Consider the following 57,671-nt stretch of genomic DNA (forward strand, 5'->3'; position numbering starts at 1 on the left):
CTATAACGCGATAGTACCACCTGAAACCATGTCGAACTCAGAAGTGAAATGTCGTAGTGCCAATGGTAGTGTGGAGTTTCTCCATGTGAGAGTAGGAAATCGCCAGGCAGGATTCCTTAATTAAATACTTATAATTTTTTTGTATTGCTTTCCAAAGGAAATATTAGTTAGTTTAGTTTTTCTCTATGTTATATCCTTCTAACAGGGGTGTAGTTCAATTGGTAGAGCACCGGTCTCCAAAACCGGTTGTTAGGGGTTCGAGTCCCTTCACCCCTGCTAAAATTCCTATTAAATAATAATATAAATTAAAATGAATAATTATTTGATTATATTTATATAAAATAATAAATAACAAAAAAACATAATATAATAAATTTTTATTATAGAAATTAATGTAGAATAATTTGATATTTTAATTATCATTAAAAGAAATTTTTATTAAATAATATAATCATAAGATAATAATATAGGAAAATATTATGGTGAAAAGTTTTTTAACCGAAAATCTTTTTTTCGATAATAAAAATTATCCTTATGGTTTTGCTCGTCATGGAGATTTTACAATAAAAGAAGCTCGAATTCTTGAATTATATGGCTTTGCTTTTAATGAATTAAATTTATCCAAGCGAGAACCGATAAATGAAGAAGAAAGATTATTTATTGAAGTATGTAAGGGATTAAGAGAACCAAGAACAGAAGCTGAACATGTATGGCTAAAATATATTGCTTTTATTAAGCGTCCTAAACGTTTTCATACTTTATCAGGAGGTTATATTCAATCAGATAATCATCTGGATGATTATAATGATAGTGATTTAGATGATTAAATTAATTATAAATTATTGGTACTACTAGTAATAATTTATAAAATCTTGCTTGATCTTTAATTAAGAGAAATGACGACAACTCTATTGTAACATTATTAGATTTACTCTTATGTTTAAATAACTAACTCCTGTATTTAAATAACTAATATAGTTTATTTGCTATTTTAAGTATTTATTAACAATAAAATACCTGTCTATTAATCACAATTAAACACAATAAATCTTTTGATATTATCTAGGATAAAACTGTACTCATCGGAGTAAATAATATGCCTAAGTATCGTTCTAATACTACTATAAACCATAATATGGCAGGTGCTCGTGCTTTATGGCGAGCAACAGGCATGAATGATGATGATTTTGGTAAACCAATTATTGCTGTAGTTAATTCATTTACTCAATTTGTTCCAGGTCATATTCATTTATATAATATTGGTCAATTAGTTGCTAAAAATATTGAATACTATGGTGGTGTAGCTAAGGAATTTAATACAATTGCTATAGATGATGGTATTGCTATGGGTCATAGTGGTATGTTGTATTCATTACCTTCTCGTGATTTAATAGCTGATTCTATAGAATACATGATAAATGCTCATTGTGTTGATGCCATGGTTTGTATATCTAATTGTGATAAAATTACTCCTGGTATGTTGATGGCAGCGTTACGTTTGAATATTCCAGTAATCTTTGTTTCAGGCGGTCCTATGGAAGCTGGAAAAGCTAATATTAATGATAGTGATCACGTTTATACTAAATTAGATTTAGTTGATGTGATGATTCATAGCGTTAGAAAAGATGTAACCTATGACAATAAATATAATATAGAGCGTTCAGCATGTCCTACATGCGGTTCATGTTCTGGACTGTTCACAGCTAATTCAATGAATTGTATTACTGAATCATTAGGTTTATCTCAACCTGGTAATGGATCATTATTATCAACACATATTTATCGTAAAAACTTATTCATAAATGCTGCTAAATTAATAGTTGATTTGACAAAACGGTATTATGAGCAAGATGACTATAGTGTTTTACCTAGAAATATAGCAAATAAATATGCTTTTAAAAATTCTATGGTATTAAACATTGCTATGGGAGGTTCTACAAACACTATTTTACATTTGTTAGCTGCAGCACAAGAAGGTAATATTGAGTTAAATATATCAGATATTGATATCCTTTCACGAAAAGTACCTCATATATGTATGATATCACCTAATACTAAAAAATATCATATGGAAGATTTACATCGTGCAGGTGGTGTTATTGGTATTTTAGGTGAATTAGATCGTGCTGGATTACTTAGTCATAAAGTACATAATGTATTGGGTCTTAACCTTAGAGAAACATTAGATAGATATGATATAATTTTAACAAAAGATAAAAAAATAAAAAAAATGTTTCGTGCGGGACCAGCAGGTATTCGTAATTTTAAAGCCTTTTCACAAAATTACTATTGGAATTCATTAGATGATGATCGAAAATTAGGATGTATTCGTTCTGTTGAATTTGCTTTTTCTAAAGATGGTGGTTTAGCCGTACTTTATGGAAATCTTGCCAAAGATGGATGTATTGTAAAAACAGCAGGGGTTAACAAAGATATTTTGATTTTTAGGGGCAAAGCAAAAGTTTATGAAAGTCAAGAAGAAGCAACTAAATCAATACTGAGTGGTGCGATTGTTGCAGGAGATGTAATAGTAATTCGTTATGAAGGTCCAAAAGGAGGACCTGGTATGCAAGAAATGCTTTACCCTACTACATATTTAAAATCTTTAGGTCTTGCAAAAAGTTGTGCATTGATTACTGATGGTCGTTTTTCTGGCGGTACTTCTGGTCTCTCTATTGGTCACATCTCTCCTGAAGCAGCTAATGGCGGAATGATTGCATTAGTAAAAGATGGAGATTTAATTGATATTAATATTCCTAATCGTAAAATTAGATTATTAGTATCAGATGATGAATTGTTATGCAGACGCGAAGAACAAAAATTACGTGGAATTAAAGCATATAAACCTCATCAACGTAGACGGGTAATTTCACATGCATTACGTGCCTATGCATTATTAGCTACTAGTGCTGATAAAGGTGCAGTACGTGATAAAAATAAATTGATAAGTTGATTATATTGATGTCTCCTTTATTGCAATCATTTTCTAATACACCTTCTGGTTCTGAATATTTACGTGAGATATTGCGTTCACCAGTATATGAAATAGCAAAGGTTACTCCTTTACAAAAAATGAACAAAACATCTTTGAAGTTTAATAATATAATTTTAGTAAAACGTGAAGATCATCAACCAGTACATAGTTTTAAATTGAGAGGCGCTTACTCAATGATTTCATCTTTAAATCAAGAACAAAAATCATGTGGCGTTATTACAGCGTCAGCTGGTAACCATGCACAAGGTGTCGCATATTCTTCTAGTAAATTAGGAATTAAATCATTAATTGTAATGCCTAAATCAACCGTGGATATTAAGATTGATGAAGTTTATTCATTTGGAGGAGAGGTTTTCCTATATGGTAATAATTTTGATGAATCAAAATATAAAGCTATTGAACTCGCAAAACAACATAGTTACACTTTTATCCCTCCATTTGATCATCCATCAGTGATAGCTGGACAAGCTACTTTAGCCATGGAATTGTTACAGCAAGATGCTCTTATTGATAGAGTATTTGTACCTGTTGGAGGTGGTGGTTTAATAGCAGGAGTAATAGTTTTACTTAAACAATTAATGCCTCAAATTAAGGTGATAGCAGTAGAATCTGAAGAATCAGCATGTTTAAAAGCAGCTTTAGATATTGGTCAACCAGTAAATCTAACAGATGTAGGATTATTTGCCGATGGAGTAGCAGTAAAGTGCATTGGTAAAGAAACTTTTCGTATATGTAAGCAATATTTATTAGATGATATAGTTACTGTAGATAATGATGCTATATGTTCCTCTATGAAAGATTTATTTGAAGATATAAGAGCTATAGCTGAACCTTCAGGAGCTCTTGCATTAGCTGGAATGAAAAAATATATTCAACAAAATAAAATAAAAAATGAAAGATTAGTGCATATATTATCAGGTGCTAATGTTAATTTTCATGGTTTACGTTATGTATCAGAACGTTGTGAATTAGGTGAACAAAAAGAGGCTTTATTAGCTGCAGTAATTCCAGAAAGACATGGTAGTTTTTTAAAATTTTGCCAGAATTTAGGTGTATATCCTATAACTGAATTTAGCTATCGTTATCTGAACACCAATCAAGCACATATTTTCGTTGGTGTTCGTTTAACACACGGCATCCAAGAAAGAAATAAAATAATAAATCAAATGATTAGTAAAGGATATGAAATAATAGATTTCTCTGATAATGAAATAGCTAAATTACATATACGTTATATGATAGGTGGAAGACCATTAAAACGTTTAGAGGAACGTCTATTTAGTTTTGAGTTTCCAGAATCACCTGGTGCATTATTAAAATTCCTTCAAACTTTAGGTGCTAATTGGAATATCTCATTGTTTCATTATCGTAGTCATGGTACTGATTATGGACGTGTATTAGCAGCTTTTGAAACTAGTAATATCAATTTTTGTTTTGAGAAACATCTTATAGATTTAGGTTATAATTTTCATGAAGAAACAAACAATCCAGCTTTTCACTTTTTTTTAACAAATTATAATTAAATTATATTAATATTGATAATAATGGAATCTTATGTATCTGAGATATTAAAATTTAAAGTATCAATATACACTAATTAATCAGGCATTTACATATTCGTAATTTTATTATTTATTAATAAGTTTTGCTTATTATGCAAGCAATAATTAATACAAAATCATACATGTACATTATAAATATTGTATGGTATGTTCGGATATAATCTTTCTTATTTCATTAAAATTATCATCCTTTAACAAGGATTTTTATACTTTATATTAAATGTTATTTAAATAATCTTTAAAAATTATTATAAATAATATTTTGTCATAAAATAATTAATCATGTTCATCTTAAAATAATTATTAAATTAAATAGTTATTTAATAAAAAATATTATTTTGTTCTGTATTAATTTTTTTAATAAAAATTTTAATTATTAAAAATAAATAAATTATGTTTTTTAAACTGTTTTAATTAATAGAAAATCAACATCAATAAACATAATTCTATAATTTAATTAGATATAAATAATTTTAATGAAATAATTTAATCAATAACTAATATTAAAATATATAAATTTACTGGAGTTATTATGGATAATTATTTTAATACACTTAACTTGCGAAATAAATTAATACAATTAAGCAAATGTCGTTTTATGAATAAAAATGAATTTACAGATGGAATTAATTTACTAAAAGGTAAAAAGATAGTTATTATAGGATGCGGTTCTCAGGGTTTAAATCAGGGTTTAAATATGCGTGATTCTGGATTAAATATTGCATATGCTTTACGTAAGGAATCTATATATAATAAAAATCAATCATGGCTTAACGTTACTAGTAATAACTTTAGAATAGGAAGTTATGAAGATCTAATTCCACAGGCAGATTTAGTCATTAATTTAACACCAGATAAACAACATTCAATGGTGGTTCGATCTATTCAGCCATTAATGAAATACGGCTCTGTATTAGGGTATTCACATGGTTTTAATATTGTTGAAGTAGGAGAAATTATACGCAAAGATATCACAGTAATCATGGTAGCTCCAAAATGTCCAGGTAGCGAGGTAAGAGAAGAATATTTGCGTGAATTTGGTGTGCCTACTTTAATTGCAGTACATCCAGAAAATGATTTTAGAAAAGAAGGAATAAATATTGCTAAATCTTGGGCTGTAGCTATAGGTAGTGATCGAGCTGGAGTTTTAGAGTCTTCTTTTGTAGCTGAAGTAAAATCAGATTTAATGGGTGAACAAACTATTTTATGTGGCATGTTGCAAACAGGTTCATTATTATATTTTGAAAAATTAATATCTGAAGGTTTGGATACTGCATATGCAATAAAACTTATCCAATGTGGATGGGAAGCTATTACTCAATCATTAAAACTTGGTGGCATTAGTTTAATGATGGATAGATTGTCTAATATAGCAAAAATTAAAGTTTATAAAATTTCTGAAGATTTAAAAAAAATTATGACTCCATTATTTCACAAACATATGGATGATATTATTTCGGGTAAATTTTCTTCTGAAATGATGTTAGACTGGGATAATAATGATAAAAATTTGCTTATTTGGCGTGAAAAAACTCGAAATACTGTCTTTGAACAATTTACCTCTAAATATAAAAAAGATATTACAGAACAAGAATATTATGATAATGGTATAATTATGATCGCAATGATTAAGTCCGGGGTTGAATTAGCATTTGAAACTATGATTAAACTTGGTATTGCAGAAGAATCTGCATACTATGAATCATTACATGAATTGCCTCTTATTGCAAATACTATATCACGCAAACGTCTTTATGAAATGAATTTAGTAATATCTGATACTGCTGAATACGGCAATTATTTATTTACTTCTAGAGCTGTTCCTTTATTAAAGGAATTTATGAAAAACCTAAAATTAGGTGATTTAATAAATAAAAATGAAGGAAATAATATCATTAATAATGAGGAATTACGTGATATAAATGAATTAATTAGAAATCATCCGATCGAAATAATTGGACGCAAGTTAAGAAATTATATGACTAATATGAAAAGTATTAAACTTAATAAGTAATATTATTAATTAATAATTTTAATGATATTTCAATGTAATTGAAATATAAGCTGCTTGTTTATTTAATATAATATAGAATATAGAAAATTATTTCTTAATTTTAATAATGAATTATGTTCTTTAAATAGTTTTAAAAATATTATCAGTTTACGAGCAGCTAAGACAAATTGAAAAAAAATATTTATTAATTTATATAACTTAATAGAAAATTATTATTTTAAACAAGTTGATTTAATATTATTTTATTGATTTTTTAAATAATTATTAAAGACTATAAGTGTCTTGATAAGAATAAATATATTTTAATTTATTAGACATATTTGGTTTTTTTTTCAAGTAATCTATTAAATTAGAAAGAGTTATAATTGCTATTATTTTACATTTACAATTATCTTCAATTTCTTTAATGGCATAATTTTTATTTAATCTATTTTCTTGTCTATCAAGTGAAATTAATATACCACTTAAATTTGCTTTATGAACATCAATAATCTTCAACGATTCATAAATCGTTGTTCCTGTAGTTATTACGTCATCCATTATCACTATACGTCCATATAATTTACTCCCTACTAGTAAACCACCTTCTCCATGATCTTTAATTTCTTTTCTATTAAAGCAATAAGGAATTTTAATATTATAATTTTCAGCCAAAATTATAGCAGTAGCAGTTACAATTGGAATCCCTTTATAAGCTAAACCAAATAATACATCAAATTCAATTTTACTATCTATTAATGCTTGTGCATAAAAATATCCTAATGTAGCCAAATCTTTTCCATTTGATAATAAACCTATATTAAAAAAATATGGACTTTTTCTCCCTGATTTTAAAGTAAAATTACCAAATTTTATTATTTTTTTGTTGAGAGCAAATTCAATGAATTGATGTTGCCAATCTTTCATTTTATATTCCAATAAATTTATATCTTAAAGATTTAAGAAGAAAATTAAATATAGTTATTAAATCACTTTAAATTTTTAAATAAAACAAAATTATTTTAAAGCTTATTATTTATAATAAATAATATAATATATAAAAATAAAAACTTTATATAATAATTAATTATCGTATTAAACATCGTTACCAATTTATTATATCTCATATAAGTTCTGTTTTTAATTTTATTGTTATATAATTAATTAAAAAATTATAAATACGAGTATCTTTTATGATTAAAAGTATGACTGCTTACGCTAATTATAAAACAAAAAGTCATTGGGGTATCGTTAATTGGGAATTTCGTTCAGTTAATCAACGTTACTTAGAAATATATATCCATTTACCAGATAAATGGCGTAGACTGGAATTTGAAATTAGAAAAAGAATTAGACAGCATCTTATAAGAGGAAGAATTGAAGGTATTTTACATCTTGAAATTAATGCTAACTATATAATTACTGAATTAAAGATAAATAAAGAATTAGTTAAAAAAGTAATATATGCTGCTAATTTAGTAAAAATGCAAAGTAATGAAGGTATTATTAATCCATTAGAAGTTTTACGTTGGCCAGGCGTTATATCTGATTCAGAACAAGATAATAATATTGTAATGGACAATGAGATATTAAATACAATGGATAATGCAATAAATAATTTAATTAAAACCCGTGAAAATGAAGGTGCTGTATTAAAGTCATTAATTGAAAAAAAATTAGAAAGTATAAAAAAAGAAATAAACAAGATTCGTTTTCACATGCCTGAAGTATTAAAGTTACAACATAAACGTGTGTTAGAAAAATTAAAAAATATTGAAGTTCAATTAGAAAATTATAGATTTGAGCAAGAATTATTAATGATTGCTCAACGAATTGATATAACAGAAGAACTAGATCGAATAGATGCTCATATTAATGAAACATTTAATATTCTAGAGATGCAAGGAGCAGTAGGTCGAAGACTTGATTTTATGATGCAGGAACTGAGCCGAGAATCTAATACTCTGCTTTCTAAATCCATCAATTCAGATATTACTACATATGCAATTGAATTAAAGGTCTTAATAGAACAAATAAGAGAACAAATCCAAAATATTGAGTGATTAATTTTACAATAATTGATTTAATTTTTAAAAATTGATTATGTAACACAAAGTTTCTTGGTTTTAATATTTAAGCTTGACTACTATTTAGTTAATAATAATTATATTTAATTAAATTATTACGACGGCCAATAACTATTTAAAGAAATCCATGCTTGACGTGCAACTTCATATGGTGATAAACATTTAAGTTTATCATTAAACACTTCAATTCCAATTGGACCTTTATAACCAATACTTTTTAGTTTATCTATAAAACATTCAATCTTAATTATTCCTTTTCCAGGAAGTTGACGTTCATGTCTTGCTATATTCATTAAACTTTTTTTATCCCTAGGTAATTTTTTAGCAATATCACATAATTGTACTTCATAAATACGATCTCTTGGAATTTCATCCAATTGAAAAGCATCTCCTCCTAGCGCATAAATATGAAATAAATCAACTACCAAGCCAATATTAGGCTGATTAAGTCTCTTTATACGTTCCCATGCTAGTGGTAATGTATTATCTACACTAGACCAAGCTATAGGTTCATACATAATTTTTATTTTATATTTAATTGCTTCAGATGCTATCCAACATAAATCATCATCTACTCTATCTACAAGACAATCTTCTCTAGTACTTGCAAGAACTTGAATAGCATTACAGCCAATTGTTTGTGCAAGATTTATAAATTGACGTAATTCTTCTCGTTTTTTTTTATGATCTTCATTAGGAATGCCAGTGCAATCTCTTAGTACTTGTAAATTAGTAAAACCTATTCCTTTTTCTATAGAAAATTTTGTAATAGAGGAAATTATATTGAAGTTGTCTTTTATATCTTCTCTCCAAATTTCAACCTGATCAAAACCAGCTTTATGTGCTGCTTTTAATTTTTGTTCTATTTCTCCACCTAATAATACTAAATTTATAAATTTAAGGTTTCGAGTCATTAATATATTTCCTAATAATCCTTGATATAAATCAACGACAATTATAAGTTATTTATTAAACGTAACTTAATATGAACATATATTTTATGTTAAATATTATCTTATTTATTGAATGAATAATATATTTATTATTGCTAATAAAATATGTATTAAAATACATAATAAAATTTTTAATTTGTAAAAATAATTAATAACTTATATGTTAACAGCATGATATACTTAAAATACTATGATTACAAATAACCAAATAAATAATAATTAGAAAATTAATGATATTGATTTTCTTTTTAATATAAACATATTTATATTAAATCTTTATTAATACTCTGGATTAAAATACTTTATTTTTATTGATTACCAGAATGGCCAAATCCACCTTTTCCGCGTGAGCTAAAATTAAAACATTTAACTAAATTAAATTCTGTTTTAATAATTGGGATAAAAGCTATTTGTGCTACTCGATCTCCAGGATTAATAAAAAAACTTTGATTTCCGCGATTCCATATAGATATCATTATTTGACCCTGATAATCTGAATCTATCAAACCTACTAAATTACCTAATACAATACCATTTTTATGACCTAAACCAGAACGAGGTAAGATTAATGCTGCTATATTAGGATCTGCAATATGAATTGCTAATCCAGTAGGTACTAATTTAGTAGTATTAGACCTTATTTCTAAAACGTTATCAAGACAAGCACGTAAATCTAATCCAGCAGATCCTGAAGTTGTATAATTAGGCAATGGAAAATTCTTACCTAAACGATCATCAAGTATTTTTATATTTATTTTGGTTTTCATATAAATTTATAATCTCATTTAGTAAATGACAGATGATAAGATTTCAATATTATTTATTTAATATTTTTTCTATTATTATAAAATGTAATAATATGTATTATTAATACTATTATATCAAATTAAAAATAGTTAACTACAGGGTTAACAAATGTTATTTAATAAATTTTTAAAATATTCTATATCTAATAAATCATAATACCTATATTAATAAACTATAATTTTATCAAGTTTATAGTAATTTTTATAAATTTTTTAAATAATCATAAATACATATTATTATACTGATCAATACGATAACTACAAAATAGCCACAAATAGAGAATATCTTAATGAAATATGCAATAGTGTATATTTTTATTTATTTCTCAAATAGATATAATTTAATATAAAATTAATAAAAACATAATTCAAATATATTAGTTATGTAATACCGAACAATTTAGAACTATAGTTAGTTTTTAAAGAAGATAAAATAAAATATTTTATTGAATCTATTATCATTGTTCTTAATATTTTATAGTTTAAATATACCTGCACTACTTGAAATAATTTTATTATAGCTAATTTCATTTTAATTTTAAAATAAATTAATATCTTGATTTCAAGATGTATAAAGATCTTAATTTTTTATTATTTAATTGTTTTATATTATTCATTAGTAAATTAAAACTAAACAATTAATAATATTAGTTTGATATTATTTTTAGATTAGTATACTATTTTATAAAAACTTAGATTTTCTATTAAATATTTATGTTAAAATAAAAACTATTTTGTAAAATATATAATATCAGCAATAATATTGGATAATTAGATATGTCAAAAATATGCCAAGTAACTGGAAAACATCCTCTATATGGTAACAATCGATCTCATGCTATGAATGCAACGAAGCGTAGATTTATTCCAAATTTACATTATCATCGTTTTTGGATAGAAAGTAAAAAATGTTTCATAACTTTGAGAGTATCTGCGAAAGGTATGCGTATCATAGATAAAAAAGGGATTGAGGTAATTTTAAATTATATTAAAATTAATAAGGAATTTTAATTATGGCAAAGAATGTTCGTGAAAAAATTAAATTAATTTCTTCTTCTGGTACAGGACATTTCTATACTACTACTAGAAATAAGCGCAATAAATCTGATAAATTGCAGATGAAGAAATTTGATCCTATTATAAGGAAACATGTTATTTATAAAGAAGCAAAAATTAAATAATTTGTAGATAATAATGCCAGAATTACCAGAGGTAGAGTCTTATCGTATTAGTATTGAACCTTATTTACTTAATCAAGTAATTACTCATATAATAGTACGTAATGTGAATTTACGATATCCAGTTTCTGATAAAATAATAAAAATAGAAAATCAAGTCATATTAAGTATTAAACGCAGGGCTAAGTATTTAATATTAGAATTGAATCAAGGATTTATTATAATCCATTTTGGTATGTCAGGCAAGCTGACTTTGCTTAATAGATATATTTTTCCAAAAAAGCATGATCATATTGATGTGTTTATAAAAAATGGTAATATACTAAGATATACAGATGAACGTCGTTTTGGATTGTTTCTCTGGAGTGATGATTTGTTAAAAAATCGTTTATTTCAACATTTAGGTGTGGAACCTTTAAGTGATGAATTTAACACTAATTATTTAATAAAAAAATTAAGCTCCAGAAAAACCATAATTAAACAAGTAGTAATGAATAATAAAATTGTTGTAGGTATAGGAAATATTTATGCTAATGAGTCATTATTTGCAGCAGGTATTATTCCAATGAGACCTTCGATTAGTTTAAATATTCAAGAAATAGAATTACTTGTAAATAGTATAAAAATGATATTATTACAATCAATTGAAAAAGGAGGTACTACTTTTCGTAACTTTTTACAAAGTAATGGAAAACCTGGTTGTTTTACTGAAAAATTAAAAGTATATGGACGAGCCAATAAACCTTGTTTAATTTGTAAAAGATATATAATAAAAGAAATGCATATAAAGAGAAGTAGTTACTGGTGTCCAAACTGTCAATGCTAATGTTTTAAATTTTTATTTTTGCTGTTAAAGCTTTATTTACTGAATTTGGAATTAAACTTGATACATCACCTCCGTAATACGCTACCTCTTTTACTAATGAAGAAGAAATAAAAGAAAATTCCTTGGAAGTCATAAAAAAAATGCTTTCTAATGTAGGAGATATATATCTATTCATATGTGTTAATTGTATCTCATATTCAAAATCAGTTAATATACGTAATCCTCTTATTAAGACATTCACATTATGTACTTTTGCAAATTTAGCTATTAGATCATTAAATGCTATTACCTTAATATTAGATAGATGTTTTGTAACTATTTTTGTTAAATAAACTCTCTCATCTAATGTAAATAAGAGTTCTTTATTAGATTTAGCTGCTATAGCTATAATTACACAATCAAAAATCTTCGTAGCACGCGTAATAATATCTAAGTGTCCTAATGTAATTGGATCAAATGTACCTGGGTATATAGCATTCCTTTTTTCCATAATAAGTCCTTATTAATATTATTGGTTGTAATTTTTATCATTTGATGGAGGGAATCTGAATTTTAAAATATTTAATAAAATCAATAATATTGATGTATTATTATATGATGCAAATATAGCATTTATAGCATTAGTTATTATTACTTATAATTTGATATATTAATTAATCACTAATTAATTTTTAATGTTTTCATTAGCTATATAACTACATTTTTTATATATTATAAACAAATAGATATATAAATCAATATATTGATTAAATCAATACAACCTATCTAATAGATATTATATATTAAATATTATGTTGTAATAAAATATTATTTAAAAAAAAAAAGATATAAGTATTTTATTAAATAATAATAATCGTTAATTTATTATTATTTAATAATAATCATTAATCCACTACATAATAAATTTATATGATTTAATACCAGTGATGTATTGGTTATATATAACATATAAATATTATAATAATTCAATAAAAATAAATTATTATAAAATGCGCCCTACAGGATTTGAACCTGTAACCTACGGCTTAGAAGGCTGTTGCTCTATCCAATTAAGCTAAGGGCGCAAAGCTTAATTCTATATTAAAAAATATAATTTAACAAGATGTAGCTTCTTATACCAAAGGCTTAAATTAAATATTTCATATTTTATTAAAATATGAAATATTTAATTATGTTAATATACAATATATTACTATTACTATAACTTTTAGGAAACATAGTGGAATAATTTATGGTAGCTAAAATTATTGATGGCAAAATAGTTGCACAAAAGTTAAAAGACGAAATCGCAGATAAAGTTAAAAAACGTCTAAAAATAGGAAAAAGATTGCCAAGTTTAGCGATTATCCTTATAGGAGACAATCCTGCATCAAGAATTTATGTCATTAATAAGAGTCTAGTATGCAAAGAAGTTGGTTTACTTTTCTTTTTATATGATCTTCCTGTAACTACTACTGAATTTGAACTATTAAATTTAATTGACAAACTTAATAATGATAATAAAATTGATGGTATTTTAGTTCAACTGCCTTTGCCAAAAAATATTAATTATTTTAAGGTATTAGAAAAAATCAAGCCTGATAAAGATGTTGATGGTTTCCATCCTTATAATATAGGAAGCTTATGTCAAAGAATACCTAAATTAAGTCCGTGTACTCCACATGGTATTATTGCCTTACTTAAACATTATAATATTAATACTTATGGTCTTAATGCTGTAATTATAGGAGCTTCTAATATAGTAGGTCGACCAATGAGTATGGAATTACTTTTAGTAGGTTGTACTACTACCATAGCACATCGTTTTACTAAAAATCTTTATCAACATGTAAAAAATGCAGATCTTCTAGTTGTAGCCGTTGGTAAACCTCAGTTTATTCCTGGCGATTGGATTCAACCAGGTGCAATTGTTATTGATGTTGGTATAAATCGTTTAAAAAGCGGTAAAATAGTTGGTGATGTAGATTTTGAAACAGCCTATAAAAGAGCATCTTTTATAACCCCTGTACCTGGTGGAGTTGGCCCCATGACTGTCGTTATGTTGATTCAAAATACTTTAAAAGCATGCGAAATTTTTCATGATTAAAGATATAATGAGTTAAATTAAAATATAACAAATATATTTTACTTATATCTCCAAGTAGATTTGTATGAATGATCTTCAATAATAACTCCTAGTTCTTTAAGCTTATTACGAATGATATCTGCTCTTGTCCAATTTTTCGAATCTCTTGCTTGATTACGAATTTCTATCAAAGAATCAATTTCAGCTTTTTTATTAGAATGAATTTTATTATTTTTCTGTAAAAAATCATCTGGATCTTTTTGTAAAATTCCTAAAATATCAGCTATTTTTCTTAATTTTAAAGCTATTGAATTTGCTAATCCTATATTTTTATTTTTAAGCTTATTTATTTCATGTGCCATATCAAATATTATTGAATAAACTTTCGGTATGTTAAAATCGTCATTCATAGCACTATAAAAACGATTTTCAAAAATTTTATTAGTATCATTATCTTCTTTAATAGTATTATTGCTAATATCAGTATCACGTAAAGCATTATATAGACTATTTAATGCTAATCTAGATTGATATAAATTTTTTAAAGAATAATTTAATTGACTTCGATAATGAGAAGACATTAAAAAATAACGTATAGTTTCTGAATCATAATTTTTCAATAAATTACGTAATGTTAAAAAATTTCCTACTGATTTTGACATTTTTTTATTATTTACCATTACCATACCAGAATGTATCCAATAATTAACAATAGTTTTTTTATTAGCACATATAGATTGTGCAAGTTCATTTTCGTGATGTGGAAATATTAAATCTGATCCTCCACCATGGATATCTAAATGCAAACCAATGTTCTTGTAATTCATAGCAGAACATTCTATATGCCATCCAGGACGGCCATTACCCCATGGAGAAATCCAATAGGGTTCATGTGTTTTAGATATTTTCCATAATACAAAGTCGATTGCGTTTCTTTTTACTTCTAATGTTTCATTACGATTACTAATATATAACTTTTTTAAATTTTGGTGAGATAACATTCCGTAATTACGGTATTTTTTTACATCGAACATAACATCACCGTTATTAGCAATATAAGCATATCCATTCTTTATAATTTTTTTTATAATTTCAATTATTTCCGATATACATTGTGTAGCTCTTGGTTCGCTATTTGGTGATAAAATATTTATAGAAGAGAAATCTTTGTGCATACTTTTAATAATAAGGTTGGTAAGTTCTTTAATATTCTGATTTTTTTCTTTAGCACGCCGTATAATTTTGTCGTCTATGTCAGTTATATTACGTACATAATTTAATTTATAACCTATATGCCGTAAATATCTTGCAATTACATCAAAAATAACAAACGTTCTTCCATGACCAATATGACATAGATCATATACGGTAACTCCGCAAACATACATATTGACTCTATCTGAACAAATTGGTTTGAATATTTCCTTTTTATTGCTTAGAGTATTATAAATTTTAAGCATTTGTACTTTCCATTATTAAATATTAAGTTATTTTATTAAAATTAATTTCATCCCTAATCTCTACAATAAGATATTATTTTAAATAGATTAAAATGATCAATTATATGAAGTAAAATTATTTACGAGATAATAAATTAAATTATATCTTTTATTTTTTAACACTAATGCTAATTTTAAAATCACGTAAAATTATTAAGATATTTATAAATTAAAAATCTTAGATAATACTTAATCTTAAAATAGATTGATAATATAGTATTAATATCATATCAATAACATCATATAGTTTTATATAATTAACAAAATTATATTTAACGAAAAATACTTTCTCAAAAAATACATATTTTATTATTAATATAATATTATTTAATAATTAAAACAATATTTGTAATCGTTTAGATTTTACCAGTGATTTGACTATTATTAAACCTTCTATATAAAAATATAGAAGGTTTAATTGTTCTTAATAAGATTACTATAGTAAATTACTTTGAAATTACAGTACATTTCTTCCAGAAATAGCTGGATACTAGCAGTTTAAAGATGTTGTAATAATGCATAAAAAACATAATTTGACATCTTATTAAAGATTGTTAATTATAAATTAATATTTTTCTAAACAAATAACATTTGATTATAGGCAAAATTAATGAAATTGCCTAATTGTAGTAATTATGTCAAGGTAATGATATGATTAATAATCATTATTAGTTTTATTTAATAATGATAGATCATTGATATGATAAAGTAATTTATAAAAAAATAATATTTTAAATTCTAATAATTATCAAATAATGTTATCTAAAATATATGATAATTATAAGTATTTAATTAACTAAAATTTTAAATAATATAAACTTAATTAAATTGATAAATCATAGCGTAATTAATATGGCAAAGCATCAATTATTAAAATAAAAAATTCAAAGAATAAAAATTCTATCATTTTATGATAAGTTTAGCTTAATTTTTTAGATTTTTTTATACATTGCTGTACAGCTTCTATTATTGCAGAACGGAATTTTTTTTCTTCTAATATCTTAATTGCTTCTATGGTTGTACCTCCTGGTGAACAAACCATGTTTTTTAGTTCTCCTGGATGTTTTTTGATTTCTAACAACATTTGGGCTGAACCCTTTAATGCTTGGGCAGCTAATTTATATGCTTCCGGATAAGTCATTCCACTTAATACTGCTGAATCAGCCATAGCCTCTATAAACATAAAAACGTATGCTGGTGCTGAACTACTTATACCTATTACAGAATGAATTAAATTTTCATTTATTATAACAGTTTTACCTATACTCTCAAATATAGATACAATTAAATTAATTTCAGTTTTATTTAGCGATTTATTTGGTGTTATTGAAGTCATTCCTTCACAGACAAGTGAAGCAATATTGGGCATTACTCTAACAATTTTATTATCACTGCCTATTACTGATTCTATTTTATTAATAGTTATACCAGCTGCAACTGACACTATTATTTTTTCTTTATTTACATTTTCTGCAATATTTTGTAATACCTTTAATATTATATTAGGTTTTGTTGTTAAAAATAAAATATCTATCTCTTGTATTAAATATTTATCACTTTCGGAATAATTTATATTATATTTAGTACTTAATTCTTTATTAATATTTAGTTTATGATCATATATCCATATATTAGAAGATAAGATGTGTTTACTTTTTAGCAAACCTTCAATAATTGCTTTTGCAATAGTACCTATTCCGATAAAACCAATTTTTTTTTTCAATTTTATTCTTCCCTTTAAATCGTTTTTGATAAATTATTTTTAATTTTTAAATCAAAAATAATTTATCAATAGTTGATTTTTTTATATTTTTAGATTAGATAGTATTATTAATAGTACTAGAAAATTTATTAATAATTATATACTATATTATGAATTGAATAAAATAACCGTTCAGTTATTAAAAAATTAGATTTTATTTAGATTGTAATTAATAGATTAGTTATTATTCTATTCCATTTTTATAATTAAACTTAATTACATAAATTAAAAGATATAGCTTAGTTATAGTTTACCTAAATTTAAATAGTTTACCTAAATTTAAAGTTAAACATAATATTACGTCTAATATATCAGTCATCCATAATAAATTTATTTAATAAATTCTTTAATTATTTCTAGATCTTTATTTGAATTAAAATTTAATTACAGTCTGAGGAGAATTGATGTTTCAATTGTCTATTAAATTTAATTAATTACAATATATTAAAATTTTATTTAATTGAAATTAACCATTAATAATAAACTAAATTTAATTACAAAACTATATGATAAAACCTTTAACTTTAAAAAATATTATAGCATTTAGTTTTATGACTTTTGCTTTGTTTGTTGGTGCAGGAAATATAGTTTTTCCTCCTATGATTGGTATTCAATCAGGTGAAAATATATTTATATCTGGCTTTGGGTATTTAATTACTGCAGTTGGATTACCAATTTGCACTATAATTGCGTTAGCAAGATCTGAGGGAGGCATGGAAGCACTTTGTGAACCTGTAGGAAAAAAAGCTGGTTTATTATTAATAATTGCATGTTATGTAATTATTGGTCCTTTATTTGCTTTACCTCGTACTGCAATGATTTCATTTCAATCAGGTATTGAACCTTTGTTTCATTGCAATAATACGCTACTAGCATTTTTAATTTACTCTGCAATTTATTTTATAATAGTTGCTTTACTTTCTTTGTATCCTAGTAAGTTATTAAAAATAATAGGTTTTTTCCTTGCTCCAATAAAAATTGGATCACTAATTATTCTTATTTTTTCAATATTCTTAATATCATCAAAGAATCATACATTAATATCACCTACTACACCTTATAATAATGCACCATTTAGTAATGGATTTCTTAATGGTTATCTTACTATGGATGCACTAGGTGCATTAGTATTTGGTAGTGTTGTTATTAGTTCAATGAAATTTCGTGGTATACAAGAACACAAGCTTTTAATGCGTTATACTATAATTGCTGGTATAATTGCTAGTATTGGTCTAACAATAGTTTATATAAGTCTGTTTAAATTAGGGTATATCTATGCATCGTTAATAGATCAGCATTCGAATGGAATATCTATTTTGAATAGATATATTCACCATGATTTTGGAATTTTTGGTGATTTATTTTTTTCTGTTTTGATTATTATTTCCTGTATAGTAACATCGGTAGGATTAACTTGTGCTTGGGCAGATTTTTTTTCTAAAACTTATAAATTAAATTATAAATTATTAGTCTGTATTCTTAGTTGTTTTTCAATGTTATTATCTTCTATTGGATTAAATATTTTAGTACAATTTTCTATTCCAGTATTAACTATAATTTATCCAATTTGGATTTTATTGATTATGCTAAGTTTCACCAAAAATTGGTGGTATAAAAGCGAAAGAGTTTTTAAACCAACTATATTAGTTAGTTTTATTTTTAGTATTTTAGATTCTTTAAAAACTATTTTTTATAATAGTGAATTTTTAGTAATTCATTTTCCATTTATGGTCAATATTTCTTGGATTTTACCTGTAATTATAGTCTTAATTATCTGTGCTGTAGTAGATCTTGTTAAAGGGTACAGTTAAATAACTAAAAAAGATATTTTATTACTGTTTTTATCTTTTATTATTGTTAATAATACTTCAAATAAACATATTGTTTATATTGAATTAACTATAATCTTACTTATTAAATAAATTGTTAAAACTTGAATAATTAATTATGTGATTTTAACAAAATATTAACTAAATTATATAACTATTATACTATTATTATATAATAAAGTTATTTTTTTGAGTAAAATCTTAATGCTTGTAACTAATTTTAGTTTTGAATTACCTAAATATCTAATTGCTTGTTTTCCTAGTGAGAATAGAAGTAATTGTAGACTTTTATCTCTTAACGGATTAAATGGTTCTGTAACTCATGGTGTTTTTAGTAATATATTAGATAAAATTAATAAAGGGGATTTATTGGTTCTAAATAATACTCGTGTCATTCCAGCTCGGATATTTGGTCTTAAAAAATCAACTGGAGGAAAGATTGAAATATTAATAGAAAGTATATTAGATAAAAATTGTATTTTAGCACATGTTCGCACGTCACAAGAGCTAAAATTAGGTACTGAACTTCAATTAGGAGATGATAAAAACGTAATAGCAATTCCTATAAAACGCTGTAATAAACTATTTAAAATTATTTTTAAAGATAATCGTAACATAATGAATATTATAAATGATATTGGACATATTCCGTTACCACCATATATCAAGAGACCTGATGGTTATATTGATAGAAAACGTTATCAAACTGTTTATGGTACTCGTCTTGGTGCTATTGCTGCACCAACTGCTGGATTGCATTTCGATAAAAATTTGTTAGATAAATTAAAAAAAAAAGGTGTTGATATAGCTTTTGTTACATTACATGTTGGTTCAGGTACTTTTCAAACAGTTCATGTTAAAAATATCAAAGACCACAAAATGCATTCTGAATATGTTGAAGTATCACAAGAAGTAGTAAATGCAGTGATAGATTGTAAAAATAGGGGGGGGAAGATTGTAGCAGTTGGCACTACCTGTGTACGTTCTCTTGAAAGTGCTGCTAACAAAAAAAAAATAATTTCTCCCTATTATGATTACACAAAAATTTTTATTTACCCCGGTTATAAATATAAAATTATAGATGCATTGATAACTAATTTTCATACACCTAAATCAACTTTAATTATGTTAGTTTCTTCTTTTGCTGGTTATAATCATACTATGAATGCATATCAAATTGCTATTGCTAAAAAATATAGTTTTCTTAGTTATGGTGATGCCATGTTTATTACTAAAAATCCTAAAGCACCTCAAGAAAAATTTAATATGTTTTAAATAGATATTAAATAATCAGGAGATTAAAGATTTTGAAATTTAAGCTAAATAGTACAGATGGTTATGCTCGTAGAGGTCATTTTATTTCTGATCGCGGTATAATAGAAACTCCAGCATTTATGCCAGTAGGTACCTATGGTTCTATAAGATGTGTTACATCTGAAGAGGTGTTAAAATCTGGTACACAAATAATTTTATCTAATACCTTTCATCTTTATATACGTCCTGGAATAGAAATTATAAAAATGCATGGTAATATACATAGATTTATGAATTGGAAAGGTCCAATCTTAACAGATTCTGGTGGTTTTCAAGTTTTTAGCTTAAGTAATATTCGCAAGATTACTGAAGAAGGAGTTTATTTTCGTAATCCAAATAGTGGTAGCAAAATTTTTTTAACTCCAGAAAAATCAATTGAGATTCAAAATGATATTAATTCAGATATTGTGATGGTATTCGACGAATGTACACAATATCCAGTGGATTGGCATTATGCTAAATGTTCTATGGAAATGTCTTCAAGATGGGCTGAACGTAGTCGTAATAGATTTGATAGTTTAGGTAATAAAAATTTAATTTTTGGTATTATTCAAGGATCTATATATGAAGATTTGCGTAATATTTCATTAAATAATTTATTAAAAATTGGTTTCGATGGTTATGCTATAGGAGGTTTAGCAGTAGGTGAATCAAAAGAAGAAATGTACAATACAGTCAAATATATTTGTCAACGTATCCCATCTAATAAACCTTGCTATTTAATGGGGGTTGGCAAACCTGAAGATATTATTGAATGTGTTATCCGAGGTGTAGATATGTTTGACTGTGTTATACCTACTCGTAATGCACGTAATGGCTATTTATTTACAAATAATGGTGTAATTAAAATTCGTAATGCTAAGCATAAAAATGATGTTATGCCTTTAGATACAGAGTGTAATTGTTATACTTGTTGTAATTACACTAGATCCTATTTACATCATTTAGATAAATGTAATGAAATGTTAGGTGCTCGATTAAATACTATTCATAATCTATATTATTATCAACGTCTTATGATAGATTTACAAAAATCTATTGAAGATAACAAAGTAGAACAATTTATTAATGAATTTTATAAAAAATTAGGCAAACAAAGGCTTTCTTTAAAAAAATAATTATTTATTAGTGGGGTACTTTCAATGAACTATTTCATTTCTGACGCGTTTGCTGCATCAGATTCACCTTTTCAGAGAAATTATTATTCTTTGATAATTATGTTAGTAACATTTAGCATAATTATTTATTTTATGATATTAAGACCACAACAGAAACGTATAAATGAACACAAACAATTGATGGAATCTATTTCTAAAGGAGATGAAGTACTTACTAATGGTGGTTTAGTAGGTTTGGTAACAAAAATAACAAAATTAGGTTATGTTACTCTTGCATTAAATGAAACTACTGAAGTCATTATAAAACGTGATTTTATATCAACTATTTTACCAAAAGGTACTATAAAAAATCTATAATTTATTAGGGGTAATAATTTTGCTAAACTGCTATTCATCATGGAAGTATGTTTTTTTATCTTTTATATTTGTTATAAGTTTATTATATGCGCTTCCAAATTTATATGGTGAAGATCCTGTTATACAAATTACTGGTAAAAATGGTAATTTTGCCAGTCAAGATATTTCTGATAATATAAAAAAAGCGCTAAAGCAAAATTTTATTAAATATAAAGATATTTCAATAGATAATAAAACTATTATAGTGAGATTTAATAATACAGACACGCAGCTTTTAGCTCATAAAATTATTACAAAAACAATTGGCAAAAAATATAGTACTTTACTTAATTTAGTTCCAGCAATACCTAGTTGGCTTAGTTTAATATCGGCTAGACCAATTAAGCTGGGTTTTGATCTTCGTGGTGGGGTGCAATTTTTAATTGAAGTAGACATAGATAGCATAATAAAAAAAATTCAGGATAAAAATATTAACAGCTTAAGCTATGATTTACGTAAGAAGGCTATACCTTATACAAAAATATATCTTAGTAAGAAAGATAGCTTAAATATTAATTTTAAAAATTTTAAAGATCTTAATAATGCTTTTATTTATTTAAAATCCACATATAAAGATCTATCATTAAGAAATAATGATAATAACAGTATAAGTGCAGTGATAAATAAAGTTTATCTTAATAAATTACGTGAAAATATTATTCAACAAAATATTGAAATTTTACGTAATCGCATAAACCAACTTGGAATATCTGAGTCTTCAATTCAGCGTCAAGGATCTGAACATATTAGAATTAATTTGCCAGGAATTAAAAATATAGCTCAGGCTAAAGAACTGATAGGAGCAACATCAACACTGGAATTTCGTTTAGTAAATACCAGTGTTGACTCAAATTTAATATCTAAAAATATTGTACCATTAGATTCTGAAATTAAATATATGACTGATGGTCAATCAGTTCTATTATACAAAAATGTTATTTTAACTGGAGATCATATTACATATTCAACTTCAAGTATTGATGAATATAATAATCCTGAAGTAGATATTACACTAGATAGTATAGGTGGTAATATCATGTCTGCTTTTACAAGAGATAATATTGGCAAATCAATTGCAACTTTATTTGTAGAATATAAAAATAGTCATAAAAAAAATTCTAAGGGTCATGAAATTTTAATAAAAAATGAAGAAATAATTAATATTGCAAATATTAGATCTCAAGTAAATAATAGATTTCGTATCACTGGAATTAAAAATTTTAATAAAGCACATAAACTTTCTATGTTACTTCGATCAGGAACTTTAATAGCTCCAATTCATATTGTAGAAGAAAGAACTATAGGTCCTACCATGGGCAGAAAAAATATCAAAAAGGGTTTAGAAGCATGTTTATGCGGATTGATCTCGTGTTTTTCTTTTATGGTATTTTTTTATAAGAAATTTGGTTTAATTTCAATTGCTGCATTAATAATAAATTTAATAATTATTATAGCTATTACTTCACTTCTTCCAGGTGTAACTCTTACCATGCCAGGTATTGCCGGTATTATTTTAACTTTAGCAGTAGCTATAGATGCTAATATTTTAATAAATGAACGGATCAAAGAAGAAATTTGTAATGGATATTCTATTCAAAAAGCAATCCATAAGGGTTACAAAAATGCTTTATCAAGCATAATAGATTCAAATATAATTACATTAATAAAGGTTGTTATTCTCTATACGTTTGGTACTGGTTCTATCAGGGGTTTTGCTATAATGACTGCTATAGGTGTTATAACATCCATGTTTACTGCAATTACGGTAACGAAAACTATTGTTAATTTAGTTTACAGTAATAAATCTATAAAAACATTATCTATATAATGACAGGAAATAATTTTTGTTACAACATAATGATATTGATGAATCAAAGAAAGAATTTAAAATATTTGATTTTATGTATTGGAATAAATTAGCGTTCTTAATTTTAGGATTGCTAATTATATCTTCTATTTTAATCATTTTTATTTTTAATTTTAATTGGGGTATTGATTTTACTGGAGGTACATTAGTTGAAATTAATCTTGAAAAATCGATAAATATTGATTTATTACGTAATAAATTAATGGAATCTGGTTTTAAAAAGCCTATAGTACAGAAATTAAATAACAGTAAAAATATAATGATTAAAGTTAGCTCATTCCCTAGTTCAATTGATACTAATAAATTATCTACTAAATTAGTTTCAATAGTTAATAAATATGAAAGACAAAAGGTAATAATAAATCGTATTGATTTTATTGGACCAAGTGTAGGTACTGAGCTAATAAAAAATGGTTTAATAGCTCTTTTATTTGCAATAATTGCTATTTTTGCCTATATTAGTTATAGATTTGAGTGGTGTCTTGCATCTGGCACAGTAATTGCTTTATTAAGCGATCTTATCATTACTTTTGGATTTTTATCTCTTTTTTATATAGAAATTGATTTAACTATTGTTGCTTCTTTAATGTCAATAATTGGTTACTCACTAAATGATAAAATAGTCATTTCTGATCGTATTCGCGAGAATATTAATAAAATGCAATCCATTTCTTATTATAAGATTATTAATATTTCTCTAAATCAAGTATTAAATCGTACATTAATGACTTCATTTGTCACTTTAATAATGGTCTTAATTTTATTGATATTTGGTGGTTCTCTATTAAAAGATTTTTCATTAACTATGCTTATTGGTATAATAATTGGCACTATATCATCAATTTATATTTCTTTACCTATATCATTAATAGTAAATAAAAAATGTTCTTAAACAAATCAACTAAAATAATTTACTTTACTATAATTACTAATTTACATCATTGAATAATAAGAATTTTATATTGGACATTATTTATAAATATAAATTAGTATTAATTAATTACCACAAAATTATTAAATACTTTTAAAAAAAACAAAATATTTATTGCATTAAACTTAATTATATTCCATTAAATGGATTTTGTCTATTATTTAATATCAATTAAGTTATTGAAAATAGATAACTTATTTAAGTTTTGTTAAATATATTTTAATTTTAAAAATATTATAAAATATATCAATATTACAGGAATAAATTGTGATTGATGAACAATATATGGCACGTGCTTTAAAATTAGCAGAAAGGGGTTGTTTTAGTACTACTCCTAATCCAAATGTTGGTTGTGTAATTGTACGTGATGGTAATATTGTAGGTGAAGGTTGGCATCAAAAAACAGGCGAAGATCATGCGGAAATACATGCGTTAAATGCATCTGGTAATAAAGCTAAGGGATCTACTGTTTATGTAACGTTAGAACCATGTAATCACCATGGATTAACACCGCCTTGTTGTGATGCATTAATTGAGGCTAGAGTCAATAGAGTTGTAATTGCAGCACAAGATCCTAATCCTAAAGTTTCTGGAAAGAGTTTTTATTTACTTAAAAAAGCTGGAATCAAAGTTAGTCATGGTTTAATGATGAATGAAAGTAAAAGAATAAATCGTGGTTTTTTTAAAAGAATGTGTACTGGATTGCCATGGTTGAAATTAAAGCTTGGTTCATCATTGGATGGTCGAATCGCAATGAATAATGGTCAAAGTCGTTGGATAACATCAAAGAGTGCTCGTCATGATGTCCAGTATTATAGAGCTCAAAGTTCCGCTATAATTAGCACTAGCGCTACAATATTGGCAGATGATCCTTTACTTACAGTTCGTTGGTCAGAATTAAAAAAAGAAAATAAATTTATTTCAAACAAAGAATCACTAAGACAACCTATAAGAGTAATTATGGATAGAAAAAATAAGGTTACACCTCAACATCAAATAATTACTCAACCTGGTGAAACTTGGTTAATAAGACAAAATTATGATGATAATATTTGGCCTGATAACGTAATTCAAATGATCTTACCAGGTGGCTGTCAAAAAAAAAATTTATTCCAAATGTTGTTGTTATTAGGTAAGTATCAAATTAATGATGTATTAGTTGAAGCTGGTGCGACGTTTTCTGGTGCCTTAATCGAAGCTAATCTTGTTGATGAATTAATTATTTATGTTGCTCCAAAAATATTAGGACATGATAGTATTTGCCTTTGCAAATTACCAGGCATAAATAATTTAAACAGTGTGCCAAATTTTTCATTTAGTGATATACGTAAGGTTGGTAGTAATATTAGATTAACACTAATACCAAAATAAACTTATTTAAAATAAGAAGGATAAATATGAAAGTTATTGAAGCTACTGTTGCAGCACCTGAAGCTAGTATTGCTATTGTTATTGCACGTTTTAATAATTTTATTAATAACAGTCTTTTAAATGGAGCAATATCATCTTTAAAACTTATTGGTCAGGTAAAACATGAAAAAATAACAGTTGTTTGGGTACCTGGTGCTTATGAATTACCATTAACAGTATATACATTAACTAAAACTGATAAATATGATGCGATAATTGTTTTAGGAACTATCATTCGTGGCAAAACCTTTCATTTCGAATATATAGCTAAAGAAGTTAGTTCAGGCATTGCTAAGCTTGCAATAAATGGTAAGATTCCTATTGCTTTTGGTTTATTAACTACTGAAAATATTGAACAAGCTATCGAACGTTGTGGAACTAAAGCTGGAAATAAAGGTTCGGAAGCAGCTTTAGCTGCTCTTGAGATGATTAATATACTAAAATTAATCAACAACAATGAAAAAGAGGATTTATAAATGAATCCATGTGCTCGTCGTCGTGCTCGTGAATGTGCTGTACAAGCACTTTATTGTTGGCAATTATCTAAAAATAACATATCTGAGGTAGAATTACATTTCCTAGAAGAACAGAATGTTATTGATGTTGATATCGATTATTTTCATAAATTAATATTTGGAGTAACAGCCAATAACGTTTACTTAGATCAATTAATGAAACCATATTTATCACGTCATTTGGGAAAACTAGGAAATATTGAAAAAGCTATTTTACGTATTGCTTTATACGAAATTACTAAATGCAATGATCTACCATATAAGGTAGCAATTAATGAAGGCATTGAATTAGCAAAAATGTTTGGAGCCCAAGATAGTCATAAATTTATTAATGGAGTATTAGATAAAGCTGCTTTACAAATTAGATTAGGTCATAAATAATTAATACATTATTGTATAATTATTTAATTATATAAAGATTTAATAAATATGGTTTCCAGTGAATTTGAATTAATAAATAAATACTTTACAAGTAAAAAAAAGTGCAAATGTAATTATATTGAATTAGGTATTGGCGATGATTGTGCATTAATTGAATTCAAAAAAAATAAAGTTTTAGCAGTCAGTAATGATACTTTTGTTGCTAATACTCATTTTTTAAAAAATATTCATCCTTCTGATTTAGCTTATAAATCACTATCGGTTAGTCTTAGCGATTTAGCTGCAATGGGTGCCGATCCAAAATATATTACATTGTCAATAACTTTGCCTAAACTAAATAATCGGTGGTTATTTAGTTTTAGTAAAAATTTATTTAAATCATTAGATAAATATAATATACAGTTAATTGGCGGAGATACCACACGTGGTCCATTAAGTTTAACCTTTAATGTTTATGGTCTTATACCAAAAGGCTTTGCAATAAAACGTTCAGGTGCAAAGATAAATGACTTAATTTACGTTACTGGGACTTTAGGAGATAGCGCAGCAGGTTTGAATTTATTGAAAAAAAAAATTAAAGTAAAAAACATCAATATATATAATGCATTAGTTAATCGTCATTTACGTCCAGTACCTCGTATATTGCAAGGACAAGCACTGCGTTATATTGCGTCATCAGCAATTGATATTTCAGATGGTTTGATCTCTGATTTAGGTCATATATTAGATAGCAGTAACTGCGGCGCCTATATTAATTTAGATGATATTCCATTATCATCTTATTTAACTAATAATTTTAAATTAAATCATATTTTAAATTGGGCATTAAGTGGAGGTGAAGACTATGAATTATGTTTTACTATACCAGAAACAAAGCGAAATAAATTAAAGATAGCATTAAATCATATAAAAATACCCTATACTTGTATAGGAAAGATTGTACATAAATCAAAAGGTTTAGTCTTGTTTAGAAATGGAAAAACTTTCAAATTTGATAAAAAAGGATTTGATCATTTTGGTTGTTAAAAATATTAAATATAATTAATTGGTAAATAGTTATTTTGCTAACCATTCAACTATTTGTTGTATTATTCCATTGGAATTAAGTTTAAATTCATCACGAATTTCATCTTGATTACCTTGAGGAATAAACTTATCAGGTAATCCAATATTTAAAACTAATATTTTAAGTTTTTTAATCATTACAAATTCATTAACTCCGCTACCAGCTCCACCTTTAATACTACCTTCTTCTAAAGTAATTAATACCTCATGATTAGTTGCTAATTTTGATATTAACGTTTCATCTAGGGGTTTGACAAACCTCATATCTACGACTGTTGTATTTAATGTTTCACCGACATTAATAGCTTCTATTAATAATGTACCGAAATTAAGAATTGCTATTTTTTTTCCTGCACGCCTAATAATGCCAGTACCTAATGGTATTTTCTTTAAAGAAGTTAAAGGAATTCCAATACCATTTCCACGTGGATAGCGTACAGCGCTTGGTCCTTCTGTATATTTGTATCCTGTATAGAGCATTTGTCGACATTCGTTTTCATCACTTGGTGTCATAATAACCATATTTGGTATACATCTTAAGTAAGCTAAATCAAATGCTCCTTGATGAGTTTGTCCATCAGTACCAACTATACCTCCTCGATCAATAGCAAAAAGTACAGGCAATCTCTGAATGGCTACGTCATGAATAACTTGATCATAAGCACGTTGTAGAAAAGTAGAATAAATCGCAACAATAGGTTTATAACCACCAATCGCTATTCCAGAAGCGAATGTTACTGCATGTTGTTCAGCAATTGCAACGTCAAAATATTGATTTGGATATTTACGTGAAAAATCTACCATACCAGAACCTTCTTTCATTGCAGGTGTAATAGCTATAAGTTTAGAGTCTTTTTCTGCCATTTCGCATAACCAATTACCAAAAATTTTTGAATAGCTGGGGAACTTATCTAAATTATTTTCAAAAACACCACTTATTAAATCAAATTTAGGAACTGAATGCCAAGTAGTAGGGTCTTTTTCAGCAGGAGCATATCCTTTACCTTTTTTTGTAATTATATGTAATAATTGAGGACCTTTTAATTTACGCATATTTTTAAAAGTATGAATTAAAGCTAACAAATCATGTCCATCAATGGGTCCTATATAATTCAATCCTAATTCCTCAAAAATAATTCCTGATGGCACATCAATATTTTTAAAGCATTCTTCTGTATGTTTAAAAATTTCTTTAATCTGAGGAATTCCAGTTAAGGCTTTTTCACTATTTTCACGTAATTTGGAATTATTATCTCCAGAAAGAACCTTTGTTAATCGATTATGAAGAGCACCTACATTTTTAGAAATAGACATTTTATTATCATTTAATATTATAAGCATATTAGGTTTAATATCACCTGCATGATTCATCGCTTCAAATGCCATTCCAGCAGTTATTGCTCCATCACCAATGACACATACAACATGACGACCTTCATTTTCGTATTTCTCTGTTATAGCTAGACCTACTCCAACACCAATAGATGTGGAAGAATGTCCTACAGTCAAAACATCAAATTCACTTTCACTACGACAGGGAAAAGGATGCAAACCGTATCTTTTACGTATTGTGCTTATAAGTTCACGTCTTCCAGTTAAAATTTTATGCGGATAAGCTTGATGACCAACATCCCATATTAAATAATCGAAAGGAGTGTTATACACATAATGTAATGCGACTGTTAATTCGATGACTCCCAAACCAGAAGAAAGATGTCCACTAGAATAGCTTACGTTATTCAGTAAATAGTGACGTAATTCATCGCACAGTCCAAATAACATTTCTGTAGATAAACACCGAAGTTTTTTTACTGTTTTTACCAAAGATAATATTGGATATTTTATTGGATTAAATACCATGTGATGTCCATTGCTTTAAAATATTATTAATCTCATTGACTGATATTTTAACACTTAACCGTAATTAAGAAATAAAAAATCATAAAATTAACTTTCGTTCTTATAATAATGAAATTATTATTCAATAATTTTAATATTTTTATTTATTATTAATAAAATCAAATAGTAAAATATATTTTTACTATTTTACATATAATTATTCAATTCTAATACTAAATAAATGGTAATTCATATTTTTGTAAAAATAAAATTATAAATTCATATAAGATTATCACATATAATAAAATTTTATTTATATTTATTTCTGTTTTAACCTATTTACATCAAATATAAAATATTTTTATAATATTAAATTATTATTTATTAAATCAAGGAAATAAATGAAAATACAAAATGAAATAAAATCAAATAATAATGAAATTATTATTGACATTCGTTCTATTGATGAACAAGAAAAAAAACCATTAAGACTAACTAATATTAAAATTAAATCAATTCCTTTTTACAAACTTGACACACACTTTAAAAAATTAGATAAAAATATAATATGGTTACTTTATTGTGATAACGGAGTGATGAGTCGTTTGCAAACTCTATATTTAAAAGAACAAGGTTTTAAAAATGTGAAGATTTATAATCCATTTTAATATCATGATTTTTTATAGTCATAAAGATTAAATATGATAAAACGAACTTAAAAAGTAGAAAGAACTTTTTCTATTTTCTTTCTATTAGTAATTTTGTTATCAATTTTAATATATAAACTTTTTTCTTTAAGAACTACTAATACTTCTGAAATCCCTGGTTGTTCTTTAAGTTTTTTTTCTATATCGGAGATTGCTAATAATTCCTTATTCATTTTGATATGCATACTAATTATGTAAGGTGGTTCTTTCATATTTAGGTTGATTAACAACCAAATTATTGTAATAGTTATACAAAATAGGAGTAATGTTCCGCTATTAAAATTAGCATATATCCAAGAACCTATGCTGCTTCCAAAAGACACACCTAAAAATTGACTAGTTGAATAAAATCCCATAGCAGTACCTTTATAACCTAAAGGCGATTCTTTACTAACTAAAGAAGGTATAATAGATTCCATTAAACTAAAAGCGAAAAGAAAAAGTTGAATTCCAATAATCAAAATCCAAAAATAATTTTTACTATTTTGTAATATTATTATTGAAATTAAAATAATTATAATTCCAGATATGAATATTGGCTTTATTTTTTTCTTTATTTCCGCATACATAATGCTTGGAACTACTAAAAAAAATGCAATTGTCATTGTTGTTAAATAAATTTGCCAATGCTTTGATAGAGGAAAATTAACTTGTCTGAGTTGATATGGTAAAATAATGAGAATACACATTAATAATGTATGTAAGAAAAAAATGCTAATATTTAAATTAATTAATTTACGATTGGCTAAAATTTTTAACAAACTGTCTTTAACTATACCTACTTCACGATTAATTACATGATTAGTTTCATGTGGAACAAAAAAAATTACTATAAAAATAGAAATTATTGAAAGAAATGTAATTATCCAAAACAAAGAATGAAGACCAAATGAATTAGTAATAACAGGACTAATTATCATTGCAGTAGCAAAAGTAACACCAAAATTAATTCCTATACAAGTAGTTACTTTACTAAGATTTTGTTCTCTGGTTAAATCGGATAGTAAAGCCATAACAACAGCAGAAATTGCACCTGATCCCTGTAATGCACGGCCAAAAATAATATTCCATATAGAAGAACTATTAGCAGAAATTACACTACCTAATATAAGTAATAATAAACCAAATATAATTAATGACTTGCGTCCTATATAATCAGAAATTAAACCAAAAGGAATTTGAAATATTGCTTGAGTAAATCCGTAAATACCTATTGCTATACCAATAAGGGTTTTATTAGAGTCCTGTAATGCCATACCATAAGTAGTAAGCACAGGAAGAACCATAAACATTCCCAACATGCGTAAAGAAAAAATCATACCAAGACCAAAGATAGCACGTAGTTCAGTGGAGTTTAGTTTATTATCATTCATTAGATAATCTCAATTCTGACTTAGATTTTAAAAAATGTTCTTTTCAAGTATTATTAATTTATACTAACTTAACAAAGTTAATAATTTTATTAACTTTATTGAATCAATTGACATCATTATACTCAATACAGTAATTGTGAAAACAGAAAAAATAAATAATTGACGAGCCCAAATAATATTATTTGACGTTTTATAACCTGATAATGCTATAAAAAACCATAATAAACTTACTACAGATGAGACAATTAAATATTGATAACTAGTATATCCAGTTATTGTTAGCATAGACATGCACACAAAAAAAATCATAATATAAAAAATAATATGATTTTTTGTTGTGGTTATACCTTTAATTACAGGTAGTATAGGTATTTTTGCTAATTTATAATCGTTAAGACATAATATTGCAATAGCATAAGAGTGAGGCATTTGCCATAAAACAAAAATAGATGTTAAGATTAATGCACAAATATCAAACCTATTAGTTACTGCACAGTAACCAATAGCTGGAGGCATAGCACCTGCTATACTACCAATTAAAGTACCATGTATGGATTTACGTTTCATATATAAACTATAAGCGAATACATAAATAATAAATCCAGTAACTGCTAATCCCATTGATAAAAAATTAACATTAAAATATAATAAAAAGAAACCGGAAATACCTAATATAATTGCATAAAAAACAATCATTTTTAATGAGTTAGAATAGGATACGAGTATCCTATATTTAGTTCTTTCCATTTTTTTGTCTATATCACGGTCTATAATATTATTTAAAATGCAACTTGATGCAATTACTAAAGCAACGCTAACTATAGTATTACAGAATAGTGCATAATTAACATTACCTTTTGATGCAAGTAAAAATCCTCCTATAACAGAAATTAAATTACCAAAAATAATTTTTGGCTTAATTAATTGCAAATATTTTTTAAGCATCAAAATTAATATTATCTAATCATCATATTGTAATTTAAATTCCACATAATCCAAATTGATCCCGTAACTATAATTAGAATAATTAAAGAGGCAAAAATTAAAGAAATCAAATTCCATCCCTCTTCAGATTTATTATCTAAATGGAGAAAACAAAATAAATGAACTAAAATTTGAATTATTGCACAACCTACAACAACACTAATAGCAATATGGTAAGAAGTGTTTTTAGCAATTACTATCCAAAAAGGAATTACTGTTAGAATAACAGATAAAAAGAAACCAATAATATATGATTTTATATTTTTATGTGGCAATGATATATCATTGCATTTGCTTTTGTTTAAGACATGATTCATTAAATCACTCCCATTAGATAAACAACAGTGAATAAACAAATCCAAATTATATCTAGAAAATGCCAAAACATATTTAAACAAATAATACGTGTAACATTATTTGGTCTAGTACCATATTTTAGAATTTGAATTATCATAACTAACATCCAAATTAAACCACAGATAACATGAAACCCATGCGTACCTACTAAAGTAAAAAAGTTAGATAAAAAACCACTTCTATCTGGACTATAACCTCTTTGAATCAAAGAATGAAATTCATAAATCTCCATACTTATAAACCCCAATCCCAATAAAAAGGTTGTAATTAACCAAAAAATAATATTTTTATTTATTGAAATTAAGGTCATACCACATGTAATAGAACTAAGAAGTAATAGAAAGGTTTCTGCTAATACGAAAGGTAATTCAAATATATCTTTGCCTGCAGGACCATCAGCTATGTTATTAACCATGACCGAATAAGTTGCAAATAAAATTGCAAACATAATACAATCACTCATAAGATAAATCCAAAATCCAAATATTTTGTTAGACTCTATATTTTTATAATGTTTTAGAGATTCAATCGTCATAGTGAGAACCTGCTTTTCTGATATTATCTAAATGCTGTTTTTCTATTTTTTCAATTTCAGTAACTGAAACATAGTAATTTGTATTATAATCAAAACTTTTTAAAATCCATGTAACAATCATACCAAAAAAAGCTATAATAGCTAACCACCAAATATGCCATACTAATGAAAATCCTAATATAGTACCGAAAGCTGAAATAATAATTGCCGAACTACTATTTTTTGGCATGTGAATTTCTTCATATTTATTAAGGGTTTTATAGAATTTACCTGATTTTTTCATACTCCAAAAAGCATCTCGATCCTTAATGTAAGGAATAATAGCAAAATTATAAAAAGGAGGTGGAGAAGAGATAGACCATTCAAGTGTACGTCCATCCCATGGATCACCAGTTAAATCTTTATTCTCATTTCTATCACGAATAGAAACATAAAACATAATTAATTGACATATAATTCCTATTGCAATTAAACCAACACCGAATGCTGCTATAACTAAAAATGAATGAAATGCAGGATCTATGTTTTGACTAATGCGACGAGTCATACCCATAAAACCTAGTGCATATAAAGGCATAAAAGCTACAAAGAAGCCAATAATCCAAAACGTAAATGAAATTTTACCCCAAGTTTCGTTAAGAGTAAAGCCTAAAATCTTTGGAAACCAATAAGTTATGCCTGCCATACAACCAAAAACCACACCACCAATAATTACATTATGAAAATGCGCAATTAAAAAAAGACTATTATGTAATACGAAATCAGCACCTGGCATAGCTAATAAAACACCGCTCATTCCACCTATAGAGAAAGTAATTAAAAATCCAATTGTCCACAACATAGAAGAATGCATTTTGATTCTTCCTTGATACATAGTAAATATCCAATTGAATATCTTAACTCCTGTTGGAATGGCTATGATCATAGTCATAATACCAAAGAATGCATTAACATTTGCTCCTGCTCCCATAGTAAAAAAATGGTGTAACCAAACAATAAAGGATAGGATAGTAATAGCAATAGTAGCCCATATTAAGGATGTATAGCCAAATAGTCGTTTTTTAGAAAAAGTTGAAGTAATTTCTGAAAATATTCCAAATACTGGCAAAACCAATATATATACTTCTGGATGTCCCCATATCCAAATTAAATTAATATACATCATCATGTTTCCACCCATTTCATTTGTAAAGAAATGGAAACCTAAATAACGATCAAGTGTCAACAAAAATAATGTAGCAGTAAGTACAGGAAATGATATTATAATCAAAATATTTGTACAAAGAGCAGTCCAACTAAATACTGGCATCTTAAATAAATCCATTCCTGGAGCACGCATTTTTAAAATAGTAACAAAAAAATTAATTCCAGTTAAAGTACTGCCGATTCCAGATAATTGTATACTCCAAATCCAATAATCTACTCCAACACCTTGACTGTATTCATTTCCAGCAAGTGGAGGATAAGCTAACCATCCTGTTTGTGCAAATTCTCCAATGCCCAAAGATAAATTTACTAATATTACACCAATTATTGTAAACCAAAAACTTAAACTATTTAAAAACGGAAAAGCAACGTCTCGTGCGCCAATTTGCAATGGAACAATAATATTAATCAATCCTACTACTAAAGGCATCGCTACAAAGAATATCATTATAACACCATGTGCAGTAAATATTTGATTGTAGTGATGTGGTGGTAAAATACCTGATTCACCAGCAGAAGCCAATACTTGTTGAATACGCATCATTATTGCATCAGCAAAACCTCGTAATAACATAACGAATGCAACAATAATATACATTATTCCTATTTTTTTATGATCTAAAGATGTCAACCATTCTGACCATAAATATGTCCATTTTTTAAAATAAGTAATTGTAGAAATTATTAATAGGCTAACAAATATAATACAACATACCGTAACCATAATAATTGGTTCGTGATAAGGTATTGCATTTAATGTTAATCTTCCCCACATATTATTATCCTTTTACCTTAAATTTTTTTGAAAAAGTAACTTTCATCTTTTTCTTTTTAAGTGTTTTAAAATTTTTTAAATGTATTGAAGTTCTATTTATGATTCATTGTGTGGTTCATCTTAAATTTTTCAATTATTTTCAAGAATAAATGTGGATCTACTGTAGAAAAATATTCTACTGGATTATTTTCACTGACTAATGCAATTTTTTCAAAATCATTCATATTATTTAATACATTGTTAGATTTTTTAACTTTATATATCCATTTTTTAAATTCCTCGTTATTTTCAGTAACGATGGTTTTAAATTTCATATTAGAAAAACCAAGACCACTAAAATTTGAAGAAATTCCATTATAAATACCTTTCTGATTAGCAATTAAATTTAAATTGGTTTGCATTCCAGCCATTGCATAAACTTGACTTCCCAGAGTTGGTATAAAAAAAGAATTCATAACAGAGTTGGAAGTAACTTTAAAATTAATTGGAGTATTTACCGGAAAAGCTATTTGATTAATAGTAGCTACCCCTTGTTTTGGATAAATAAACATCCATTTCCAATCTAAAGCAACTACATCTATTTCTATAGCTTGTGTCTTAGATAAAATTGGTTTACTAGGTTCTAGTTCGTGAGTTGATTTCCAACTTAATAAACTAAGAAAAAGAATAATTATGATTGGAACAGTCCATATTATCGATTCTATCTTATTTGAGTGTGACCAATCAGGACTGTATTTTGCATTTATATTTGATTCTCGATATTTCCATGCAAAAAGTATTGTTAAAAAAATAGCAGGAATAACTACAATTAACATTAGACAAAAAGAAGTTAATATGAGAGAGCGTTGTTCTAATGCAATTTGTCCTTTTGGATTTAATAATGCACTATCACATCCACTTAATAATGGAATACACAAAATAAAAAATAAAATTTTTTTTTTTTTTTTGTATCTTATAAATATCATTTAGTCACCCCATTAACCATTAACGAAGTTTTTTCAGTTTTATATATAACCCATTATCTTGTTATTTTATATGTATAGTTACTATTACTTTATGTTTCAATAAAACAATAAAAAAAAGAAAATTAATATATTTAATTCTGTTATATATTGGTTAGAAATAATTATTTATTAATAAGCAATTATTATTTATTTCAAATTAATTGGTTATCATATAAGATAATTTATTGACACGAGAATAATTTAGAAAATTTAACCTAATTAATAAGTTATTTTACTTATTTTTTTTGAATTATTAAATTCAATTGTTAATTATTTGAATTTATATAAAACAACTATAAAAAACATAATAGTAACATACATACTACAAAAATTTATTTTAATAACTCGTTATTGTGTAATAATTTATTAATTAAAAATAATGTATTAATGACATAAAAGTATTTTATTTTTATACATAATATCTTATTATTTAAAAATTACATAATAATTTATTATGAATTACATTCATAACTTGAATAAGCAAAACTTATAGTAACATAAAACTTAAATTAATAATGATGTTTGGTCTTATTAAAGCATTTGATAAATTGATTTTATTTAAAATAAATTACAATAATTCATTAATTATTTTTATTGAAACATAATAACTTATTTACTAAAGTTGGTAGTTAAGTTGATTAAAAAAATAATTAAAATATTAAAAATTCTGTCAATAAAATTAAATAACTTATATCTGAAAAATATAGTATATCTTATAGATGTTGAAATAGGTGTTGAAATTTTATTAACAAATAATATTTTTTTGTATTTTTTCTATTTAATTTGAAGCATAATTTTAACGAATAATCAATTAATTATTAAAAAATCATTTTTTAACTTGATATTCTAATATAAATATTTTAAATAAAAATTTTTATTAATACATCATTCTTATCTTATATTCAGCTAAAGAGTTTTTATAGCTACTAATATTAAATTATATGCGATCTGGCGCTTTTTATTAAAGGAGCAAAATAATGATTCGCGAACAGATAGAAGAAAAACTTAGCTTAGCCTTTAATCCATTGCATTTAGAAGTACATGATGAAAGTTATAGACACAATGTACCAGCAGGTTCAGAAAGTCATTTTAAGGTAATAATTGTTAGCGATCACTTTAAAGGTCAACGTTTTTTAATACGTCACCGCGCTATTTATAGTGAACTTACCAATGAAATAATAGGAAACATACATTCTTTGGCACTACATACATATACATTAAAAGAATGGTCGGTATTGCAACATACTGTTCCTATTTCGCCTCATTGTAATGGTAATAAAACTCAACTTGCTTAGCAAGTTGTTTTATTTTAAACGGCCTCAGGGCCGTTTCTCCTTAAATTTTGATAAATCTACTTTCCCTTATTCATAGATGCAATTGCTAAATTTTTAAGTAAGACTATTTAAAATTTAATTTGTTAATAATAATGTTCTTATAAACCTTTTATCATTCATTAAATGAAATTTAATTTATTATCTAAGTGAATAATACAAAAATATTTTAGAATAATATCGGTAATTATGGAGAGATAAAATGCAGGCTTTAATAGAAATTAATCAGGAATTAAGTTCTAAAATTACGATTACAATAAGTTCTGAAAAGATTAATACAGCTATAGAAAAAGAACTGATTAATATTTCAAAACAAATTAAAATAAATGGTTTTCGAAAAGGCAAAGCACCGATAAATGTAATCTTTCAAAGATATAAAAGTAATATAACTCAAGATGTTCTAAATAAATTAATGGTGAACGATTTTATTGATATAATAACTAAACAGAAAATCAATGTAATTAGTAAACCAATTTATATTCCAGGAAAATATATCGAAAATAAAGATTTTACGTATACAGTTGAGTTTATAGTGTATCCGATAATTGAATTAGAAAAGTTAAAGAAAATTAAAGTTGAAAAACCAATAGTTGAGATTACTGAATCTGACATCGATAAAACTATAGACCTCATTAGAAAAAAAAATATAAAAAATTGGATAGAAAATGATGTAGATATAGAAAAGGAAGATCGTGTTACCATTGATTTTATTAGTTATTTTGACGGAAAAAAACTAAAAAATGGAACAGTATCTAATTTTGTTTTACCTTTAGGGCAAGGACATATGTTTCCTGCTTTTGAAGAAAGCATTATTAGTCATAAATTGGGAGATAATTTTATTATTAATATAAATGTTCCAAATAATTATTACTTGCAAGATATCAAAGGAAAAAGAATAGATTTTTATGTAACAATTAAAAAAATTGAAAAACCTGTTATTCCTAAATTAAATAAAGATTTAATTGAACGTTTAGGAATACAAGATGGACTAATAGCTAGTTTTCGTAATAAAATTCTTAAATATATGAAATTAGAACTTAATTCTGTAATGCATAAAACAATCAAAAATCAAATAATTGAAAAAATAATAAAATTAAATTTAATTAATATACCAAATAAATTAATTAATTATGAAATTAACATTATCAATCATCAATTAGCACAAAAATTCAATGCTGACAAAAAGTCAGGAAAATGTCATAATTTATCAAGGAAGTTGTTAGAAGATAAAGCAAAAAGAAGAATTATCATTGATTTATTATTAAATAATATAAAACAAAAGTTTAACTTAAATTTTGAAGAAAATATTGTTAATGAAATAATAAGCGAAATAGCTTCTGTTTATAATAATAAAGAAGTTATTAATTTTTATAAAAATAATAAGATAATGTTAAATAATATTAGGAATATAAGCATAGAAAAACAAGCAATTGATATAATACTTAGTAAAGTTGAAGTAAAAGAGAAAAAAATTAATTTTCATGAGTTAGTAAATAAAGATCAGACAAATTTTTATAATTTGTATGCTTTAAATGATACAATAAAACCAAATTGCTATGAATAGATAAGAAATATATGTAAAAATATCTAGGAGGTAGTTACTTGTGTTATATAGCAACAATAATTGTAAATTCCATGTATCACAAAATACTTTAGTACCTATGGTAGTTGAAGGAACTGCTCATGGCGAACGTTCTTATGACATTTATTCTCGTCTTCTTAAAGAAAGAGTTATATTTTTAACTGGACAAGTAGAAGACCATATGTCTAACTTAATTATTGCTCAAATGTTATTCTTAGAAGCAGAAAATCCGGAAAAAGACATCAATTTGTATATTAATTCTCCTGGAGGAATTATTACGGCTGGTATGTCTATTTATGATACTATGAAATTCATTACACCAGATATCAATACTATCTGTATTGGTCAAGCCTGTTCAATGGGTGCTTTCTTATTAGCTGCAGGAACTAAAGGAAAACGTTTTTGCTTACCACATTCACGTGTTATGATACACCAACCTCTTGGAGGATATCAAGGACAAGCAACTGATATTGAAATTCATGCTCGAGAAATTTTAAAAGTAAAAAAATATATGAATGAATTATTAGCTAAACATACCGGTAAATCTATAAAAAAAATAAATAATGATACGGAAAGAGATTATTTTTTATCAGCACCAGAAGCATTAGAATACGGATTAATTGATTCAATTTTGACATATCGTAAGTAAAGAAAATAAAGAACTTAAGAAAACAATTATGAAGATCAGACAAAATTAATATAAATAAACACATTCATACTTAATTCTATTAAAAAACAAAATAACGGAAGGGTCTTGAATGATGACGAACAAGAATGAAGGCAATCCAGATAAAGAACACTGCTGTTCTTTTTGCGATAAAAATCAAAAAGAAGTTAGAAAATTAATAGCGGGACCATCAGTTTATATATGTGATGAATGTGTTTTTATGTGTAGAGATATTATTTACGAAGAAAATAAAAAGGAAAATCAAAAAGATTATAAAATAAATAAAATTCCTACACCGCATGATATTAACTGTTATCTTGACGATTATGTAGTGGGTCAAGAATTAGCAAAGAAAATATTATCTGTAGCTGTTTATAATCATTATAAAAGACTATTTAGTAATAAGACCAATAATGTAGAGCTAGGCAAAAGCAATATATTACTTATAGGACCGACAGGTAGTGGCAAAACTCTACTAGCTGAAACTCTAGCAAGATTACTAGATGTACCTTTCATCATAGCAGATGCAACCACTTTAACTGAAGCTGGTTATGTAGGTGAAGATGTAGAAAATATAATACAAAAATTATTGCAGAAATGTAATTATGATGTAGAAAAAGCACAGCACGGCATTATATATATTGATGAAATTGATAAAATTTCTAGAAAGTCTGAAAATATTTCTATAACTAGAGATGTTTCTGGAGAAGGTGTTCAACAAGCTCTCCTTAAAATAATTGAAGGTACAATATCAGCGGTACCTCCTCAGGGTGGACGTAAACATCCACAACAAGAATTTATACAAATAGATACTTCAAAAATTCTTTTTATTTGCGGTGGAGCATTTTCAGGATTAGATAAATTTATTTCTCAACGTATTAAAATAGGTTCTGAAATAGGCTTTATAGCTAATGTAAAAAATGAATCAAGTTATCCTTTTGGAAATCAATTAGTTTCACAATGTCAACCAGAAGATTTGATTAAATTTGGATTAATTCCAGAATTTATTGGGCGGTTACCAATTATTACAGTTTTAAATGAATTAAATGAAGAAACATTAATTCAAATTTTACATAAGCCTAAAAATGCACTTGTAAAACAATACAAAACTTTATTTAATCTGGAAGGAGTGGATCTTAAATTTAAAGATAGTGCCTTAATTTCAATTGCTAAAAAAGCAATTGAATATAAGACAGGTGCACGTGGGTTACGTTCAATCATTGAAGGTATATTATTAGATACTATGTATAACCTACCTTCAATGAAAGGAGTATCAGAAGTATTAATTGACCAATTAGTAATTGAAGGAAAATCACCTCCGACTTTGGTTTATATAGATTTAAAATCTCAAGATTATTGCTCAGAATTTAAAGAGTCTTGTAAATGAATATTTGGAATAACTTATTATTCATGCAAATAAAAATAAAGGATAATTACCTTTCTTTTCTTACTATCAATAATATTGAATGTCTAACAATCATCCCCATATGATTAGATATCTTTAAGATTTAAATAAATTAAATGAAAGCTTGAACAAATAATCTATAGTTTCTATCTTGTAAATTTAGAATTAAGAGAGAGCTCTATGAACCCTGAGCGTTCTAAATGCATTGAAATACCCGTATTACCTTTGCGGGATGTAGTAGTATACCCCTATATGGTAATTCCATTATTTGTTGGTCGGGAAAAATCAATCAGATGTCTGGAAGCTGCCATGGATCATGATAAAACAATTATGTTGGTTGCACAGAAAGAAGCTTCAACAGATGAACCTGGAATTAATGATCTCTTTTCAGTAGGAACTATAGCATCGGTTTTACAAATGTTAAAATTGCCAGATGGAACAGTTAAAGTTTTGGTTGAAGGTATACAACGAGCTCATATTAATGCACTAGCTGATAATGGTTATCATTTTGTTGCGAAGGCTGAGTATTTAATTTCGCCCAAAATTGAAGAAAGAGAGCAAGAAGTATTAGTTCGCACAGCTATTAATCACTTTGAAGGATATATAAAACTTAATAAAAAAATTCCTCCCGAAGTTCTAACGTCATTAAATAATATTGATGATGCAGCTAGATTAGCAGATACTGTAGCTGCACATATCCCTTTAAAACTTGGAGATAAACAATCAGTTTTAGAAATGTATGATGTTAATAAACGTCTAGAATATCTAATGGCAATGATGGAGTCTGAAATAGATTTGATACAAGTTGAAAAACGTATTCGAAATCGAGTTAAAAAACAGATGGAAAAAAGTCAACGAGAATATTATCTAAACGAACAAATGAAAGCTATTCAGAAAGAACTTGGGGAAATGGAGGAAACTCCAGATGAATATGAAACTCTAAAAATAAAAATAGAGTCTGCAAAAATGCCGTTAGAAGCGCGTAATAAAGCGGAATCTGAATTACAAAAACTGAAAATGATGTCACCAATGTCAGCAGAAGCAACTGTTGTACGTGGTTATATAGATTGGATGATTCAAGTACCATGGAATAAACGTAGTAAAGTAAAAAAAGATTTATATAGCGCTCAAAAAATATTAGATTCAGATCATTATGGTTTGGAACGTGTCAAAGATCGCATATTAGAATATCTTGCAGTACAAAGCAGGATAAACAAAATTAAGGGACCGATTTTATGTTTAGTTGGACCACCAGGAGTAGGTAAAACTTCTTTAGGTCAATCTATTGCTAAAGCTACTGGTCGTAAATATATTAGAATGGCTCTTGGTGGAGTGCGAGATGAAGCAGAAATTAGAGGTCATAGAAGAACATACATTGGATCTATGCCAGGCAAAATAATCCAAAAAATGGCTAAGATAACAGTAAAAAACCCACTTTTTTTATTAGATGAAATTGATAAAATGTCATCTGATATGCGTGGTGATCCAGCATCTGCTTTACTAGAGGTTCTTGACCCAGAGCAGAACATTGCATTTAATGATCATTATTTAGAAGTTGATTATGATCTTTCTGATGTAATGTTTATTGCAACTTCAAATTCAATGAATATACCAGCACCTCTATTAGATCGAATGGAAGTAATTCGTCTTTCAGGTTATACAGAAGATGAGAAACTAAATATAACAAAACAATATTTACTACCAAAGCAAATTAATTATAATGCACTTAAATTAGGAGAAATAATTATAGAAGATGATGCTATACTTGGTATTATTCGTTATTATACACGTGAAGCCGGCGTTCGTAATTTGGAACGTGAAATTTCGAAATTATGTCGTAAAACTGTAAAATATTTGTTAATGGATAAAACAAAAACAAGAATTTCAATTAATATTCAAAATTTGAAAGATTTTTTAGGAATCCAACGCTTTGATTATGGTCGTGCTGAAGATAAAAATAGAATAGGTCAGGTAACAGGATTAGCGTGGACAGAAGTAGGAGGAGACTTATTAACTATAGAAACTGCATGTATCCCTGGAAAAGGCAAACTTACTTATACGGGTTCCTTAGGTGAAGTTATGCAAGAATCTATTCAGGCTGCATTAACTGTAGTGCGAGCACGTGCTAAAAAGTTAGGCATAAATAAAGATTTTTACGAAAACAGTGATATTCATGTTCATGTTCCAGAAGGTGCAACACCAAAAGATGGTCCTAGTGCTGGAATTGCTATGTGTACTGCTTTAGTCTCTTGTCTAACTTGCAATCCAGTAAGATCTGATGTAGCAATGACAGGTGAAATTACTTTGAGAGGTCAAATATTACCAATTGGTGGATTAAAAGAAAAATTATTAGCTGCACATCGAGGTTATATAAAAACAGTACTTATTCCAAATGATAATAAACGTGATTTACAAGAAATACCAAAAAACATAATTTCTGAATTAAATATTCAACCGGTAAAACGTATTGAAGAAGTCCTGAACATAGCATTAGAAAATGAACCATGTATTATGTGAAATCATTTTTTTATAACGTGATAAAATGATTTAAGGAGACATAAAATGAATAAATCCCAACTAATTAATAAAATTGCTTTAGATGAAGATATTTCTAAATCTGTAGTAGGTCGTGTTTTAGATGCACTAACATGTTCAATTTCTACAGCATTAAAGAGTGGTGATGAAGTTGTCATAGTTGGTTTTGGTAGATTTTCCGTGCGAAACCGTGCTGCTCGTATAGGGAGAAATCCCCAAACAGGTCAAGAAATTAATATTCCTGCAGGTAAAATACCTGGTTTTCGTGCTGGTAAAACGTTAAAAAATGCTATCAATTTATAATAACATAAATTCAAAAATACTTAGTAAATATTATATTTTAGCCATATTATATATATAACTAGCTTTGATCAAGTTTGATGTTAATTAAGAATTTATTTTAAATCTTTACTTAAAAATAAAAATTATGATAGTATTAACATTTTGAATGTTAATTCAAAATGTTTTCAATATCTCTTAAATTGAGTTTTATTACAAGATGAGCAGTTTTGGTACATTATTTAATTCATTAATAACTAGAATTATTTTGGGGCTGGTAATATTAATATTTGTTGTTACTAACATTAGTGGTTATTTAATTCATAATAGAGATTATATAGCTAAGGTTGATGGCCAAAAGATAACATCTATTGAATTAGAGCGTGCGTTTAATTACGAACTAAATCAACAACGACAAAATTTAGGTAATTCTTTTAATGATTTAATAAAAAATAATTTATATTTAAATAATATACGACAACAAGTAATCAATTATTTAATTAACAGATTATTATTAAGCAATTATGCAAATGATTTGAGTTTATGTATAAATGATGATCAACTTAAAAAGGCTATTTTTAACAAACAGATTTTTCAAGTAGATGGTAAATTTGATAATGATAAATATAATAATATCATTAACAAAACAGGATTAACTGCTGATCAATATGTGGAATTATTAAGAAAAGAAATTTCAATTCAACAGTTGATACAGATACTAATAAATAGTGATTTTATATTGAAAGGAGAAGCTAAAAAATTAGGGAATTTATTTTTTCAGAAAAGAATTATTCGTCAAGCTATTATTGATGTAAATTTATTAGCTAAAAAACAAACTGTAAATAACGAAGAAATAAAAGAATATTATCAGCAATATGCAGATGATTTTGTGATACCTGAAAAATTTCGCATTAGTTACATAAAATTAAATGCTAATAATATTAAACAGAAAACTATTAATGAATCTGATATTAAGGATTGGTATAATAAACATAAAGATAATTATTACATTGAAGGTAGAAATAGATATAGAATAATACAAACTAAAACCGAAATCAATGCTAAAAATATTTTACAACAGTTGAATAAAGGTGTATCTTTTTATACATTAGCTAGGACAATGTCAGTAGATCCAATCTCTGCTCGCAAAGGAGGGGATATAGGATGGATGTATTTATCAGCTATACCACAAGAAATAAAAACTTCTAATCTTACAAAAAAGGGGCAAGTATCAGATATAATTAAATTGCCTGAAGGGTTTTTAATTGTATACTTAGATGATATTAAAAAAGGAAGAACTAAATCTTTATCAGAGGTTTATGGTGTTGTTGTTGATGAAATAAAAAAAGAAAATATGTTCAATAGTTTTAATGATATTAATAAAAAAGTTAGTGCAGCAGCTCTCAATAACGATTCTTTAAATGCTGTGGAAACACAAGCTAATATAAAAGCAAATAAAACTACTTGGTTCACTATTGATAAAATACCTAAAGATATTAATTATAATGTTATAAAAGAAGCTTTATCTAACACTGTTAGTGTTGTAGGTACTAATTCTGATGTTATAAAACTAGATAATTACAATTCTATTGTAATTCATATCGATGAACGCAAAGAAAAAAGTTTAAAACCTATTAACCAGGTGAGATTAAAAATCATAAACATAATAAAACAAAAAAAAGCGCAGCAACAAGCAAAACTTAAAGCTTTAAATTTATTAAATGCCAAAGATATAAAAAAATCATTAGCTAAAGAAGGAATAACTTTAAGTAAATATAAAATTATCGGCCGTAATTTTAAAAATCCTATTAACAATAAGGTCTTCGAACTTTTAGAAAATAGTTCTGAAAATAACAATAGAAATGCTTCTTGGGGTTTTGTAGAAGATGAAAAAGGAAACATAGTATTAATTATGTTGAACAAAATAGTTAAAGAACAACATCTGCAAAAAAATCAAATCAATAAACTCATTGATATAATTGAAAAAGATCATTCTCAAATAATGATTAAGATTTTATTAAATAATTTATCTAAACATGCTAGTGTAACATATAATTATGGAGTTGATACTTCATAAGTACTAAGAGCTAATTAATTCTCAAAGAAAATTCAAAATTATAATTTATTTATTGACGATATTTTATATATAAATTCTAATCTAATAAAATCCTGTCTTCCGATGAATCATCATTATAATTAAATCACAAATTTATAAATTAAAATAATTATTTAAATATATTGTTTAATTATATAATTTGTGTTTAATAATAAAAAATAACTAATTATAATAGTTAATCAAGAATTAAATGTTTTTTAAGCATAAAATAATCTTATTTATGTTAATTTTTCGTGTATTACTACTCAAAAAAACTTTCTATAAGTTAAAAATCTTTAATAAAAGATATCCTTTCTTATATAAAAATCATTGAAAAATATATAGTTATAATTAATTAGATAAAAAATAAATAATTTATTATTCTATTTAATAATATTAAAAAACTGAGAATAAATTTGTGCAATTATTTAATAAATTAAGTTGGTATTTTATACTTGAATGGAAACGATACTTAGGTGCAATTATTTTACTAATTATTATCGCTATTATGCAATTATTACCACCATATGTTGTTAGTGTAGTAATCGATGGAGTTACCTATAAACACATGAGCAATGACCACATATTTATGTGGATTATTATAACATTAATAACGGCAATAATAATTTATATATTACGCTATGTTTGGCGTATTTTATTATTTGGAGCATCTTATAAATTAGCAGTTGAGTTGAGAGATGTTTTTTACCGACAACTTAGTATCCAACAAACATCTTTTTATTTAAAATATCGTACCGGAGATCTCATTGCTCGTGTTACACATGATGTTGACTGTGTAGTATTTGCTGCAGGCGAAGGTGTATTAACCTTAGTTGATTCTATAGTAATGAGCGCTATGGTTCTTACAATTATGAGTATACAAATAAATTGGAAGTTAACTTTAATATCTTTAATTCCTATGCCTATTATGGCTTGTTTTATTCATTATTACAGAAAAAAATTATATCAAAATGTTAAAATAGCCCAATCATCTTTTTCTATTCTTAATAATTACATACAAGAAAGTATGACTAGTATTCGTATGATTAAATCGTTTGGTATTGAAAAAAATCAACTAAAAAAATTTATTAGAATTGCGCAAGATAATAGCAATAAAAATATTAATGTTACTAAAATAGATGCACGTTTTGATCCTACAATTTACATTGCTATAGGAATATCAAATATCTTGGCAATAGGTGCTGGAAGTTGGTCCGTATGGCATAATCAAATGACTCTTGGACAACTTACACGCTTTATAATGTATCTTGGCTTAATGATTTGGCCGATGTTGGCATTAGCTTGGACATTTAATATAATTGAACGTGGAAATGCTTCTTGGAATCGTATTAATACTATACTATCAGAAAAACCCTCAGTTACAGATGTACAACAAAAAATAATATTACCTGATTACCCAGGAATTTTAAAAGTTTCGATTAATAAATTTTATTATCCTAATAGTTCAAACTTAGTATTAGAAAATTTACATTTTCAGCTAAAACCAGGAAAAACTTTAGGAATATGCGGTCCTACTGGAAGCGGTAAAAGTACGATACTTAGTTTAATCCAACGTTGTTTTGATGTTAAAGACGGTGATATATTATATCATGGTATATCTTTAAAAGAATTAAAATTAGATATTTGGCGTAATCGCTTAGCAGTTGTAAATCAAACACCCTTTTTATTTTCTGATTCCATATCTGATAATATTAATTTAGGCAAACCAAATGCAGACCAAAAAGAAATAGAAAATGTTGCAAAAATTGCTTGTGTACATGATGATATATTACTTTTAACAGAAGGTTATAAAACAAAAGTTGGTGAAAGAGGTACTCTGCTATCAGGAGGACAAAGACAACGTATTACTTTAGCTAGAGCTTTATTACTTAATTCTGAAATATTAATTTTAGATGACGCTCTATCGGCAATTGATAGTTCTACTGAAAATAAGATTTTAAATAATTTAAAAAATTTTAATAAAAATTATACTCTAATTATAGTCACAAATCATTTATCATCTTTAATTAAAGCTGATGAAATTTTAGTATTGAATGAAGGTAAAATAATAAGTCATGGAAACCATATTAAACTTGTAACAAAACCTGGTTGGTATAGAAATATGTATACCTATCAAAAGTTGGAAACAGCGCTGTATAAATAAGATATTACATAGGAGTGCTGTATGTATAAATCACAACATTGGTGGCCAGTTTTAAAACGCTTGTTATATTATGGAAAAAATTGGAAGAAATATTTTTTATTTGCCATAGCGGTACTATGGTTTGCTGTAGTTATTGAAGTAAGTGGACCTATTTTAATTACCTACTTTATTGATCATTTAGTCTCTAAACATCAAATACCAGGAATGTTATTTAAATGTTTAATCATTATTGTTGTTTTTTTACAATTATTAGCAGCTATATTACATTATTGGCAAGTTTTTTTATTTAATAATTTATCTATTAATGTAATTCAAAAGTTACGTACGGACTTAATGCAAGTAGCTTTATATCAACCACTTAATATTTTTAATAAAAAACCTATTGGTCAAATAATTTCACGTATGACTAATGATACAGAAGTAATTAAAGACTTATATGTATCCGTAATAGCAACAATTTTAAGAAGTACAATTCTAATTGTTACTATGTTAATTGCTATGTTGCTGTTAGATTGGAAGATGGCATTATTAGCCATGATTTTGTTTCCAATGGTTTTATTAGTAATAATTGTTTATCAGTATTATAGTACTCCTATTACTCGTCAAGTAAAAAATTATTTTGCTGATATTAATAATATCTTTAATGAAGTAATAATTGGTATCGATGTAATACAACAATTCCATCAACAGAAGCGTTTTAGAAAACGTATACGTGAAATTAGTGAATTGCATTATTTAGCTAGAATGCAAACATTACGTTTAGATGGTTGTTTGCTTAGACCTTTACTTAATTTATTATCTACTCTGATATTGTGTAGTTTATTGATATTATTTAATTTATACATACATAATATTTTCAAAATAGGTGTTCTTTATGCTTTTATAACATACCTTAGTCGTTTAAATGAACCTTTAGTTCAATTTGCTGCACAACAATCAGTATTGCAGCAAGCAGTTGTTTCAGGTGAACGTATTTTCGAATTAATGGATTCAACAAAACAACAATATGGTTGGGATAATTGTCAGTTAAGTTCAGGAAGTATTGAGCTTAAAAAATTAAATTTTTCGTATGATCACAAACATAATGTTTTAATTGATATTAATTTAAAAATTCCATCTTGTAGTTTTATTGGTATAGTTGGATATACTGGAAGTGGAAAAAGCACACTTGCAAATTTATTAATGGGTTATTATCCAACTAATTACGGTGAAATTTATATTGACAATCGTCCAATAAATCAATTAACACATTCTGCACTTAAGAACGGTATTGCAATGGTGCATCAAGATCCAATAATTCTAGCAGAAAGTATGTTAATGAATATAAGCTTGGGTCGAGATATTAGTGAAAAAGTAATTTGGAATGTATTAGAACAAGTACAATTAATAAATTTAGTTAATTCTATGTCTAAAGGCATTTATACTAAATTAGGTGAACGAGGTAGTACTTTATCAGCAGGACAAAAACAATTGTTATCTTTAGCACGTGTATTAGTAAAATTACCTAAAATTATTATTTTAGATGAAGCCACTGCTAATATTGATTATGGTACTGAAAAAGCTATACAACAGACGCTATATAAACTAAAAAACAATATTACATTAATAGTTATAGCACATCGATTTTCCACTATAATGAATGCTGATAATATATTGGTTCTACAAAAAGGAAAGATAACAGAGAAAGGAAAACATCAACAATTAATACTAAATAAAGGACAATATTGGCAAATGTATCAATTACAACAAGCTAAAAACAATTTTATATAATAAATGTAACTTATAAGTTCATTCTATGATTACAATATACTAAATTATTAAATTAATATGTTAATTAATATGATTATATCAACATAAAATTCATATAAAACTTGCAATTTTTAACTTTTATACTTAAAATATTAAGTGATTGTTTATTTATAAATAACCAAAAAATCGGTGTGCTTGTTGGTTCTTTTGCAATGTCAGCTTGTTAACTAGGTCAGGTCTGGAAAGAAGCAACCATAACAAGTTATACATGTGCTGAAATGTAACTAACAGGGACACCAATACTAGTATTAATGTTCCTATACCAGTTTATTAATTAACTAAAAAATTCCATATATAAAAAGATTTACTATTAATAATAATATTAAATTAACGTACAAATCTCCATACACAACTAGGAACTTTATCATAGAGTTTGTTCATTGTTAGCTCTGCTAATCTATGATCTGCTGCTGAATAAAATATAGCTAATTGATCATCAGATAGTTTATATTTATTTTTTTCAATAATTCTTTCAAGAGTATCAATTGAACGACAACGTCTAAGTCTCATTAAATAATCTATTTTTGTTAAGGATTTGTTCATAAAAAAACCATTTTAAAATACGTATTTTTATACAATAAATAGTTAAATTAATAAATAATTTTAAATCAATCTCTTGTAGATGTGCATTCATTTATTAACGTATGTTTTGTTACTAAAACAAATGTAATATCAATTATTATGTTTTATCTTTAATAGTTAGATAGTGAATTAATACAATGTATATATAATAAAAGTATAGTAAAATTTATATATTGTGCTTTTTAAATTGCATTAATGATAATGTCTTGTATGATTTATAAATAACTTAATTTGTATTATTGTGATTTTAAAAATTGTTAATTTTAGATATGTTTTTTAAAAAACAAGTATTTGTATGTTAAATATTTAAATTATTAATAATTTAAATATTTATTAGATAATTATGATTTATTTTTATTTTATGTATATTATTTAGATAAGTTTAATCATATTGGATTGATTATTTGATTAGTACAGTACAATTTATCTTTATAAGAAGATATTATATATAATTATTAAAACAAAATTTTTATTTTATGACTTATACAGTACTTGCGAGAAAATGGCGACCCAAAATTTTTTCTGACGTTGTTGGACAGGAACATGTTCTAATGGCATTAATGAATGGGTTGTCTTTAGGAAGAATTCATCATGCTTATCTTTTTTCAGGCATAAGAGGTGTTGGTAAAACAACTATTGCACGTATTTTAGCTATGTGTTTTAGTTGTAAAATTGGTATTACAGTAATTCCATGTGGTAAGTGCACTAATTGTTTAGAAATTTTAAAAGGTAAATTTATAGATTTAATTGAAGTTGATGCTGCTTCTAGAACCAAAGTAGAAGATATGCGTGATTTACTTGATAACATTCAGTATGCACCAGTAAATGGCAGATTTAAAATCTATTTAATAGATGAAATACATATGCTATCACGTCATAGTTTTAATGCTTTGTTAAAAAATTTAGAAGAACCTCCTTTGCATGTAAAATTTTTAATTGCTACTACTGATCCAGACAAGATTCCTGCAACTATATTATCACGTTGTATGAAACTGCATCTTAAAAAACTTGATGATATTCAGATTAGTAAGAAAATTAATTATATTTTACAAAAGGAAGGAATTTTTAGTGAATCAGGTACAATAGAGATAATATCTAGAGCAGCAGATGGGAGCATGAGAGATGCTTTAAGTCTCACTGATCAAGCTATTGCAATAGGTAATGGCCACATTACTAATGTTGGCATAAATTCAATGTTAGGTATCTCTAACAATGAATATCCTTTATGCTTAATTGAAGCTTTAGTTGAAGGTGATGGTGAAAAAATTATGAATTTATTAGATATCATTTCATCTATAGGATGTGTAGATTGGGAAGTATTGTTAATAGATATGTTACGTTTATTACATCGTGTTTTAATGATTCAACTAATACCTTCTTCATCAAATGAAGAAAAATATGACAATATTTCGCGTTTAAATAAATTAGCAAAAACAGCATCTCCTAATGAATTACAACTTTATTACCAAATAATTTTAATGGGACGAAAAGACCTATTAATCGCTCCAAACTACCGTATAGGAATTGATATAACATTATTACGTGCATTAGCATTTCGTTTTAAAAATTGAATAGATTAAAATATTTTATTATCAATCCTATATTGAATATAAAATAATACATTGAACATTAAATAATACAAAAATGTAATAATTGCATAATTATGATTAAAATAAGTACTTCATATACTTAATAGATATTAAAATATATTTTAAGATGATTAATTATTCTAAAAAAATTATAATTAAGTATTTAAAATAGCTTACATTAAATAAAAAATAAATTTATCTTTAATTGAGAGAATATTATGTTTGGCAAAGGCGGATTAAGTAATTTAATGAAACAAGCTAAACAAATGCAAGACAAAATGGCTAAAGTTCAAAAAGAAATTGCAATATTAGAAGTAACTGGTGAATCAGGTGCAGGCTTGGTTAAAGTTACTATCAACGGTGTATATAACTGTAAACGAATAGAAATAGCTCAAAGCTTACTAGAAGATGATAAAGATATGTTAGGAGATCTGATTGCAGCAGCATTCAATGATGCTGCACGTCGTATTAATGATATCCAAAAAGAAAAAATGGCTTCTTTATCTTTAGATATGGAAATACCATTAGGTTTTAAAATGCCTTTTTAAATAAAAAAATTATTAATTAAAATAATGAATGATTAATAAAAAAGTAATATTTAATAATTATTATATTATCCTGATAATATAATTAAATAAAAATTTATATTTTATATTATTAATAAATATATTAAAATAGTTTATTATGTAATAAAAAAATAAATTTTTATAAAACTGTCATTTATATTAGTAACTTATTTAATAAATAAGTTTTTATTCTACGAGTTAGCTAGATGCTATCATTAAATATTATATTTTTTATTTCATTTGATATCAAGTTTATTGAGGTATAAATTGCTATGAAAGAAAAAGAAACTAGAGATTTTCAATCAGAGGTTAAACAACTTTTACATTTAATGATTCACTCCCTTTATTCTAATAAAGAAATTTTTTTAAGAGAACTGATATCCAATGCATCAGATGCAGCTGATAAATTACGTTTTCTTGCTTTATCTAATTCTAAATTATATGAAGATGATAGTGAATTACATGTAAGAATTTCGATTAATAAAAATAATCGAACAATCAAGATTAATGATAATGGTATTGGAATGAGTCGTCAAGAAGTTATCGATAATATTGGCACTATTGCAAAATCTGGTACTAAATTATTTCTTGAATCAATTGATTCTAATAATTCCAAAGATAAACTTATTGGTCAATTTGGAGTAGGTTTTTATTCATCATTTATTGTAGCAGATAAAGTTTCCATACGTAGTAGGGCAGCTGGTTTGCCTATAGATGAAGGAGTATTTTGGGAATCAACAGGCGAAGGTGAATATACTATTGCAAATGTTAGAAAATCAGAAAGAGGCACTGAAATAACATTACATCTACGTAAAGGAGAAAATGATTTTTTAGACATATGGAATATACGTAGAATTATTAGTAAATATTCTGATCATATTGCTTTATCAGTAGAAATTGAAACACAAAACAAAGAAAATAATACTACTGAATGGGAAAAGATAAATAAAGCAAAAGCATTATGGACTCGCAATAAATCTGAAATTAAAAATGAAGAATATAATGAATTTTACAAGCATATTACTCATGATTTTAAAGAACCATTAGCATGGAGTCATAATAAAGTAGAAGGTAAACAAGAATATATTAGTTTATTATATATTCCTTCACATGCACCTTTTGATATGTGGAATCGTGATCATAAAAGTGGAATTAAACTATATGTAAAACGTGTTTTTATAATGGATGATGCTAAACAATTTATACCTAATTATTTACGTTTCGTACGTGGCTTAATTGATTCTAGTGACCTTCCACTTAATATATCCAGAGAAATTTTACAAGATAGTAAAATCACAAAGAATTTATGTACAGCATTAACTAAACGTGTACTTCAAATGTTAGAAACATTAGCTAAAAATGATAATGAGAAATATAAAATCTTTTGGAAAGAATTTGGTTTGGTTTTAAAAGAAGGTCCAGCTGAAGATAGTATTAATTACAAAAATATAGTTAAATTGCTAAGATTTACTTCAACAAAAAACAATACTAGTGAGCAAACAATTTCAGTAGAAGACTATATTAATCGAATGAAAGAAGGTCAAGATAAAATTTATTTTATTACCTCTGATAGTTATACTGCAGCTAAAAGCAGCCCTAATTTAGAATTGTTTCATAAAAAAGATATAGAAGTTTTATTACTTTCAGATCGTATAGATGAATGGATGATGAATAATTTAAATGAATTTGAAGGTAAAAAATTCCAATCTGTTAGTAAAGTAGATGATTCATTAAATAAATTATTAGATAAAGAAATTAAAGAACAGAAAAAAATAGAAAAAACATTAGAACCATTTGTAAAAAGAGTGAAAGATTTGTTAGATAACAGAGTAAAAGAAGTTCGATTGACTCACCGTCTTACTAATACTCCAGCAGTTGTTACGACTGATATAAATGAAATGACAACACAAATGGCAAAACTATTATCAGCAGCTGGAAAAGATTTACCAGATGTTAAGTATATTTTTGAAATAAATCCGAACCATCCAATGGTAAAACGAATATCAGATATTAAAAATGATATTGATTTTAATGAATGGATTGAATTATTGTTAGAACAATCTCTTTTAGCAGAATGTGGTACTTTAGAAGATCCTAATAAATTTATTATTAGAATGAATAAATTATTAATGATATAAAATTTAATTAAATTCATTATTTTTTAATAAAATAAATAACAATGACTAGTATTCGTTATAAATGATAATAATAGTAAGAGGTATTGTTTTTGCTATAATAATGGGCATAGTATAATTTATAATATATTATTAAATAAATTATATCTATACTCAAGGAGATTTTTGTGATGCGTATCGTTTTGCTCGGACCTCCGGGTACAGGTAAAGGTACTCAAGCTCAATTCATCATAGAAAAATACGGTATTCCTCAAATCTCTACAGGAGATATGTTACGTAATCTAATAAATAAAAATACAGAAATTGGTAAATCAACAAAAACTATAATGGATCAAGGAAAGTTAATTACAGATGAAATAATTATTTCATTAGTAAATGATCGAATTTGTCATAAAGACTGTAAAAATGGTTTTTTATTAGACGGTTTTCCTAGAACCATTTGTCAAGCAAATGCTATGAAAAAAATAGGTATAAAAATAGATAATGTTTTGGAATTTATTGTTCCTAATGAATTAATAATGAAACGTATAATAGGTCGCAGGATACACATACCATCAGGTCGAGTTTATCATGTATTATTTAATCCTCCTAAATTAGAAAACAAAGATGATATAACTGGTGAAAAATTAGATATTCGTAAAGATGATCAAGCAAATGTACTCCTCGATAGACTTAAAGAATATCATCGAATTACAGCTCCATTGATCAAATATTATAAAAACGAAGCTAAATTAGGTAATGTTGTTTATTCTAAAATAGATGGCTCTAAAAAAGTATCTGAAGTAAGCTCACAAGTAATTAAAATTCTTGGATAGTAAAAATATTAGTATTAAAAATACAAAAATATTATAGTTATAATATTATTTTTTTAAATAAGCTTGTATAAACTATCGAGGAATAATTATGAGTAAAATTAATCCTGGTGTACTATTAGTTAATCTAGGTACTCCCGATTGTCCTACTAGATCAGCAATTAGGCGTTATTTAAGACAGTTTTTAAGTGATAAGCGCGTTATCAATATACCGTATTTAATTTGGTGGCCAATTCTTAATGGTATTATTTTACCATTAAGATCTATATACTTATCAAAAATGTATATTTCCATATGGAGAAATGAAGGATCTCCTCTACTTATAAATACTAAACATCAAAGAGATGCATTAGAATTGGCTTTAAATATACCAGTAGAAATTGGAATGAATTACGGCAATCCTAGTATAAAAAATTCAGTATACAAATTAATAAAAAAAGGCATAAATAGACTAATTGTACTGCCTTTATATCCACAATTTTCTTCTGCAACAGTAGCTGCAGTATGGGATAATTTAAGCAAAGTATTTAAAAATTATAAATCGTTGCCTGATATATGTTTTATTAGAGATTATGCAGATCATCCAGCCTATATAAATGCACTTAAAATTTGCGTTGAACGTTCTTTTAAACAACATGGTAAACCAGATATATTAGTTGTTTCTTATCATGGAATTCCACAACGATTAGTTGCGGAAGGGGATGATTATCATCAACGTTGTTTAGACACTACTAATGCATTAATTAAAGAACTTGGATTGACTAATAAACAGTTTATAATAACTTTTC

The 57,671-nt window shown here is 26.0% G+C and carries 46 protein-coding genes, 2 tRNA genes, 1 rRNA gene, 1 other RNA gene and 2 pseudogenes (1 of these 52 running past the window's edge); 37 read left to right on the forward strand and 15 right to left on the reverse strand.

The genetic code is table 11. The annotated features are described in order from the left end of the window. The 6 genes from rrf to ilvC form a co-directional block, all read left to right on the forward strand. Positions 1-108: ribosomal RNA gene (gene rrf / locus CRV09_RS03100) — 5S ribosomal RNA — on the forward strand; the annotation flags it as partial. Between the two features lie 95 nt (positions 109-203). Continuing rightward, positions 204-276, forward strand: a tRNA-Trp gene (locus CRV09_RS03105). Positions 277-479: 203 nt separating this feature from the next. Next, on the forward strand, positions 480-827 hold the full coding sequence (locus CRV09_RS03110) for a MaoP family protein (protein WP_136132677.1): 348 nt from the start codon (positions 480-482) through the stop codon (positions 825-827). Positions 828-1,096: 269 nt separating this feature from the next. Then, the gene (gene ilvD, locus CRV09_RS03115; RefSeq protein ID WP_136132678.1) at positions 1,097-2,953 is read left to right on the forward strand and encodes a dihydroxy-acid dehydratase; all 1,857 of its coding nucleotides are present in this window, start codon (positions 1,097-1,099) and stop codon (positions 2,951-2,953) included. Positions 2,954-2,961: 8 nt separating this feature from the next. After that, positions 2,962-4,518 (forward strand): threonine ammonia-lyase, biosynthetic, encoded by a 1,557-nt coding sequence (gene ilvA / locus CRV09_RS03120; RefSeq protein ID WP_136132679.1) that lies wholly within the window; start codon positions 2,962-2,964, stop codon positions 4,516-4,518. Between the two features lie 571 nt (positions 4,519-5,089). Continuing rightward, positions 5,090-6,571 carry a ketol-acid reductoisomerase gene (ilvC, locus tag CRV09_RS03125; protein ID WP_136132680.1) on the forward strand — a complete coding sequence of 494 codons (1,482 nt, stop codon included), beginning with the start codon at positions 5,090-5,092 and terminating at the stop codon, positions 6,569-6,571. 264 nt (positions 6,572-6,835) lie between these two features. On the opposite strand, the gene pyrE is transcribed toward ilvC, so the two are convergent. Then, complete coding sequence (pyrE, locus tag CRV09_RS03130; protein ID WP_136132681.1) at positions 6,836-7,477, reverse strand: orotate phosphoribosyltransferase; 642 nt, start codon at positions 7,475-7,477, stop codon at positions 6,836-6,838. A 266-nt stretch (positions 7,478-7,743) separates the two neighbouring features. Here pyrE and CRV09_RS03135 point away from each other — a divergent pair, with 266 nt between their 5' ends. Continuing rightward, the gene (locus CRV09_RS03135) at positions 7,744-8,613 is read left to right on the forward strand and encodes a YicC/YloC family endoribonuclease (RefSeq protein ID WP_136132682.1); all 870 of its coding nucleotides are present in this window, start codon (positions 7,744-7,746) and stop codon (positions 8,611-8,613) included. A gap of 119 nt (positions 8,614-8,732) precedes the next feature. Here CRV09_RS03135 and CRV09_RS03140 read toward each other — a convergent pair whose 3' ends face one another. After that, positions 8,733-9,551, reverse strand: a complete 819-nt coding sequence (locus CRV09_RS03140; protein WP_136132683.1) for a sugar phosphate isomerase/epimerase family protein — start codon at positions 9,549-9,551, stop codon at positions 8,733-8,735. A gap of 347 nt (positions 9,552-9,898) precedes the next feature. Beyond that, on the reverse strand, positions 9,899-10,357 hold the full coding sequence (gene dut, locus CRV09_RS03145) for a dUTP diphosphatase (RefSeq protein ID WP_136132684.1): 459 nt from the start codon (positions 10,355-10,357) through the stop codon (positions 9,899-9,901). 816 nt (positions 10,358-11,173) lie between these two features. Between dut and rpmB the strand changes: the two genes are divergently transcribed. The 3 genes from rpmB to mutM are packed head-to-tail and all read left to right on the forward strand — an operon-like array spanning position 11,174 to position 12,400. Then, positions 11,174-11,407 (forward strand): 50S ribosomal protein L28, encoded by a 234-nt coding sequence (gene rpmB, locus CRV09_RS03150; protein WP_136132685.1) that lies wholly within the window; start codon positions 11,174-11,176, stop codon positions 11,405-11,407. A 2-nt stretch (positions 11,408-11,409) separates the two neighbouring features. Further along, positions 11,410-11,577, forward strand: a complete 168-nt coding sequence (gene rpmG, locus CRV09_RS03155) for a 50S ribosomal protein L33 (RefSeq protein ID WP_136132686.1) — start codon at positions 11,410-11,412, stop codon at positions 11,575-11,577. A gap of 13 nt (positions 11,578-11,590) precedes the next feature. Further along, positions 11,591-12,400: a bifunctional DNA-formamidopyrimidine glycosylase/DNA-(apurinic or apyrimidinic site) lyase gene (gene mutM / locus CRV09_RS03160; RefSeq protein WP_136132687.1), complete on the forward strand. Its 810-nt coding sequence runs from the start codon at positions 11,591-11,593 to the stop codon at positions 12,398-12,400. 4 nt (positions 12,401-12,404) lie between these two features. Here mutM and coaD read toward each other — a convergent pair whose 3' ends face one another. Further along, on the reverse strand, positions 12,405-12,890 hold the full coding sequence (gene coaD / locus CRV09_RS03165) for a pantetheine-phosphate adenylyltransferase (RefSeq protein ID WP_136132688.1): 486 nt from the start codon (positions 12,888-12,890) through the stop codon (positions 12,405-12,407). Positions 12,891-13,390: 500 nt separating this feature from the next. Continuing rightward, a tRNA-Arg gene (locus CRV09_RS03170) sits at positions 13,391-13,464 on the reverse strand. Between the two features lie 167 nt (positions 13,465-13,631). On the opposite strand from CRV09_RS03170, the gene folD reads away from it, so the two are divergent. Further along, positions 13,632-14,486, forward strand: a complete 855-nt coding sequence (folD, locus tag CRV09_RS03175) for a bifunctional methylenetetrahydrofolate dehydrogenase/methenyltetrahydrofolate cyclohydrolase FolD (protein ID WP_136132689.1) — start codon at positions 13,632-13,634, stop codon at positions 14,484-14,486. 38 nt (positions 14,487-14,524) lie between these two features. Here the strand turns inward: folD and cysS are convergent, their stop codons facing one another. Continuing rightward, on the reverse strand, positions 14,525-15,925 hold the full coding sequence (gene cysS, locus CRV09_RS03180) for a cysteine--tRNA ligase (protein ID WP_136132690.1): 1,401 nt from the start codon (positions 15,923-15,925) through the stop codon (positions 14,525-14,527). Between the two features lie 958 nt (positions 15,926-16,883). Further along, the gene (gene proC / locus CRV09_RS03185; protein WP_136132691.1) at positions 16,884-17,687 is read right to left on the reverse strand and encodes a pyrroline-5-carboxylate reductase; all 804 of its coding nucleotides are present in this window, start codon (positions 17,685-17,687) and stop codon (positions 16,884-16,886) included. Positions 17,688-18,232: 545 nt separating this feature from the next. Here proC and brnQ point away from each other — a divergent pair. The 10 genes from brnQ to thiL all read left to right on the forward strand — a co-directional run bounded on the left by brnQ (position 18,233) and on the right by thiL (position 28,513). Then, on the forward strand, positions 18,233-19,537 hold the full coding sequence (gene brnQ / locus CRV09_RS03190) for a branched-chain amino acid transport system II carrier protein (protein ID WP_136132692.1): 1,305 nt from the start codon (positions 18,233-18,235) through the stop codon (positions 19,535-19,537). Between the two features lie 222 nt (positions 19,538-19,759). Continuing rightward, the gene (queA, locus tag CRV09_RS03195) at positions 19,760-20,830 is read left to right on the forward strand and encodes a tRNA preQ1(34) S-adenosylmethionine ribosyltransferase-isomerase QueA (RefSeq protein WP_136132732.1); all 1,071 of its coding nucleotides are present in this window, start codon (positions 19,760-19,762) and stop codon (positions 20,828-20,830) included. 32 nt (positions 20,831-20,862) lie between these two features. Then, a complete protein-coding gene (gene tgt, locus CRV09_RS03200) occupies positions 20,863-21,987 on the forward strand; it encodes a tRNA guanosine(34) transglycosylase Tgt (protein ID WP_136132693.1) in 1,125 nt (374 codons plus the stop codon). A 24-nt stretch (positions 21,988-22,011) separates the two neighbouring features. After that, positions 22,012-22,344: a preprotein translocase subunit YajC gene (gene yajC, locus CRV09_RS03205; RefSeq protein ID WP_136132694.1), complete on the forward strand. Its 333-nt coding sequence runs from the start codon at positions 22,012-22,014 to the stop codon at positions 22,342-22,344. A 19-nt stretch (positions 22,345-22,363) separates the two neighbouring features. Then, positions 22,364-24,211, forward strand: coding sequence for a protein translocase subunit SecD (gene secD, locus CRV09_RS03210; RefSeq protein WP_136132695.1), 1,848 nt, complete (start codon positions 22,364-22,366; stop codon positions 24,209-24,211). A 16-nt stretch (positions 24,212-24,227) separates the two neighbouring features. Beyond that, positions 24,228-25,142 (forward strand): protein translocase subunit SecF, encoded by a 915-nt coding sequence (gene secF / locus CRV09_RS03215; protein WP_136132696.1) that lies wholly within the window; start codon positions 24,228-24,230, stop codon positions 25,140-25,142. Between the two features lie 306 nt (positions 25,143-25,448). Continuing rightward, positions 25,449-26,552 carry a bifunctional diaminohydroxyphosphoribosylaminopyrimidine deaminase/5-amino-6-(5-phosphoribosylamino)uracil reductase RibD gene (ribD, locus tag CRV09_RS03220; RefSeq protein WP_136132697.1) on the forward strand — a complete coding sequence of 368 codons (1,104 nt, stop codon included), beginning with the start codon at positions 25,449-25,451 and terminating at the stop codon, positions 26,550-26,552. 26 nt (positions 26,553-26,578) lie between these two features. Next, positions 26,579-27,067: a 6,7-dimethyl-8-ribityllumazine synthase gene (gene ribH, locus CRV09_RS03225; protein ID WP_136132698.1), complete on the forward strand. Its 489-nt coding sequence runs from the start codon at positions 26,579-26,581 to the stop codon at positions 27,065-27,067. Then, positions 27,068-27,487 carry a transcription antitermination factor NusB gene (nusB, locus tag CRV09_RS03230; RefSeq protein WP_136132699.1) on the forward strand — a complete coding sequence of 140 codons (420 nt, stop codon included), beginning with the start codon at positions 27,068-27,070 and terminating at the stop codon, positions 27,485-27,487. 48 nt (positions 27,488-27,535) lie between these two features. Beyond that, positions 27,536-28,513, forward strand: a complete 978-nt coding sequence (gene thiL / locus CRV09_RS03235; protein WP_136132700.1) for a thiamine-phosphate kinase — start codon at positions 27,536-27,538, stop codon at positions 28,511-28,513. A gap of 30 nt (positions 28,514-28,543) precedes the next feature. Here the strand turns inward: thiL and dxs are convergent, their stop codons facing one another. Next, positions 28,544-30,412 carry a 1-deoxy-D-xylulose-5-phosphate synthase gene (gene dxs, locus CRV09_RS03240; protein WP_136132701.1) on the reverse strand — a complete coding sequence of 623 codons (1,869 nt, stop codon included), beginning with the start codon at positions 30,410-30,412 and terminating at the stop codon, positions 28,544-28,546. Between the two features lie 413 nt (positions 30,413-30,825). On the opposite strand from dxs, the pseudogene thiI reads away from it, so the two are divergent. Continuing rightward, positions 30,826-31,059: pseudogene (thiI, locus tag CRV09_RS03245) on the forward strand (thiazole biosynthesis protein); the annotation flags it as partial. A gap of 47 nt (positions 31,060-31,106) precedes the next feature. Here thiI and CRV09_RS03250 read toward each other — a convergent pair. The 6 genes from CRV09_RS03250 to cyoA form a co-directional block, all read right to left on the reverse strand. Beyond that, positions 31,107-32,471 carry an MFS transporter gene (locus CRV09_RS03250; protein ID WP_136132703.1) on the reverse strand — a complete coding sequence of 455 codons (1,365 nt, stop codon included), beginning with the start codon at positions 32,469-32,471 and terminating at the stop codon, positions 31,107-31,109. Between the two features lie 63 nt (positions 32,472-32,534). Next, on the reverse strand, positions 32,535-33,416 hold the full coding sequence (gene cyoE, locus CRV09_RS03255) for a heme o synthase (protein ID WP_136132704.1): 882 nt from the start codon (positions 33,414-33,416) through the stop codon (positions 32,535-32,537). Positions 33,417-33,427: 11 nt separating this feature from the next. Continuing rightward, entirely contained in the window at positions 33,428-33,772 is a 345-nt protein-coding gene (gene cyoD, locus CRV09_RS03260; RefSeq protein WP_136132705.1) for a cytochrome o ubiquinol oxidase subunit IV, read from the reverse strand. Then, positions 33,772-34,347, reverse strand: coding sequence for a cytochrome o ubiquinol oxidase subunit III (gene cyoC / locus CRV09_RS03265; protein WP_136132706.1), 576 nt, complete (start codon positions 34,345-34,347; stop codon positions 33,772-33,774). Before cyoC ends, cyoD begins: the two co-directional genes overlap by 1 nt. After that, on the reverse strand, positions 34,337-36,328 hold the full coding sequence (gene cyoB, locus CRV09_RS03270) for a cytochrome o ubiquinol oxidase subunit I (RefSeq protein ID WP_136132707.1): 1,992 nt from the start codon (positions 36,326-36,328) through the stop codon (positions 34,337-34,339). The genes cyoC and cyoB overlap by 11 nt, the downstream gene beginning before the upstream one ends. 92 nt (positions 36,329-36,420) lie before the next feature. Then, complete coding sequence (gene cyoA / locus CRV09_RS03275) at positions 36,421-37,293, reverse strand: ubiquinol oxidase subunit II (RefSeq protein WP_136132708.1); 873 nt, start codon at positions 37,291-37,293, stop codon at positions 36,421-36,423. Between the two features lie 1,016 nt (positions 37,294-38,309). On the opposite strand from cyoA, the gene bolA reads away from it, so the two are divergent. From bolA to ffs, 10 genes are all read left to right on the forward strand, one after another. Beyond that, on the forward strand, positions 38,310-38,627 hold the full coding sequence (bolA, locus tag CRV09_RS03280; protein ID WP_136132709.1) for a transcriptional regulator BolA: 318 nt from the start codon (positions 38,310-38,312) through the stop codon (positions 38,625-38,627). A 238-nt stretch (positions 38,628-38,865) separates the two neighbouring features. Beyond that, positions 38,866-40,227: a trigger factor gene (gene tig / locus CRV09_RS03285; protein ID WP_136132710.1), complete on the forward strand. Its 1,362-nt coding sequence runs from the start codon at positions 38,866-38,868 to the stop codon at positions 40,225-40,227. A gap of 40 nt (positions 40,228-40,267) precedes the next feature. Continuing rightward, positions 40,268-40,894 (forward strand): ATP-dependent Clp endopeptidase proteolytic subunit ClpP, encoded by a 627-nt coding sequence (gene clpP / locus CRV09_RS03290; protein ID WP_277870353.1) that lies wholly within the window; start codon positions 40,268-40,270, stop codon positions 40,892-40,894. Between the two features lie 112 nt (positions 40,895-41,006). Further along, on the forward strand, positions 41,007-42,299 hold the full coding sequence (gene clpX, locus CRV09_RS03295) for an ATP-dependent Clp protease ATP-binding subunit ClpX (protein ID WP_136132711.1): 1,293 nt from the start codon (positions 41,007-41,009) through the stop codon (positions 42,297-42,299). A gap of 198 nt (positions 42,300-42,497) precedes the next feature. After that, on the forward strand, positions 42,498-44,834 hold the full coding sequence (gene lon / locus CRV09_RS03300) for an endopeptidase La (protein ID WP_136132712.1): 2,337 nt from the start codon (positions 42,498-42,500) through the stop codon (positions 44,832-44,834). Between the two features lie 45 nt (positions 44,835-44,879). Beyond that, a complete protein-coding gene (locus tag CRV09_RS03305; protein ID WP_136132713.1) occupies positions 44,880-45,155 on the forward strand; it encodes an HU family DNA-binding protein in 276 nt (91 codons plus the stop codon). Positions 45,156-45,351: 196 nt separating this feature from the next. Further along, positions 45,352-47,208: a peptidylprolyl isomerase gene (gene ppiD / locus CRV09_RS03310; protein ID WP_136132714.1), complete on the forward strand. Its 1,857-nt coding sequence runs from the start codon at positions 45,352-45,354 to the stop codon at positions 47,206-47,208. A 436-nt stretch (positions 47,209-47,644) separates the two neighbouring features. Next, positions 47,645-49,390 (forward strand): SmdA family multidrug ABC transporter permease/ATP-binding protein, encoded by a 1,746-nt coding sequence (locus tag CRV09_RS03315; RefSeq protein ID WP_136132715.1) that lies wholly within the window; start codon positions 47,645-47,647, stop codon positions 49,388-49,390. 21 nt (positions 49,391-49,411) lie between these two features. Next, positions 49,412-51,160, forward strand: coding sequence for a SmdB family multidrug efflux ABC transporter permease/ATP-binding protein (locus tag CRV09_RS03320; protein WP_136132716.1), 1,749 nt, complete (start codon positions 49,412-49,414; stop codon positions 51,158-51,160). Positions 51,161-51,335: 175 nt separating this feature from the next. Further along, positions 51,336-51,432, forward strand: an RNA gene (gene ffs / locus CRV09_RS03325) — signal recognition particle sRNA small type. A 94-nt stretch (positions 51,433-51,526) separates the two neighbouring features. Here ffs and CRV09_RS03330 read toward each other — a convergent pair. Next, the gene (locus CRV09_RS03330) at positions 51,527-51,742 is read right to left on the reverse strand and encodes an HHA domain-containing protein (protein WP_136132717.1); all 216 of its coding nucleotides are present in this window, start codon (positions 51,740-51,742) and stop codon (positions 51,527-51,529) included. Between the two features lie 515 nt (positions 51,743-52,257). Here CRV09_RS03330 and dnaX point away from each other — a divergent pair. The 5 genes and pseudogenes from dnaX to hemH all read left to right on the forward strand — a co-directional run. Continuing rightward, positions 52,258-53,346 (forward strand): annotated as a pseudogene (gene dnaX / locus CRV09_RS03335) (DNA polymerase III subunit gamma/tau); the annotation flags it as partial. 242 nt (positions 53,347-53,588) lie between these two features. Further along, positions 53,589-53,918 (forward strand): YbaB/EbfC family nucleoid-associated protein, encoded by a 330-nt coding sequence (locus tag CRV09_RS03340; RefSeq protein ID WP_136132719.1) that lies wholly within the window; start codon positions 53,589-53,591, stop codon positions 53,916-53,918. A 284-nt stretch (positions 53,919-54,202) separates the two neighbouring features. Next, positions 54,203-56,074, forward strand: coding sequence for a molecular chaperone HtpG (htpG, locus tag CRV09_RS03345; protein ID WP_136132720.1), 1,872 nt, complete (start codon positions 54,203-54,205; stop codon positions 56,072-56,074). Positions 56,075-56,241: 167 nt separating this feature from the next. Beyond that, positions 56,242-56,886 carry an adenylate kinase gene (gene adk / locus CRV09_RS03350; RefSeq protein WP_136132721.1) on the forward strand — a complete coding sequence of 215 codons (645 nt, stop codon included), beginning with the start codon at positions 56,242-56,244 and terminating at the stop codon, positions 56,884-56,886. 88 nt (positions 56,887-56,974) lie between these two features. After that, positions 56,975-57,671: the 5' portion of a ferrochelatase gene (gene hemH / locus CRV09_RS03355; protein WP_136132722.1), read on the forward strand. It continues 263 nt past the right edge of the window; only the first 697 of its 960 coding nucleotides appear in the window; the start codon lies at positions 56,975-56,977; the stop codon falls past the right edge of the window.

The sequence above is a fragment of the Candidatus Pantoea edessiphila genome (genome assembly GCF_002933345.1).
Classification (GTDB): Bacteria; Pseudomonadota; Gammaproteobacteria; order Enterobacterales; family Enterobacteriaceae; genus Pantoea_C.

Bases quoted from the DNA above. Each gene is read 5' to 3' on its own strand.
- CRV09_RS03110 (WP_136132677.1), top strand. From the start codon at position 480: ATGGTGAAAAGTTTTTTAACCGAAAATCTTTTTTTCGATAATAAAAAT.
- ilvD (WP_136132678.1), top strand. From the start codon at position 1,097: ATGCCTAAGTATCGTTCTAATACTACTATAAACCATAATATGGCAGGT.
- ilvA (WP_136132679.1), top strand. From the start codon at position 2,962: ATGTCTCCTTTATTGCAATCATTTTCTAATACACCTTCTGGTTCTGAA.
- ilvC (WP_136132680.1), top strand. From the start codon at position 5,090: ATGGATAATTATTTTAATACACTTAACTTGCGAAATAAATTAATACAA.
- pyrE (WP_136132681.1), bottom strand. From the start codon at position 7,477: ATGAAAGATTGGCAACATCAATTCATTGAATTTGCTCTCAACAAAAAA.
- CRV09_RS03135 (WP_136132682.1), top strand. From the start codon at position 7,744: ATGATTAAAAGTATGACTGCTTACGCTAATTATAAAACAAAAAGTCAT.
- CRV09_RS03140 (WP_136132683.1), bottom strand. From the start codon at position 9,551: ATGACTCGAAACCTTAAATTTATAAATTTAGTATTATTAGGTGGAGAA.
- dut (WP_136132684.1), bottom strand. From the start codon at position 10,357: ATGAAAACCAAAATAAATATAAAAATACTTGATGATCGTTTAGGTAAG.
- rpmB (WP_136132685.1), top strand. From the start codon at position 11,174: ATGTCAAAAATATGCCAAGTAACTGGAAAACATCCTCTATATGGTAAC.
- rpmG (WP_136132686.1), top strand. From the start codon at position 11,410: ATGGCAAAGAATGTTCGTGAAAAAATTAAATTAATTTCTTCTTCTGGT.
- mutM (WP_136132687.1), top strand. From the start codon at position 11,591: ATGCCAGAATTACCAGAGGTAGAGTCTTATCGTATTAGTATTGAACCT.
- coaD (WP_136132688.1), bottom strand. From the start codon at position 12,890: ATGGAAAAAAGGAATGCTATATACCCAGGTACATTTGATCCAATTACA.
- folD (WP_136132689.1), top strand. From the start codon at position 13,632: ATGGTAGCTAAAATTATTGATGGCAAAATAGTTGCACAAAAGTTAAAA.
- cysS (WP_136132690.1), bottom strand. From the start codon at position 15,925: ATGCTTAAAATTTATAATACTCTAAGCAATAAAAAGGAAATATTCAAA.
- brnQ (WP_136132692.1), top strand. From the start codon at position 18,233: ATGATAAAACCTTTAACTTTAAAAAATATTATAGCATTTAGTTTTATG.
- queA (WP_136132732.1), top strand. From the start codon at position 19,760: ATGCTTGTAACTAATTTTAGTTTTGAATTACCTAAATATCTAATTGCT.
- yajC (WP_136132694.1), top strand. From the start codon at position 22,012: ATGAACTATTTCATTTCTGACGCGTTTGCTGCATCAGATTCACCTTTT.
- ribH (WP_136132698.1), top strand. From the start codon at position 26,579: ATGAAAGTTATTGAAGCTACTGTTGCAGCACCTGAAGCTAGTATTGCT.
- nusB (WP_136132699.1), top strand. From the start codon at position 27,068: ATGAATCCATGTGCTCGTCGTCGTGCTCGTGAATGTGCTGTACAAGCA.
- thiL (WP_136132700.1), top strand. From the start codon at position 27,536: ATGGTTTCCAGTGAATTTGAATTAATAAATAAATACTTTACAAGTAAA.
- dxs (WP_136132701.1), bottom strand. From the start codon at position 30,412: ATGGTATTTAATCCAATAAAATATCCAATATTATCTTTGGTAAAAACA.
- CRV09_RS03250 (WP_136132703.1), bottom strand. From the start codon at position 32,471: ATGAATGATAATAAACTAAACTCCACTGAACTACGTGCTATCTTTGGT.
- cyoE (WP_136132704.1), bottom strand. From the start codon at position 33,416: ATGCTTAAAAAATATTTGCAATTAATTAAGCCAAAAATTATTTTTGGT.
- cyoD (WP_136132705.1), bottom strand. From the start codon at position 33,772: ATGAATCATGTCTTAAACAAAAGCAAATGCAATGATATATCATTGCCA.
- cyoC (WP_136132706.1), bottom strand. From the start codon at position 34,347: ATGACGATTGAATCTCTAAAACATTATAAAAATATAGAGTCTAACAAA.
- cyoB (WP_136132707.1), bottom strand. From the start codon at position 36,328: ATGTGGGGAAGATTAACATTAAATGCAATACCTTATCACGAACCAATT.
- cyoA (WP_136132708.1), bottom strand. From the start codon at position 37,293: ATGATATTTATAAGATACAAAAAAAAAAAAAAAATTTTATTTTTTATT.
- bolA (WP_136132709.1), top strand. From the start codon at position 38,310: ATGATTCGCGAACAGATAGAAGAAAAACTTAGCTTAGCCTTTAATCCA.
- tig (WP_136132710.1), top strand. From the start codon at position 38,866: ATGCAGGCTTTAATAGAAATTAATCAGGAATTAAGTTCTAAAATTACG.
- clpX (WP_136132711.1), top strand. From the start codon at position 41,007: ATGACGAACAAGAATGAAGGCAATCCAGATAAAGAACACTGCTGTTCT.
- lon (WP_136132712.1), top strand. From the start codon at position 42,498: ATGAACCCTGAGCGTTCTAAATGCATTGAAATACCCGTATTACCTTTG.
- CRV09_RS03305 (WP_136132713.1), top strand. From the start codon at position 44,880: ATGAATAAATCCCAACTAATTAATAAAATTGCTTTAGATGAAGATATT.
- ppiD (WP_136132714.1), top strand. From the start codon at position 45,352: ATGAGCAGTTTTGGTACATTATTTAATTCATTAATAACTAGAATTATT.
- CRV09_RS03320 (WP_136132716.1), top strand. From the start codon at position 49,412: ATGTATAAATCACAACATTGGTGGCCAGTTTTAAAACGCTTGTTATAT.
- CRV09_RS03330 (WP_136132717.1), bottom strand. From the start codon at position 51,742: ATGAACAAATCCTTAACAAAAATAGATTATTTAATGAGACTTAGACGT.
- CRV09_RS03340 (WP_136132719.1), top strand. From the start codon at position 53,589: ATGTTTGGCAAAGGCGGATTAAGTAATTTAATGAAACAAGCTAAACAA.
- adk (WP_136132721.1), top strand. From the start codon at position 56,242: ATGCGTATCGTTTTGCTCGGACCTCCGGGTACAGGTAAAGGTACTCAA.